Here is a 57,141-nt window from a genome sequence, read left to right as displayed (position 1 = left end):
GGCCCAATTTCTATTCCCGACTTCTTTTACTTTTGCCCGGTGAGGATTTCCAATTTGGTGACACCACTACTTTAGCCTGGCAGACACCGGGAAAGAGAGGAAAGCCTATCCCACAGTATGTTTCCGATTCCTTTCTTGTCCGGGTAGTGGGTTGCGACTCCTTTTATAATCCAACCGCCGCTCAGGATACGGTTTATCTTCTTTCCGATTTCTCCTTTTCTTACCATCCCCAGCCAATTGTGCTTAATGATAGTGGAAAAGCGAAGGTGGCGTTTTATTTTGCCGGTGAGAATCAAAATCTCTGGGCAGTTTCCAAGAGAGGTCTTGAGACTTACCGTTCCTTTTTGAATATCATCCCCAAGGCGGTTTACCTCTTTGTCAACCACGCGGATACAATCTTGGCCGGTTGGCCCACAGAGATTTCGGTATTGGTTCTTGATGGGGCGAGTGTGCCGATTCCTTACAAGCGGGTTGAGTTTAAGGTGATAAAAGGTAAAGGGGAGATGCTTGATTCGGTGATCGTCACTGATTCCTTAGGCTGGGGAAAGGCGCGTTTCATTGTGCCCATTCCCAACTTAAAAGATTCCGTTTCCGAAAGGGATTCCATTTTAATCCGGGCGGATACGGTTGACACAGTAATTGGCATCTGGGCAGAGGTCTTTGATAATGAGGTGATGCGGGGAGAGATTATTGCCATTCCCAATCCCTTTGGTAATTTGAATCAAAACTTCACTAAGATTATCTACCATTTAAGGGATAATGTTGATACCAAGATTTTAATCTACGACCCATTCGGCAATCCCATCTATAAAAGGCTCATTAAAAAAGGGGAGATGGGAGCGAGGAAAGGGGTGAATGTTGTGGTTTGGGATGGGAGGGATGATAAAGGGGATAAGGTCGCATCCGGGATTTACTACGTTCGGGTGGTGGGAATTGCTCATACCGGCAGGATATTTGATAAAGGCTATCGCATCGGCGTGGTATGGTAAAAGTTTTAAGATTTAATTTCCTAGGTTTTGCCATCTTATTTTTTGCTTATTCGTCTTATGCCTTTCCCGGAGGGGAACCTGGTGCCTTTTTGAATTATGGGGTAACTCCCAGAAGTTTAGCCTTGGGCAAGGCTTTCTGCGGTTTGGCGGATGACCAAGAGGCAACTTATTTTAATCCCGCCGGACTTTGGCAGCTTCTCAATCAAGAAGTGAGGCTTTCCCACTTCACCCTTTACGGGGCAAGGTTGGAATATATCGGTTACGCCCTGCCGACAAAATATTTCGGGAGTTTTGGTCTTTCGCTTTTGAACTTCGGGAGTGAAGGATTAGATTCCCGCACCCCGGATAATTATCAAGGTAATCCTACCTTCTTTTATGAGAATGCCTATATCTTCTCTTATGCCTATTCCCCACTTTCCAATTTTTCCTTTGGTCTCAACCTGAAAATTATCGCCAAGGCATTATACCTCTATTCCGGGGCGGGTTTCGGAGCGGATTTTGGTATTTTTTATAAGCCGACCTCTTTCCTCTCTTCTGGTCTATTTATCCAGAACCTTTGGGAGCCAAAGATGAGATTGCTTGATTTTGGTGAGGAAGAGATCTATCCCCGTTCCTTCCGGCTCGGTCTCTGCTGGCGGACTTATCAAGACCGCATAAAGGTGCTCTTTGATATCTTATCACCTTTTGCCCTCTTCTCCGAAGGATTCTCTTCTCGCTATTTAGACCCGCACTTCGGGGTGGAGTTTGAATTGGTGAAAGGGATGCTTGTCCAGAGGACCGGCTTGGATAAGAGGGAGATCAGTTTGGGTTTGGGGTTGGGCCGAACGGGAAATAAATCATCCCTTTTTATTGACTATGCCTTACTTTTACATCACCAATCCAATTTCATTTTGAAACCAACCCATAAATTGGGTCTTGCCTTGAAATTCGGTGGCTTTCGGATCTGGATTGAGAGTTATCCGAAAATCTTCTCTCCCCAGCCCGGGGTGGGGGAGAACATTTTGGCGATGAATTTGAAATATACTACCAAGCGAAAGGTGAAGAGGTGGCAACTTTTGATTAAAAACGAATTGGGAGAGGTGGTGAGGAACTATTCCGGTTGGGAGGAACCGCCCACCCGTTTAACTTGGGATGGTTTAGATGAGGCGACGCGCTTGGTAGCGGATGGTAAATACTATTATGAGATCACCCTGGTTGATATCCGTAATGAGTCCTTTCAGAACTCCGGTTTTTTGACCACCGTTAAGACCAAAGGACCAGCGGGTAGGATAAAAGTGAAGGAATGAGAAGATTGGGAGAAACCTTAAAACCCTTTATTTTTTTTACCTTCTGCCTTCTCTTCTCCATCTTAAATGAAACTTTCGCTTTCCTGCCGCCGAAGAAGTTGGAAGATTTGGCGCAACGGTATAACGAAGCGCTGCTTTTCGCAAAGAAGGGTGATTACAAAAAGGCAGAAAAATTACTCTTATCCCTTCTTGCGACCTATGGGGGTTCAGAATACGGGTCGGAAATTCGTTATGCCTTAGCAGAAGTCTACTTCAATGCCGGTGATTTTGCTAATGCGAAAAAGATTTTTGAGTATCTCGCCTTTGAAGGGAAATCTTTCTCCTATCTTTTAGCCGAAGCCTTATACGGTTATGCCCTTTCCTGCGTCGTCCTGGGAGAATTCGGAAAAGCGGAGGATGCCTTAAAGAAGATTTCCGCCAATCCCATTTATAAGGAAGACGAGCGGGTGCAATTTGCTTATGGGGTGCTCAATTACTTCCAGGGTGAGGAGAAGTTAGCCGCCGCCCGTTTAATGGATGTGAAGATCTTGGAAGGGAGGTATTTCTACGGGAAGGCTTTAGCGAAATTAGGTTCTCCCTTGGAGGCACTTTCGGTATTAAAGGAAGTGGCTTCTTCTTCTCCGAATACCCAATTGTCATTATACGCTAAGTTTCACCAGGGGCTTAGCCTTTATCTCAATGGCGACTATGAAGGGGCAGCGGTGAAATTTGAATCCTTCTTAAAGGAAGCACCACCTTCCCTTTTTGACTACGCCTCCTATTTTTACGCCACTTCCCTTTTGGGGATCCGGAAATACGAGAAGGCAATCTCTCTCCTCCGTCCCCTTACCCGTCATCCCAATAATCTCCTTGCCGCCCAGGCTAACTACTTCATCGGTGTCGCCTATATGGGTTTGGGGAAATACACCGAAGCGATTGCCGCCTTTGAGCGGACAAGAAGTTCTTATCCCAAGACGAAGGTGGCGCTCTTTGCTAACATCTTCATCCCTTATGCCCTTATGCTCCGGGGCGATACCTTAGAGACCGTGTTAACGGCTAACCAGTTGAGGAAGATATTTTCGGAAAAGGAATTGGCGGGTTTGGGCGATTATTTTGTCGGGATTTTATCCTTCCAACTGGGTAACTACGGAGAGGCGGCAAATTCTTTTGAAAGGGTGATTACGAGTGCGGCGGAGGCACCGATTAAAGATAAGGCGGGCTCTTTATTCCTCCTTTCCCTCCTCAATAAAATTTTAAAGGAGAAGGGTGGTTTTGCTGATTTAGAAAAAGGAGTGGCGATTGTCCAGAGGTATCTAAAAGAGAACCCATTAAGGGATGAGGCCTTAGGGAGAGAGATTTATTATCTCTTGGGGGAGACCTACTACTATTTGAATCGGTACTCTGAGGCAGAGTTTTATTACGACCAGGTTCGGAATCCTTATGGGCGTTTGGGTAAGGCATATTGCCTTTACGCCAGCGGCAGGTTGAAGGAGGCGATCCCCATCTTTGAAAACCTCTACAAATCTCTTCCCACCGATACCCTTTTCACCATCTCCGCCCTTTTGGGATTGGCTTACTCTTATTTCAACAGTCGGGAATACGAAAAGGCATTGGATATCTTTGAGGGGGTAATTGAAGAATTCCCCGAGAATCAAATCTCCTTAGAGATTGCCCACTTTTATGCTGGATTCTGTTATTATTTTCTAAAATATTATGGCCAGGCGGTGGAGCACTGGCAGAAGGTTTTGGATAAGTTTCCCTTTTCCGAAAGGAGTGCCGAGGCGGGTTTTCGGGCTGGGGATGTCTACTTTAAGGCGCGGGAATACGAACAGGCGCGAGGGATCTTCCGGTTTGTCGTGGAGCGTTTTCCCAAAAGCGAATTCGCCCCTCCCTCCCAGGCATTGATCGCCCAGAGTTATTATAACGAGAAAAATTATAAAGAGGCGGTGAGGGAATACTTAAAGTTTTTAGACCTCTTCCCGGAAGATGTGCAAGCGGGAGGGGTGAAAAAATCCTTAGAACTCTCTTATTATAAAGCGAGTGAAGAGGATACTCTAATCTTAAAGGAGTTTTTAGACAAGTTTCCGGAATCGGAATACGCCGGAGAATTGTTACTCACTCGGGCAAAGGAATATCTCGCCGCCAACGAACCGGAAAGGGCAATTAGCGAATTGACCAAAGTGGTGGTCGCTTTGCCGGGAAGCGAACTGGCGGGTGATGCTCAACTCTTAATCGCCGAGACCTACACCAATATGAAGAATTGGGAAGAGGCGAAGCGGAGTTATGAGAAGTTTTTAAGATACTTCCCCAACCATCCGGCCCGGGAGGTGGCTTACTTCAATCTCGCCACCACCCTTTTCAATCTTGGGGATTATGAAAAGGCATTGGAGAATTTTCAAGTTGTGATTGACTCCTTTCCGGCCGGAGAGTTGAGGGAGAGTGCCACAAAAAATATTGACCTCTGTAAGAAGAGGTTAGGAAAGGAGTGAGGAGGAGAGGAGATGATTTTAGGCCAGACTTTATACGAGATATTTAAGAATAGTCTCATAATGGTCCTTTTGCTTTTCGCTTCCATTGCTGCCTTAACCTTAATCATTGAGCGGTGGTGGTATTTTGCCAAGAATCGGGTAAATAGCCGATGGGTGAAAGAGTTCTTCTCCTATCTGAAAGAAGGCGATTGGGAAGGGGCAAAACGCTATGCCGCCGGTCTGAAAAGTCCCCTGGGGCGACTTTTCCTTTTGGGTTTAGAGAATAGAAATCTTGCTCCGGATGAACTTTCCAATCTCTTTTACGGTCAGATCTTAGAAGAGAGGGTTCGTTATGAGAGGTATCTCGGGGGTATGGGGACCTTGGCGAATGGGGCAACCCTTTTGGGACTTTTGGGAACCGTGGTCGGTTTAATCAAGGCGTTCCACAATATCGCCGTCACCGGTTCCGGTGGTCCAGCGGTTGTTTCCCGAGGGATTGCCGAAGCGCTTTTAACTACCGCCTTTGGTCTTTTTATCGGTATCCCTACCCTTTTCTTTTATAATTACTTTACGAAGAAGGCATCGGATATCTCCTTAGAATTGGAAGGGATTGGGGAAAGATTAATTGTGAGCCTTTATGCCCATCGGGGGGAGATGACCAGAAGAGATGAGATAAAGAGGGAAGAAGAGCGGAAGGAGTACTGGGAATTCTGATGCGTCGGAAAAGGATAAGACCAGGACCGAAAAGGGAGGGTTTAATCCTTACCTCCTTAGTGGATATTGCCCTCTCTTTGGTAATCGGTTTCATTGTTGCCCTACCCTTCTTTTTTGAAACCGGGATCTTCGTTTCCACCCCGAGTGTGAGCAAAGCGGTGGGGGCAGAGGCGAGTGATATTAAGGTGAATATTCACTTAAAAAGTGATGGGGGTATCCTCCTCAATGAAGAGGTTGTCACCTATGAGAAATTGGAAGAACTTTTACCGCAACTTTTGGCGCGGAGTTTAGAGAAGAGGGTAATCGTCAGCGCGGAGAAGGGGATTCGCTACGAGCGGGTAGTGACAATTTTGGATATGGCGAAGAGGTTGGGGGCGGGGCAATTGTGTCTTTTGCGGCTAAAATGAAAATTGACATTTTCTCATCTTTGGCTAAAATTTTTAAGGGAAAGATGAAGAGAAAGGGAGTGGCAAATATTGATATCCTGCCGATGGCTTGTATCGGTCTCCTTTTGGTGGTGATGATGATAATGGTGGCGCCGATGGTGATGAGTCATACCCGAATACCGGTGAATGTCCCTTCCGCTCATACCGCCGAGAGAAAGGTGGAGGATGATATCGCGATTGCCTTAACCCAGGATGGTAAGTTATTCTTTCAAGATGTGCCAATCACTAAGGAAGCGATGAAGGAGGAGATCCGAAAGATAATTGAGCGTGACCCTTATCGGTTGGTTGTCGTCCGGGCGGATAAGGAGGTTCTTTATGAGGATGTCTTAGAACTCCTTTCCCTGGCGAAAGGGGCAGGGGCGAAGAGAATTGCCTGCGCGACCAAAAAGAAATGAGAAGGTTAAAACCAACAGAGATTTCTTTAGCCCTCTCAATCCTCTTTCATCTTTTACTATTTTTATTTTTCAACTCCCGCCGGGAAAGGGTCTTCTCTTATGAGGAGATAAAAGAGGTTTCTCTGATTGACCAGACCTACCGACCGGAGGTGGCGAAGATCCTTCCCCCACCAAAGGAAGGTTTTGGACCAATAGAGGCGGAGGTCCCGGCTTCGGTCACAGGTACGGGTGGGGGTGGAGAAGAGGTGGCTTATGATTTGAACCGGAAGTTGGAAAGAAGTCAGGCGAAGATTGACCTTTCCCGTTTTGAGACCGGAGAGGAGATGGGGGCGATTAGGATTGCGGATAAGATTAAAGGGGTGACAAAGACTACCGAAGAGATTTTGAAGGAGGCGCCGGTTCCCTTAACCCACGGTGCCCGAAGGGGAACGGGTGGTTTGGGGATCGCCGGTTATCCGGGAGTTTTGGAAGAGCCAGCCATCAAACTTGAGACAAAACCGGTAGAAAAGCCAAAGGAAAAATTACTGGAGCGGAAGGGAAAAGAGGAGGTGACTTCGGTTCTCCCTTCCGTTTGCCAACAGTCGGCAATCGTAGTTTCGGGTCCCATCAGCGAAAGGAAGATTCTTCGGAAGGTTTTGCCCCGGTATCCGGACTGGGCGTTAAAGAAGGGAGTTTCCGGAACAATCATCATCCGGCTTTGGGTAACACCCGAAGGTGATGTGCGGGAGAATATGGAAGTAGTGGAAAGTTCTGGCTATCCGGATTTAGACCGAGCGGTTCTGATGGCGCTCGCCAGTTGGAAGTTTGCCCCTTTACCGGAGAATGTGAAGAAGGAAACGCAGTGGGGATTGGTGACGGTTCGGTTTGAGTTAATGTGATTTACCTCTTCATTCTTCTTTTCTTCACCCAAATTCCCGATACCTTGAAGCCGGATACGGGTAAGGTAAAGAGACCTTATGAGATTGGGGAAGAGGTGATAAAGGGGGAGAAGCCTTACCTAATCACCGAAAGGAAACTCTTCACCCCGCCTCCCATCAACCCTTTCCTTTTAATTGAAGAAAGGCTCAAACCTTCGGGTTACATCTACGATGAGCGGTTATATTACACAGTAGACTCCCTAACGATTCCCTCTCTTTTTATCACCTCCAACTATTTACGGGTGCCAGTGAAAAAGAGATTTATCTACGGTGATGTCTTAATCCTATTTCCCCATTTTGAGAAGACGGTTGCCTCCTGGCGTCTGATAATTTTTGATAGCCAAGGAGAGGAGGTGAGAAGGTTGGAAGGGAAGGGGATGCCACCGGCAACCATCGTTTGGAACGGAAGGAAGAATACCGGAGAGGTGATAATCCCGGGTGAGGTTTATTCCTTCTCTTTCTCGGCTTATGATGCGATTGGCAACGAGACGAAAATTTTGGGTGAGCCTTTGAAAATACCTGGGATTTTCTACGAAGAAAAAGGGCAGAAGATTATCGCCATCTCCGCCCGGGAGATATTTGGGGAAGGAGGTGAAGATTTGACTTCTCAGGCGAAGGAGATATGGGATGAGGCGGCAAATCTGGTAAAGGAGAATTTTAAGAGGGAGATCACTTGCTTTGTTTATTCCGAGAAGGAAGAGCTCCTACCGGGTTGGGTGGAGGTGGTGGAAAGGGAATTGAAGAAGAGGATTCTCCTTCCTAAGGGGACGATAGCCATTGCTCCCCGTTTTCTGCCCGGTCTTTCCCCTAAATATTCTAAAATAGAAATCATTATCAATTAAGGTAAGAAATCCCGGCTTGCTTTTCCCAGAGATTGACATCTTCCAAAATTGCTTTATAATATAATAAATTAACTAACTGATAAGAAAAACTATCCTTAGAAAGGAGGGATTTATTTTTGTAAAAAGGGTGTAGCATACAGGGGATGGTATCGGGGATTTAATGGAAGGCATAATATAGGGTCTAAAATAAGGGATAATTTTACACGTAATTGGAGATCTAATTGAGGATTTAATAAATACTCTAAAAGAGGGTATAATTGGAACTTTAATTCAGAGTTTAATAGAAGGGATAATAAAGAGTTTAATCCTATGTCTAACTATGGGTTTAATCCGAAGGGAAAATGGAAGCCTAATTGAGAATGATTAGTGGAGATGGATAATCTTTTCTTTTTGAGTAGAGCCTTCGCTTTCCATCCGCTCCCAATAAATGGGTTGGCAATTGTCAAGTTTTCTATCGGCTTTAGGTACTTTTAAAGATAGTGGTGGGAATATGGAAAGTTGACTTTTTGCCATTTCTAATTAAGATTAGCTATCGGGTCGTTAGCTCAGGTGGCAGAGCACCGGATTTTTAATCCGGTGGCCGCAGGTTCGAATCCTGCACGACCCATTTTCTATTCTTTTAATGAATGTTCTCTTAATCAATTGGCGCTGCCCAAAAAATCCCTTAGCCGGAGGGGCGGAGGTCTATGCTTATGAGATCTTCCGGAGATTGGCAAAAAAAGGGTTTAAGATAACCTACCTTTCGGAAAGAGCCAATCTGCCGGATGAGGAGGAAATAGGGGGGATAAGATTTTTAAGAAGGGGCGGAAAAAATACCTTCAATTTTACTGTGTATCGCTTCTTGCCCAGAATTGTTAAAGAAAATAACTTTGACTTAATCATTGATGACTTAAATAAAATACCCTTTTATTCTCCTTATTTTATAAAAGAGATTCCAGTCTTAGCCATCCTGATGCACCTCTTCCGGAAGGCGGTTTATAAAGAGACCTCTTTTTTATTTGCCACCTATGTCTACCTTGCGGAAAATCTCATCCCTTGGGTTTATAAGGATAATTACTTTGCGGTTCTTTCGGAAAGCACCAAAAGGGATTTGCTTAACTTATTTAAGAAGGATATTAGCGAAAGGATAAGGGTGATTCCACCCGGAATTGATACTCAGTTTTACCAACCGGATTTTAATAAGAAGAAAGAGAAGATTATTTTGCATTGCGGCCGGTTAAAGAGGTATAAATCAACCGACCATCTATTATTGGCAACTCATCTCCTATTTCAGAAGCGAAGGGATTTTCGGGTGGTGATTGTTGGGGATGGGGATGACTTAATGAGATTAAAAAAGATGACCAAAGAGTTAGGGATGGAGGCGGTTGTGGAGTTTACTGGTTATATAAAAGAGGAGGAGAAGTTAAATCTTTATCAATCCGCCTACTTTTTGGTTGAGAATTCCATTAAGGAGGGTTGGGGTCTAATTATTGTTGAGGCAAATGCCTGCGGCACACCGGTAATTGCTGCCCGCTCTCCTGGTTTGGTTGATGCGGTAAGAGAAGGAAAGACTGGACTTTTTTATCAATACGGTGATATTAAAGAGTTGAGCGAAAAGATGGCTTTTCTTCTTGACAATGAGGAGATGGTTGATAGAATGGGAAAGGAAGGGAGAATGTGGGCAGAAAAATTCTCCTGGGAGGAGTCGGCACAGAAGATGGAGGATTTGATAAGATTAGTTTTGGCGAAGAGATGAATGCCTTAGAGGTTAGGGATTTAACGAAGAAGTTCCGCCGGGGGAAGGGTTTGAAAAAAAGGGAAATCCTGGCGGTGGCTAATGCCAGTTTCTCCATTGCCGAAGGGGAAATCTTTGGCCTTTTGGGTCCGAACGGAGCCGGGAAGACAACCTTGGTTCGGTGTATCGCTACTCTATTGATTCCAGAGAGTGGGAAGATATTGCTTTTCGGTCGGGATGTCTTTGCCAATTCCCTTTGGGCGAAGGGGAATATTGGACTTTTAACCTCTGGCGAGAGGACACTCTATTGGAAACTTTCCGCGGTTGATAACCTGAAATTCTTCGCGGCTCTTTACGGACTTTCACCTAAGGAGCGGGATAAAAGGATTGACTATCTTTTAGAACTTTTAGGTTTGAAGGAGGTGGCTTACGAAAGGGTGGAGAGGTACTCTTCGGGGATGAAGCAGAAATTATCTTTGGCCCGGGCTTTACTCCACGACCCAAAGGTTTTACTCTTAGACGAGCCGACCTTAGGTTTGGATCCGGGTTTTGCCCGTTTCATCCGGAATTTTATCCGGGAGGAATTGAAAGGGAGGCATAAAAAGACGATACTTTTAACCACTCACTATATGGAAGAGGCGGATGAGTTATGCGACAGAATCGCCTTTATCAATAAGGGTAAGATTGTTGATGTGAAGACGCCGGCGGAGTATAAAAAGGAGATGCCCCATAAAGAGATTTTAGAGATAAGATTTTTTGGCTCTTGGGATAAGAGTAAGATTGAGAAGATACCAATGGTAGAGAGCATCTCTTCTTTTGCGAAGGATGGGATAACAACCTTGAAGATTATCGCCCCCCGGGTGGAGGAGATTCTGAGTGAGGCGATTAAGGCGATTGGGGAAGGAGGAAAGATATTGTCAATCAATAACCAGGAGCCAACCTTAGAGGATGTTTTCCTTTATATTACGGGAACTTCCTTAAAGGAAGATACCAAAGAAAATTTGGCAGAATGAAGAGAGAGGTAATTTTGAGAAATCTGCGGGTGATTAAGGCGGAGGTGATAAAGACGATAAAAATTTGGTTCACCTATCCGATAATGCTTGTCTTCTGGGGAATTTTCCCTTTAATCTGGGTATTACCTTTTATCTTTCAAGGCAAGGCATTCGTTGGTAGTTTAACCAGTGAATCCTTTAAGAACCTAACGGGAAGCGCTAACTACCTCTCCTTTGTCCTTTTGGGAGCAATCATCTCTACTTACATCTTTTCTGGTTTATGGGGGGTAGGGAATGCGCTCCGGGAGGAGACTTATTGGGGAACCTTGGAGTATATGTTTGTCTCTCCCACCCACCCGATGGTAATTCTTATCGGTAAGACGGTGGTGGAATTTCTCTATGCCACGGTGGTGGTTATTGCCCAGGTACTAATTTCGGTATTCCTTTTAGATTTAAGGGTGGGGGTAAAGCAAATTTTGCCTGTGGTCTTAATTGTTTTATTACTTCTCATTGGCTTTTACGGCTTGGCGATTGGTCTAGCCGGATTTACCCTATTAATTAAAGAGGTTCATGGATTTGTCCACACCTTAGAATGGGTCTTTTATCTCTTTTCCCCAATCCGCTATCCGGTGGAGATAAATCCCATCACGAAGACTATCTCCCTTCTTTTGCCTTTGACCTATGCCTTAGTGGCGGTGCGGGCGATTGTTCTCTTAAATAAGAGAATTTTGGATTTGGGTCAGACAATTCTCCTCTTAGGGATTATGGATGTTGTCTTCCTCCTGGTTGGTATCTTACTTTTTACTTATCTGGAAAAGAAGACGAGAAGGATGGGGACGATTGCTATGTATTAAAATGAAGAGGCTGATCGGATATCTGCGAGCAATCTGGGCGGAAAATATTAAAGAGTGGAAGATAGAATTGGCTTATAAGGCGGATTTTATCCGAGGAATGATTGACCCGTTAGTCTACCTTTTGCCCCATCTCCTTTACGGTATCGCTATTGTTGGGGGCCGTTCTTCTCCTTATTTAGAGAAACTCGCGGGAAGTAGTGATATTATCACCTTTGTCATATTAGGTTATATCTTCATCGGTTTTTTGAATATGGCGCTTTGGGCGATGGGTTTCTCTTTAAGAAAAGAGCAATTTCACGGCACCTTAGAGATCGTCTTTGCTACCCCGGTTCCCCGTTGGGTCTTCGCCTTAGGGATGGCTTGCCATTCTACCCTGCACCAGTCAATAATTGTCATCTTTCAATTGATTGTGATGTATATCATCTTCTCTTTTACGATAAAGGTTGGTGGTATTTTGCCTTCTCTTTTAATTATCGCCCTAATGCTTTTTGCCCTCTATGGTTTTGGAATGATGGTGGCGGCACTCACCCTCATCTTCAAACAGGGTTGGTTGGTCTCGGAAGCCCTTTCGGGAATAATGATGGTCATCACGCCGATCGCTTACCCCTTGGCGGTTTTGCCTCTTTTTCTCCAAAAGGCGGCACTTTTTGTTCCAGCCACTTATGGGGTTTTAGGGGTGAGGCACTTCCTAATCGGGGAAAGAATTCCCTTTTCTTTAACCACCCTCTTTCTCCGATTGATTCTCCTCTGCTTCCTTTGGATTGCCTTCGGGATTTTGGTATTCAACCTCATTGACCGCTATACCCGAAGGCAAGGGATACTGGCGACCTATTGATGGTAATAATGGTCAAAAGATAGTTCTCGTGGTGGTTGTCACCTTAGGTGAGATAACAGGGATTGGTCCGGAGGTTGTCTTAAAGGCGATTGCTAAATTCCCACCCCAGGAAGTGAAGATTATTGGTGCTCGGGTTCTTTTGACAAAATTGAGAGAAAAACTAAAGATAGCGATTGATTTTGAACCGTATCTTTTAGACTTTCTACCGGGGATTGATTTTACCTTTGGCAAACCGGATCGGAAGACCGCTCAATTTGCCTGGGAGGGCTTAAAGGTTGGCGTTTCTTTAATAAAGAAGGGAGAGGCGAAAGGGATAGTTACCGCTCCCATTTCTAAGAGCAACCTCTACCGAATTGGCTTCCCTTATCCCGGCCAGACCGAATTCTTCGCCCAGGAGTTTGGGGTGAGAAATTATTGTTTCTTAGCCTATCATAAGAAGATAAAGATTGCCTTTCTCACCTTACATTGTCCTTTGAAAGAAGTACCTTCTCGGATTAAAACTCGTTGGGTAGTGGAAAAGGGCCTTCTCCTTTATGATTTCCTCCATCGGCTTGAGGGGATTGAATCACCAAGGATCGGTCTCTTCTCTCTCAATCCCCACGGTGGAGAATTTTCCCGGGGAGAAGAGAAGGAGATGGCGAAAGGAATAAAGAGGCTAAAAGATTTAGGAATTGATATCGTAGGGACTTTACCAGCCGATTCCTTTCTCTTTTATTATAAGAGATACGATGGTTTTATTTCCCCCTATCATGACCAGGGGATGATAATGGTGAAAACAATCGGCAAGGGTAAAGGGATAAATACCACCTTAGGTCTTCCCTTCATTCGTACCTCTCCTTTGCACGGCACCGCCTTTGACATCGCGGGGAAGGGGGTGGCAGATTCCCGGGGGATGGAAGAAGCGATAAGACTTTGTCGGAAATGGGCGAAGGAGATGGTCTCAGGTTAAGATTTCGTTCGCCTTCGCTGGTAGATCCAACGGCGAAGAGCCGAACCGCTTAAATCTCTCATAACCACAAGCGGCAATCATTGCCGCATTGTCGGTGCAGAGGGAAAGGGGTGGGATGTAAAATCTTATTCCTTCCCTTCTTCCTAATTGTGCCAGACGCGCTCTCAATCGACTATTCGCCGCCACCCCACCGGAAACGGTCATCAGGCGCAAAGAAACTTCTTGCACCGCGAAAACAATCTTCTCTTCTAAGAAGTCAAATACAACTTCTTGAAAGGAATGGGCGATATCTTCCTTCGGATAGTGAGGATTATCTTTCAAAAAATAGAGCACCGCGGTCTTCAAGCCCGAGAAACTGAAATTGGCTCCATTAACTTTGGGGATAGGGAAGTTAATGCTTCTTTTCCCTTCCCTTGCTATCTCTTCAATCTTAAATCCTGCGGGATAAGGAAATCCTAATAACTTTCCTACCTTGTCAAATGCCTCTCCGCAGGCGTCGTCTAAGGTCATCCCTAATAAATGGTACTGGCCAATCTCTTTCACCAAGTAAATCTCGGTATGGCCACCGGAGATGATGAGGGAGAGGAAAGGAGGTTTAATTTCGGGATAAGCGAGGAGGGAAGCGAAGATATGTCCTTCAATGTGGTTCACCCCCACGAATGGTTTATTGAGGCTTAAAGATAAACCCTTGGCAAAGGAGAGCCCAACGAGAAGAGAGCCGATGAGCCCTGGTCCGTAAGTGGCGGTGATGAGATCAATTTCCGAAAAGCCGATTCCGGCTACTGCCAGGGCGGTCTCCGTAATCGGGACTAAATGCTTAATGTGCGCCCGGGAAGCCACCTCCGGTATCACCCCACCGTAGCGGGAATGGAGATACTGGGAGGAGACAACATTAGAAAGAATCTCTCTTCCATCCCGCAAAACCGCCGCACAGGTCTCATCACAAGAAGTCTCAATACCTAAGATATACACTATCGCACCTCCACTTGGAACTTATCCGGTGTGCATCGCTCAAAGGATAATCCCGGAGGTAAAAATATCTGAGCGGGTAGATAATAAATCCCTGGCTTTAAGGTATCAACCGTTAACAAGGCTTTAATCTCTTCTCCCTTTATCTCTTTGAGCCGGGAGGGGGGACCAGAAACGGTAATCTGCGCCTCTTTTGGGCTCACCTTCACCCCTCTTCTATTTGGTCTCACCAAAATTCCTTCCAGGGTGACAGTCGTTTCTGGTTCTACTACTAATTTCACCCGGACCCTTTCCGGTCGGACAGAAAAACCTCTCTTTTCGGGCAAAATTACCTTCAGTTCCTTCACCACCGATCTTTTAACCCCTTTTAAGGAGAAGGGTTCTGTGGGAAGGAAGTTAATAAAAGGTAGTTCTCCCTTCGGAGCGGAAAGAAAAACAGTGTCCAAGACTTCCCAATCGGTAAGGTAAAATCCCTTTTCCATCTCTCCCTCCCAGGAGACTTTAATCGCCACCGGTTTTTCCCCTAAATTATCAATCTCAAAATCAAGGTATTCCGGGCGAAAAGCGACAATTTTAATCCCCTCCTTTACTTTTAAGTCTTCTGGTTTGAACCTCATCCTCTGTCTTCCCAGTCGCGCCTCCGACAATGGAATCTCATAAACCAAGTTAGCCCGCCGCCAGAACAAAAAATCCTTTCCCTTCCCTTCCAAAACCAAATCAACGAATTCTTCGGACTGGTAGGAGATAATCTTCTGGGGAGGAATTCCCTTAAACCGAACAGGGAGGCGGTAGGTGACGATGTAGTTCCGTTCCAGGGTGGCGAAGAACCAAATTGCCAAAGAGAGGAAGAGGGCAAAGATCTTTAAGGGGATATCTCGGAAGAAGAAATTTCTCATTTCCCAATATAAGAAAAATCTCCTCTTCCGTCAAGAAATCTCTCTGCAAGCATTACCAGTGATCATAACCACTCTATGACCCTATCTTTAGTAATACTCCAAAAGCTTTAAGATTAATGGCAAATCCATCTTAAACCGAAAGGGAACAAATTATGGAGTGAGACTTATTTCCCGAGAATTAGCAAAAAGGGGAAAGATTTTACCCAAAGCGGTGAAGATTAAATAGGCACGCACTCTCTTCCCAGGGAAGAAAAGCGAAGCGGCTTTCCGGTAAATTGCCATCTGCTCCCTTTCGTAAAAGTCAAGGAGGAAGGGAATCTCTTCCCCCTTAACGCGATAGGTTTTGTAGTCATAGATTGCCACTTCTTCTTTCCGGACAATCACCCGGTCAATCCTTCCCTGATAGATAAAATCCCCATCCGCCAAAAGGAAGGGTAATTCCGCATAACTTCCCTCTTGCGGCAGAATAATCTCTTTCAAGTTTGACTTTTCTAAGACGGACAACTGTTGCCAAATTCCTCGCACCCAGATTTTTAATTCTTTTTGGGGGACACCGGCTAAAAGGAAAAGCCGCTCGCCCATCCGGGAGACGGCTTCTTTCTGCCAAGCGAGATCCCCTCGGGCAATCTTCTCTAATATCTTATGCATCACCTTGCCAAAAAGGATTGCCCCTTCGCCGTGGCGCCTTAAATCTTCATTCGTCTCTTTGGTGACCGGCTTAATGATCTTTTCCCTTTCTGTGATTTCCGAAAGGAATAGGGGAGAGGTCTTCACCTCTTCTTTTACCTTTTCTCCTTCCTCTTTTTTCTTCGCTAATGATAAGACCTCTTCTCCGGAAAGAAATTCTAACCCCGGCAATTTCACCGGCGAGGAAATTTTCCCTTCCCGCCATTCTAGGGAGAAGATATTTTGGAGCCATTGGAGGCGGGAGCGGGACACTTTATCGGGAATGATTCCGGTAAGGACAAGATAATCCCGAGCCCGGGTGCAGGCGACATAAAATATCCTCTTCTCCTCCTCCAATTGCTTCTCTTCCCTTTCTTGAAAGAGGGGCTCTTCTTTTTGGAGGTTCTTTTCCGGAAGGTAGAGGAGAGAAACCCCTTCCTCCCCTTCTTCTATGACAAAGTCTTCCTTGCCCTGATGGGAGAGTAAATTTTCATCCAAACCAGCGAAGAAGACAATGGGAAATTCTAACCCCTTCGCCGCATGCACGGTCATAATCCGCACCGCCTTGATCCCTTCCCAAGAGACATCCGCCTTTGGTTCATCGGTATTCTTCTTCGCCCTTGACAGATATTCTCTTATCTCCCAAGGAGATTTTCCTTCCCATTCTAATTCCTCACAGATGCGAATGAACTTCTTTATATTGGAATACTGTTGGTCCGAAGGGAAGAGTCGCCAGACGCCCCGCCGATTGAGAATCTCTTCTAAGAGAAGGGAAATGGGAAGTTTAAAAATCTTTTCCCGATAGGAGGCGAGTTCTTCTGCAATCTCTTTCTTCCCCTTTTCCAACTTTTGGTAGAGGCATTCTCCCGCCCGACTCTGGAGGAGGAGAATCTCCTTCTCGGATAGAGAGAAGAGAAACTTTAAGATGAGGTAGAGGCTAAAATTATCAGTTGGTTCTACTAAGAAGTTAACTAAGGCGCAAAGGAGTTGCACTTCTATTTCTTGATAGAAGCCAACCCCTTTCACCACCAGATAAGGTATAGCGGCATCCTTTAAGGCTTTCTCGTAAAGGGGAAGATGGGTTCGGCGCCTTAGGAGAATGGCAAAATGCTCATAACCGGCGGGGATTGGTTTCTCCTCCCGATCAAAGACAATTTTCTCTCCCAAAAGGGTTTTAATCCGCTGGGCGATAAGTTCTGCTTCCAGTTTCCTCCTTTCTGGCATCTTCCCTTCCTTTTTGTCTAAAATTATCTCCACCTTTCCCAGTGCGGCATTTTGCCGCCGCCCGATGAATTCGGAGTAAGGGGTCTGCCAGAATGGTTTCCCTTCCCCACCGATAAAAAGTCGGGAGAAGAAGTAGTTGGTAAATTCAATGATGGCATTAAGACTTCGGTAATTATCCTTAACCGTCTCCTCGCGGAACTTATTCCCTAAATAAACTGCCAATTTCTTTTTGGCTCGGGCAAAGATTTCGGATTGGGCATTGCGGAAGAAATAAATTGATTGCTTCTCATCCCCCACCAAAAATAGGGTCGGTTCAATTTCTCTCTCCCGCTTCGCTCCCCAACCGCTTCGCCACTCCTCAGTCAATTTGTCAATGATTGCCCACTGCAAGAAGGAGGTATCCTGAAACTCGTCCACCAAGATGTGGTCGGTGTGCTGGTCAAAGAGATAAAGGATATTCTGCCATTCCGGAAAATTGGTCAAAAGGTCAAAGACTAAAAACTCCAAATCGGGAAAATCTAAAATTCCTTTCTGGTGTTTCCTCTCTTTATATTCCGCCAAGAAGCGGTTTTGGAAGAGGGAGAGGATCTTCTCAAAATACCCTTGGTAGTATCTCTTTGCCAAGAGGATATAAAACTCTTTCAATCTCTCATAGTCAATTTCTTCCCCTTTCCTTGCCTTCCGCACTTCTCCTCTTTTGGTGAGAAAGAGATGCCGATTTTTTTCTAAGAATAAGAAGAGGGACTCCACCTTATCTTTCTCCGGTTCCAGTGGTAAATCAATGCCCATTTTCGTCAATTGGGAGAGATAGTGATCAATATCAAGTTCTTCTTCGGTTGTCCGCCTCAGAAGGGCGATCCGTTTTTTGAACAGTTCCTGAAAGAGTTTAAGAAGGTTGGGCCAACCGCGAAAACCACCATCCGAGATTAAGTCCGATAAGAGGGAATAATCCGGAGAATTTCTCTCTTGGGCGATGCCCATGAGGGTGTCATAAGAGGAGAGAAGCCACAAGATTTCGCTTTCCGGATTGACCTCCAAATCTGGTGGTAATTCTAAATAAGGGGAAAAGGTGCGAATTAAAGAGAAGCAGAAAGAGTCAATCGTGGAGATCCTTAACTTTAAGATACTCTCCTTCAACTTCCTCTCCAAATCCGGGTCTTCTTTTCTTAGGATGCGAAAGATGCGCTCTTTCATCTCCGCCGCTGCCTTTTCCGTAAAGGTGATGGTTAAAATTCTTTCGGGTGGGACACCCCTTTTTAATAAGGCAATGTACCTTCGGGCTAAACGTTCGGTCTTACCCGAACCCGCGGGCGAGCGGACTAAGGTGGTGAGAAGTTCTTCTGCCATTTCTACTCCTGAGCACAGAGAAAAGAATAAAGGCAGAACCGACAGACCCCTTCATCAACTGGGGCCGCAGGAAAAATTCCCTGGAGTGCCTCTTGGAGTACTTCTTGGGCAAATTTTTGCGCCAATTCTTCTTTTTCTTGGCAATCAACCTCATCCTTGGCTAGCCATTTCACCTTCTTCTCCTTAAAGGAATAGAGGGCAAATCCACTTACCGCTAAACCCTTTCGCCGCAGGAGGAGGGAATAGAGGGGGAGTTGGAGATGCTTCCCCTTTTCAATGTCTCCGGGATAAATATCCGTGCCCCCGGTTTTGTAATCCAGAATCAGATATTTATTATCTTGGTTTTTATCAATCCGGTCAATCTTGCCGTAGAGATTAATTCTGAGGAGATCTCCTTTCACCCGCTCCTCAATCCTTTCCGGATAATACCCTTTTTCCCTTAGTTCTTTTTCCATCTCTAAGAAGTTGGGTAAAATCTTTTCAAAAATCTTCTTTGCCACATCCTGCCAGAAAAGGGGAAAGCCACTCTGGGCGAGGAGGGAGGAGAGAATCTTTTCTACCCTTTTCGGTATCTCCTCTAAGGGGATAAATTCTTTTCTTTCCGCATAGAGCCTTTCCAAAACCTGATGCGCCAATTCTCCCCATTCCCGAGGTTCAATCTCAAATTTTGTCTCCTCTTCTGTTACCAATCCTAAGATATTTTCCAAATAGAAGTTGTAAGGACATCTTCTCAGTTTCTCAATCTCGGTCACTTGGACATAGGGATAAAACCTTCTTTTCAAAACCCTTTTCGCTTCTCGGTCGGTAGAGAAATCAACCCCTTCCGAAGAAAAATCCTTCTCCTCTCCTAATCCTAAAAGGCGCTCTTTCTCCTCCTCGGTAAAGATTATTCTCTCCCTTTTTGCCAAAATCGCTTCCCCTTCTAAGAAGGGAGAAGGGAGAAATAGTCTTTCACCTTCCTGACGGGGATAGGAGAGATAAATCTCTTGGGCGGACCTTAATATTCGGAAGAAATGAAGTCTCTGCCACTTTTGGTGTCTTTCTAAATGCAAAAGATTTAATTTTTCCCTAAGCCAATCGGGCAAAAATGGGTCGTGTCTTAAAGGGGAAGGGAGACTTCCCTCACAGAGACCGCCGAAGAAGATATGTTTTGCGGTTAAACCCCTTGTCTCCAATAATCCTAATATCCTAACCCCTTTCTCCTCCCGCTCCGGAATAATGGGATGATATTTGAGAATTGTCTCTAAGATCTCTAAAAATTCTGCCAGACTACATTCGGTTTCCCGGAAAGACTCTAAACCCTGAAAGATAGAAACCAACTCTTTCTTATCTTCCCAGAGTTCTAAGTCTTCTTCCTTTAATTCTCCGGGCCAACCCAACTCTTTAAGAACGGAGGAGAGAAGGGAGAGAAAGTCGGTAATTTTCCCTCTTTCCCTCTTTAGGGTGCCGCTCACTGAAAGGAAGAGATTGATATCCCTTTCTACTTGGAAGATACCGGGAAGAGAAGACTTCTTCCCTTTCTCCTCTCTATATTCTTTAATCAAATCCCGGACCAAATTCCGCCAACTAAATTCCCCTTTAATGATTTTTGCCCGCCGGGCATAATAGGAGACAAAATTTCTGGTCTTGATATGGAAACGAGAGAAGAAAGGAGAAGTGAGGCAAGTTATCGTTGGCAAAAATGGATAGTCATCAACCACCGCCCTTAATAGATTAATTACCGGTATCACCACCGGCGAGGCGAGAAGGGAACGTTGGGGATAAAGGGTGAAAGGGATTTTATACTTCTTAAAGACCCTTTCCACAATTGGGGCATAACTATTTAAATCGGGAAAGGTGACGATCGTCTGGGAAAGTGATAATTTCCCATCCAAGAATAACTTTTTTATCTTTTGGGCAATCCCTTCCACCTCTTCTTCCCGGGAAGGAAATTCTAAGAAAGCCATCTTCTCCCGCTCTAAGAAACTATCATCTCCTCTCTCTTCTATCACCTCAAACCCTCCTAAGGAAGAGATGAAATCGGCAAACTCCTTAGGGAGGGAATAAATCTCGGGAAACCGGGTATCAAAATAGGCTAAGGCGAGGATATGCTCAAAGTTATTGATTAAGGCGGATAAAAAATCTTCTTCCAACTTCGTCAAATCCATAAACCCGTCAATTACCAGAACCCCTTTCCTTTTCTTTCTTTTTTGCAAATAAATTGTCGCCTCCTTCAATATATCTTCGGAATCGGCAAGGGAATTTTCTTTAAGGCCTTCCTCGTATCTTTCTATTAGCGCAAATATCTCCTCCATTCTCAGCCTCTTTGGGGAAAAGGGGGCTAAACGATTTTTGATTAACCCTTTGGTCTTTTCCCATTCTCTCATCAGATTGGCGGATTTTAAGTCTTTAATCAACTCTCCGATGTGATAGTAATAGCTAAGAGAGAAGTTTCCTTTAATCAAACTTTTAAGAAAGACGGGTTTTAAGGAATCGGGCAGAAATACCTTCTCCGCAAAAGAAGAGTATATCTCTTGGGCTAAGGTCTTTATCGTTAAAAACCGGGGTGGGATAAAGGCAAAAGGAGAGTTAGGAAAAAGGGAGATAAAAATTTTTATCGCCTCCCTTGCCTTTCGGGGTGTAGGTGCCAGATACAGGATCTCAGAATAATCCCGATTTTTTCCCTTTTCCGAAAGGGATAGGGCATCCGATAGGAGCCTTTTCGTTGCCCCTTCCTTCCCAAAAGGAAAGAGATATAAGTTCCTCATTTGGAGGATTATAAAGCGATTTCGGATAAGATCAATACTGTTTGTGTAATGTTTACAGAGGTCGTGACCATCCCAAAATTGGGAAAGCGTTAAAAATATTCCTCTGGCAAGGGCAAACCATCAACCATAACTTTGTTAACCCTTGCCGAGAAGATTGACTCCCCTCCCTTCTTCTTTATAATAGTTTTATGGGGTTAAAGAAAGGCAAGAAATTTATCTTTGCCATCCTTCCCTTAACCTTTCTCTTCGGCGGTGAGATTCTCCCATCCCTTGGTACCATTCTCCAAAAGGCAAAACCTGACACAACGATTCCGATCGTCCTCCATCTGACAGAGGAAGCCGACCTTTCTTTATTAAAGGGAAAGAGTAGAGAGGAGAAGGTTAATTACTTGAAAGCCTTTGCCCAAAAAAGTCAAGAACCCATTATTAAGAAGTTAAGAGAAATTGGTATCACCAATGAGCGGTCCTTTTGGATTGCTAACTTTATCGCCTTTAAGGCAACCCCGGAGATGATAAAAAAGATAAAGGATTGGGAGGGAGTGGATTATCTGGTTGAAGATTTCGTCATCCAATTACCAAAATTGACAAAATCAACGGAGCGCGATCTCTTGGAGGATCCGGAATGGAACATTACAAAGATCAAAGCGGATTCTTGTTGGGCATTGGGCTATACCGGGGAAGGGGTTGTCGTAGGCAATTTAGACACCGGAGTTGATGTTTATCATCCGGCTTTTGGCAACCGCTGGCGGGAGCGCAACGGCTGGTTTGATGCCGTTGCCCATCATCAAACCCCTTATGATGATAATGGGCATGGCACTTACACGATGGGGATAATCTGTGGTGGTGATGGTTTTGGTCCTTTTCCCGAGGATATCGGTGTGGCACCCGGTGCCCAATTTATTGCCGCTAAGGGATTTGACCGGTTAGGAACGGGATGGTTTTCCATAATTGCGGAGTGTCTCCAATGGTTTGCCGGATTGGGTGAAGATGCCCCCCAGGTGATAAGCAACTCTTGGGGTGGGGAGAGAACGGCCACCCTCTTTTGGAATATCCTCCGGAATTTAAGAGAACTTGAGATTATTCCTGTTTTTGCCATCGGTAATAATGGTCCTAACCCAATGACCGACTTAGCACCGGGTAACTTCCCAATTGTGATTGGTGTTGGGGCAACCGATATTAACGATACAGTGGCAAGTTTCTCCAGTCGGGGTCCGGCTCCCAATCTTCCGCCCTGGAATCAATCGGAGTATTGGGGAAGACTGGATTGGAATTTTATAAAACCGGACCTTGTTGCCCCGGGGATTGGGATTCGTTCCGCCTCTCCCGGAGGCGGTTATATTGTGAGTAGAGGGACATCCGCCGCTGCTCCCCACATTGCCGGGGCGGTCGCCTTGCTTCTGGATAAGGGGTTTTCTGAGTATCGGGCGGTGTATTCCGCTCTCCTTGATTCTTCGGACCAGCCAATTCAAGGTGGACCCTATCCCAATAACAATTACGGTTGGGGGAGGGTCAATTGTCGGAGGGCGATCTCCACCTTCCAGCCCTTACTCAATGATCTGAAAACGATCGCCATTCATATGCCGGAGACGGTCTATTGCGAAAGTAGTTATCCCATCCAGGCGACAGTGAAAAATGTTGGGCTTTTGACCCAAAGGGATGTGCCGGTGAAACTCCAAATCACTGGACCGGATGGTTATTCATATCAAGGCGAAGAGAGACTTTCTATCGTATTGGGTAGGGATACTGCCCGAGTGGTCTTTAATCCCGATTGGCTTGCCCCTTACTATTTAGGGATTGTTACCTGTTCCGTTAAGGTCTGGACCGAACTGAGAGGAGACGAGCGGCCACGCAACGATACTTTCCGGCGGAGGGTGAAGGTGAGAAAAAAAGAGATTGTTTTCCCTCCCTTCTATGCGGAAGATTTTGATGGGGATTGGGGACCTTATGGTGACAATCCACCTTTTGGTTGGCGCATTGGAGCGGGAGGAAGTGAATCACCTCCGGTCTGGAATACCAACGATTGGCATAAGGGAAGAAAAAATGGGCGATGGGGAGCGATGATTTCCGATGAGATATTGGAGGTGAATAATGACACCTTAATCTCCCCGGTAATTAACTGTGCCACTGCCAATTCCGTTTGGTTGAGTTACTTTAATGATTATGATGATAATGAAAGATATCCGGACTCCGGAGTAGTTTTGCTCTCAACGGATAACGGTTTGAGTTGGCATAGTATTGCGAAATATAAAGGAACTGATGATTACGGATACGTCCTTCACGAAATTACCGATTTCGTAATTGGCAAGCCCACTGTTCGGATCGCCTTCCTCTATTGTGGTGATCACGGAAACTATTGGCTAATTGACGACTTCTTAATCCTCTCGGAATCAACCCCCGCTTTCCTCTGGTTTCCCAAAGCAGAGTTTCCCTTAGGACCCAGTAAGAAAAAGGTGAAGGGTGGGGGATGTTTGGTGGCGGTTAACGATACCACCATCTACGCCTTAAAAGGGAATAATACAAATGATTTCTACCGATATTCTATTCGGAATGACACCTGGGAATTCGTTGACAGTTTTCCAAATTCGGAGGCGAAAAAGCGGGTAGGGAAGGGGGCGGCAATTACTTATGATGGTCGGAGGTATCTCTATCTTCTTAGAGGTCATAACACAAAAGAATTCTGGCGCTACGACACAAAAAGGGAGGAACCGGTCTGGCTAAGGTTAGCGGATGTTCCGGGTGAGAAGAAGGTTTTGGCTGGGGCAGGACTCACCTATCTCCAATTGGGCGATACCGGATATGTCTATTTTTTGAAAGGGAGAAGAACCACGGAATGGTATGCTTATAATTGTGAGAGGGAGATTTGGTTTACAGACTTACCTTTTCCGCCCGAAGGTCCAGGAAAGAAGCGATTTGATAGGGGAAGTGCCCTCACTACTGATGGGCAGAATATCTATGTTTTGAAAGGGAAGACGAATAAGTTTTATGCCTATGCCCCCCGTCTTCGTTTATGGATGGAATTGTTTGATTTGCCACCCACGGAGAAGGCAAAAGTTGTTAGAGATGGCGCATTAACCTATGATAAAAAGTTAAAACTTATCTATGCCTTTAAGGGTGGAAATAGTCCAGAATTTTGGGCTTATGACATCAGAGGAGAGAGATGGTTTTCCCTTACTCCCTTACCCATTACCGGAAAAAGGAGAGGGGTAAAAGAAGGTGCTTCTCTGGCTTATGCCCAGGACAAGGTCTATGCCTTAAAAGGGAATAATACCCAAGAGTTTTACGAGATGAGAACCACAATGTCTTCCCTTACCATTCCGGATCTTTTATTTTCACCAGCGAAGCGAACCCTCTATTTAGAATTACCAACCATTATCCGGCAGGAGGCAAAGATTAGCTACCGGGTAGAAAGGCCGGGGAGATTGGAGATCATCCTTTATGATGCTACCGGCCGACGGGTTGATATTCTTTTAAGGAGAGAATTGCCCGGGAAATATTCTGACTCTTTTCTCTTCAATGCCCAAAGACTCTCCCCCCGTATCTATTTTCTTTTTTTCCGAAAAGGAAGAGAAGCGATATTAAAGAAACTTGTGATTACGAAATGAGGTGAATCGCTAATAACCTCTTTTTCCCTTCACTATCTACCCCAATCACTACCAATATCTCCAATTTCTCTCTCTTATTTGATATATGACCGCAACCAAAATTAACACGCCTCCGAGTATATCCGTTCCGAATAATCTCTCTGCCTTAAAGTTTCTCTTAGGATTAGGCTTCCATTTAGACTTCGGATTAAACCTTTAATTAGGCTCTGGATTATACCTTGGCTTAGGCTCCTGATTATCCTTCTCTTTATATCCTCTTTTAGACCTTCTATTAAATTCTTGATTAAACCCTTTATTAAATCTCCGATTAAGTCTAAAATTACGCCTTTTATTAAAACTTCTATTATCCCTTCCATTAAATCCCTGATACCATCCCCTGTATGCTACACCCCTTTTTATAAAGATAAACCCCTCCTGTTTGATAAAGGTCTTATGATTTAATGCCATTTTTATTAAGTGCTAATTATCTCATAACACCTCCTTAATCTCTCTTCTGAGATAAGGGTTGGGATTAGAACCCAATAACTTACCTTAATAATTTCTTTTAACTTCTTCATAGCCCTCTATAATAAATACGGAAATACCCCCCATTTTCTGACACTAAATTTTCAGTTCCATTTCGGTAAATCTTCCTCTCCGGCACAATTTCTGCTCATCCTTCCACCATTGAAAAATTGGAAATTATTGTTAGAATTATGACATGAGATATTTTAAGGTGGCAGTAGATGGTCTCTCGGGTTCCGGAAAGACAACGATGGCGAAGTCCGCTGCCCGGAGGTTAAATTGGTTCTATCTTGAGACTGGTTCCTTTTATCGGGCATTCACTTTGGCGGTTTTAAGGGAAAAGATAGATTACCAAAATTTTAATAATTTAAATAACCTCTTAGCCCGCACGGTTATTGATTTCCACTGGGATGGGAGGGAGGCGAAGGTCTATCTGAACGGTGCGGAGGTGACCGGAGACCTGCGCCGACCGGAGGTTGACCGGATAGTCTCTTATCTCTCTGAGATTAAAGCGGTGAGGGAGAGAATGGTGAGGTGGCAGAGAAAAATTGCCGAGGGGAAAAATGTGATTGGCGAAGGGAGGGATATCGGAAGTGTTCTCTTTCCGGATGCCGACTTAAAGGTCTTTGTCTTTTGTGATTTAAGGGAAAGGGCGAAGAGGCGAAGGAAGGAGTTGGCAAAGAAGGGGATTCTCCTCCCCTTAGAAGAGATTATGGAGAATTTGCAGGAGAGGGATCGGATCGATTCCTGGCGGGAGGCAAGCCCTCTGGTTCGTTTACCTTCCGCAATCTATATTGATACCACCCATCTGACAATTGCCGAAGAAGTGGAAATTTTTATTGATTTGATTAAGACCTTATGAAGTGGCGCTTCCTTTTCGGACTTCTCTTCGTTTATCCGATTGCCAAAATCCTCCTCCGGCTTAAAGTCTTAGGTCGGGAGCATCTCCCCAGGGGAGGGGTGATAATTGTGGCTAATCATACCTCCAATTTTGACCCTCCCCTCTTGGTCTTGGCGGCAAGGAGGGAGATGTATTTTTTGGCAAAGGAGGAGTTATTTAGGGTCTCAAAATTTTTCTCCTGGTTGATAAGAAGTTTTAATGCCCTACCCTTATCTCGGGGAAGGTTTTCTAAGGGGCTATTATTAAAAATTAAGGAGTTGACAGAAAAAGGAAAGGCAATTCTTATCTTTCCCGAAGGGACCCGCTCCCGGAATGGGAAGATGGGGGATTTTAAGCCCGGGGTCGGTTTTATCGCCAAGTTCATTAAGGTGCCGGTGGTACCCTGCCTGGTGAGAGGGGTGAAGGATTCAATTATTCCGATGATTGTTGACCGGGATTTGGTAAGGGAAGGTTTGAGAAATTCTTATGCCCTACCGAAGATTGAGGTGCGATTTGGAAAACCACTCTCTCCCGAAGAGGATATTAAAAATTTTGCCTTTAATCTGAGAAAGAGGCTGGAGGAGATGGCAGATGAAGGTTTTGGCGGTTAAGCCCTTCGGCTTCTGTTCCGGAGTGAAACGCGCCCTCCGGCTTTTAGCGGAGGCGAAGAGGAGATATAAAAAGATTTATACCTTAGGGGAGATTATTCATAACCGGCCGGTGGTGGAGAAGTTAAAAGGAGAGGGGATCTTCCCCTTAAAGAAGGTGAGGAAGAATCTTAAAGGAGTGTTGGCGATAAGAACCCATGGTATTTCTTCGCGCCACTTGAAAAAAATAGAAAAATATGGTATAAGATTGGTTGATACCACTTGCCCTTATGTGAGAAGGGTTAAGGAGATAGTAGAGATGCTATTGGCGGATGGCTATCGGGTTGTGGTGCTCGGCGACCAGGATCACCCGGAGGTGATCTCCCTGATGGAGGACCTGGGGGAGAGAGGCTTTCTCTTTTCTACCAACCCTTCTCAAAAAAGGGATTTGACTTTTCTCGGAAAATGGGATAAGGTTGGGATTGTTTGTCAGACGACCTTAGCTAAGGAGTTTATGGATTCTGCCCTCTCGGAGATTGTGAAGAATGATTTCTCGGAGATCCGCGTTTTTAATACCATCTGCCGAGAAGTTTTCTGGCGGCAGAAGATGTTTAAGGAGGTGATGGGAAAGGTTGATGCCGGTCTGGTGGCGGGAGGGAAGGAGAGTGCCAATACCCGAAGGTTGTATGAGATCGGCTCCCTCTCGGGCAAACCAATCTTCTTACTGGAAGGGGAAGACGAATTGTTACCCTTAATTGAGAGGTTAAAAGAGTTAAATGTGGAAAGTGTTGGTTTTGTCTCGGGCGCCTCCACGCCCGATGATTTTTGTTCTTGGGTAATCAAAAACTTAAAAGAGGAGGGAAAATAAAAAGATGCGGGATGATAATATAAAAGACCTTTACGAAAAGAGTTTTAGTGAGTATAAGGAAGGAGAGATTGTTAAGGGAAAAATTTTACGGGTATTAGGAAATGCGGTGATCATTGACTTAGGTTTTAAGTCGGAAGGGATACTGCCCTTAGAAGAGTTTCGGGACCCGAAAGAGGCGGAAGAGGGAAGAGAGGTTTTGGTCTTAATTGAAAGGTTAGAGAATCGGCAAGGGATTCCGGTCATCTCCAAAAGAAGGGCGGATTTTAAGTTGCTCTGGGATAAGTTGGAATCTCTCTACCAGAGTGGAGAAGCGGTGAGCGGGATTGTGAAAAAGAAGGTGGAGGGGGGGTTGGTGGTGGAACTGTTCGGGATGATTGAAGGATTCCTTCCCCATTCCCAGATTGATTTGAGACCGGTTTCCGACTTAGAGGAATGGCTGGGAAAGGAAATAAAGGCTAAAATTACGAGTTTGGATTTAACCCGATCACGGATCGTCCTTTCCCGGCGCGCCCTTCTGGAAAAGGAGAAGGAAGAGATAAAGGAGAGGCTCTTCTCCAAGATTAAGGTTGGGGATATTTACGAAGTGACGGTTTCAAATCTCACCGAGTTTGGTGCCTTTTGCGATTTGGAAGGGTTTGATGTCCTCTTACCGGTTTCTGAGATCTCCTGGGAGAGGGTTGGTCATCCCGGTGATGTTTTGAGTCCCGGGCAGAAGATTAAGGTGAAGATTATCGCCTTTGATAAGGAAGCGGAGAAGATAAGTGTCAGTCTCAAACAACTTACCCCCCATCCCTGGGCAAGGATTGAAGAGAAGTATCCCATCGGTTCGCGGGTGAAGGGGAAGGTGAAGACGATTCTCAATTTCGGTGCCTTTGTGGAATTGGAACCGGGAGTGGAGGGTTTAATTCACATCTCCGAGATGTCCTGGACCAAGGTGATCCACCATCCTTCCCAGATTTTGAAGGTGGGCGATATGGTGGAGGCGATTGTCTTAGATATTGACCGGGAAAACCGGCGCATCTCCTTAGGCTTAAAGCAGACCCTTCCCGATCCCTGGTCGGTAGTGGGCGAGAAATATAAGGTTGGTGACCGAGTGAGTTGTATCCCCAAGACCTTTCGCGATTACGGGGTTTACTGCGAAATTGAAGAAGGGATTGAGGGTCTCATCCGCAATCAAGACCTCTCTTGGACCAAAAGGGTCGTTTCGGCAAAGGAAGTTTTGAAAAAGGGACAGAAGGTGGAGGCGGTGATAATGGAGATTGATAAAGAGAAGAGGAAGATTCTCCTCTCTTTGAAACACACCAAAGAAGACCCCCTCTATCTCTTCTCTCGGGATTATAAAGAGGGTGATATCTTAAACGCCCGAATTATTGATATTCCCGCGGCGGGTTTGGTCGTCTCCTTGCCTTATGGATTAGAAGGTTTTGCCCCGATGAGTCAATTAAAAGAAAGAGAGAAGAAGTTGAAGGAAGCCTACAAGATTGGGGAAATACGGGAATTTTCCATTTTGAAGATTGATTTTGATAAGAGACGGATCCTTCTTTCTGAGAGATGGAAGAAAGAGAAACCAGAGGGAGGGGAAGAGTTACCAGTGCGGAAGGTGAAGAAGAGGTTTCGCTTGGAAGACCACCTGAAATAGGTGGCGAAGGTTCTCCCTTCCTTTCGGTAAGGAAAAGATGGGTATTTCCTTCCTCAATGTAGGGTGTCGGCTCAATTATGCGGAGTTGGATTATCTCGCTTCCTATTTTCAGGAGAAGGGAAATGGGGGGAGAGAAGATTTTATCTTGATTAACACCTGCGCCGTCACTCAGGAGGCAGAACGGAAGTCTCTTTCTCTGATCCGCCGCTACGGAAAAAACCGACCGGTAATCGTCACCGGCTGTTTGGTGGGAATTGCCCGGGAGAAGATTGAAAATCTTCCGGGGGTCTATCGGGTCCTTGATTTGGCGGAAAAGGAGAAGTTGATTGAGAATATCCTCCCCCTACCTTCCCGGAGGCGGGCATTGGTGAAGGTGGTTGATGGTTGTCCTGGTTTATGCACCTTCTGTGTTGTGCCCGAAATTCGGGGGAGAGAGATTCGTTCCAAGCCGGAAGAGGTAATCTTTTCGGAAATCTCCTTTTTGGTGGCGAGGGGTTTTTCGGAGATTGTCTTGACCGGTCTCAATCTGGGGCTTTACGGTAAGGAGAGGAATTCTTCTTTAACTTCCCTTCTCTGGCGAATTTTTGAGAATTGCCCCGGAGATTTTCGGGTAAGGCTCTCTTCCTTAGAGCCGGATACAATTGACCTTCCTTTAATTAAAGCCTGTGCTTCTCTGCCGGTCTGTCGCCATCTCCATCTGGCTATCCAATCCTTTCACCGCGAGACCCTGCGCCGAATGGGGCGGCGTTACCAACCCGAAGAGGTAAAAGATAAGATTGCGCTCATCATTTCGGAAATTCCGGAGGTTAACTTAGGATGTGACATCATCGTCGGTTTCAGCGGGGAGGGGGAAGAGGCATTTTTAGAAACGAAGAAGGCATTAGAGGAAATCCCCTTTGGTTATTTTCACATCTTCCCCTTTTCTCCCCGACCGAAAACCCCTGCCTTTTCTCTACCCGATGATGTCCCAAAGGGAGAAAAGAAGAAACGGGTGAGGGTTTTATGGGAATTGGGAAGAAGGAAGAGGAAATCTTATGAGGAGCGTTTCTTTGGTCGGGAACTTTGGGCGGTGGAGGAAAGGGAAGGGATGGCGGTAACGGACAATTATATTCGGGTAAAGGTGTTAAACCCACCGGTTCCGAAGGGGATTTTCCCCATAAGGATTGTGGGGAGGGATGGCCGATGGGTGAAGGGAATTAGGAGGAGTTATGTTTAATCTCTTTTTTCTCTTTTTTTTCCTTATCTCTTTTCTCCTCTCTCCCCTTTGGGCGAAGGAAACGAAAATTGGCTATTTAGATATGGAAAGGATACTTGCCGAATATGAAGGGGCAAAGGAGGCGAAGCGGGAATTGGAAAAGGAGATTGAGAAATACCGCCTCCAGATTGATTCTCTGCGCAAGGAGTTGACAGCAGCAAGGGAAGAGTTTGCCACAAAAAGGTTGATGCTCACTTCGGAAGGGAAAAAGGCGGAGGAGGAGAGGATTGAGGAATTGGAGAGAAGATATAAGAACTTCTTAGATGAGGTTTGGGGAGAAAGGGGAAAGATTTCCTTAAAGAATCAAGAACTTTTAGCCCCCATCATTAAGAAGGTGGCGGAGGCGATTGAGAAGGTGGCGAAGGAAGGGGAGTTCTCTATGGTTTTAGACGCCTCGCAAAATAAAATCCTTTATGCCCAACCGGGATTGGACATCACCGATAACGTCTTAGCGGAACTGCGGCGGGAAGCGGGAATCTTACCCTTGCTCCCACCGGTGGAAAAGAAGTTTGCCCTTCTCAGTATCTCCGAACTTTCGCCGGAGGCGCGAGAAGATAATTTGGGAGTGGCTTGCCTTACTTATCTCTATCAACTTTTTGAAGGGAGGAAAAAGGTGAAACTGATTGAGAAGGGCGAAGTGGAAAGGGTTCTCTCTTTGCGGACCTTAAAAGAGACGGATAGGATAGAAAAGGATATTGTCTATGAACTGGGGAGGGAATTGGGAGCGGATTATTGCCTTTTAGGGACAGTGAATAAGAGCGGGAAGCGAATTACCGTTGAGATCACCTATTTTGACATTGAAATCCGGAAGGAGTTTCCTCCGCTCAAGGTGGAGATGACAAAGAGGGAAGATTTGAAGAGTAAAATTGGGGAAATTGTGAAGAAGGTATTAAAAGCGACCGTTGGGGAATAGGGAAGAGAATCTCCGGCAACTGATTTATCTCCATCCCGAAGCCAAGTTGGGAAAGGGAGTGAAGATATATCCCTTCGTTTATGTGGGGGAGGAGGTGGAGATCGGGGAGGCATCGGTAATTTATCCCTACACCGTCCTCTTAAAGAGGACGAAGATTGGGAAGAGGGTGCTGATTGGTCCCGGGGCGCTGATTGGGTTTGAAGGTTTTGGTTACGAGAAGGTTGGTGGGGAATACAGAAGGATTCCCCATGAGGGTTGGGTGGTGATTGAGGATGACTGCGAGATCGGGGCAAATGTGACAATCGCTTTAGCAAAAAAGGGAGAGACCCGGATTGGAAAAGGAACGAAGATTGATGCTTTGGTTCATATTGGGCACAATGTGAAGATTGGGAAGAATTGCCTGATCGTTGCTCAGGTGGGAATTGGAGGGAGTGCGGAGATTGGGGATAATGTCATCTTAGCGGGCCAAGTGGGGATAAAGGACCACGTTAAGGTTGGCGATAATTCCATCGTTTATGCGAAATCCGCCCTTTTTAAGTCCTGCCCAAAAGGGGCGAGGTATTTTGGCATCCCTGCCCGGCCTTACGGAAAGGTTTTAAGGGCTTGGGCGAAGATTTACCAAACTACTGATTAAACTAACCTCTCTTGAGTTCTTACGCCTGCCTCTTTAAGCAATCTCGACAACTCTTTTGACTTTACTTTTTCCCTCTCACTAACTCCTTTTTTTAAAGAAGATTATTGGGTGAAGAGTCGAAATTTTCCTGAGTCCTCTGAGGCGGGAGATTAACGATTGACCGGAGAACCGGAAAGTTTTTTGGTTTCGGATAATGGGTGTGGTTGATAATTTAGGTGGGATGAATTGGTGGAGAGATATGATTGGGTTATCCGAAACCCTTTCCGGTTCTCCGAATTATTATCTCTTTCTAATCTCTTAGACATAATCTAAATAATTATAAGATATTTTCCCAATTTGTCAAGGGGAATTTTTCTCTTCAATGAGGCAAATGGCGCAGGCGTAATCGGCGATATGGGAGATTGAGAGATGAACAGTTCTCTCTCCCAGATATTCCTTTGCCTTTCCCTTAGCTACCATCTGCGGGCGGTGCCTTTCGTCATCAATAATTTCAATCTCTCGCCAAGAGATTTTCCCGCGCAAGCCAGTTCCGAGTGCCTTAGCGAATGCCTCCTTAGCGGCAAAGCGCGCGGCGTAGGATTGAAACTTTCCGTCCTTTTTCTGCTCGCAGAATTTTATTTCGCTTTCGGTGAAGATACGTCGGGCAAAACGTTCCCCGAAGCGGAAGAATGTCCTCTCAATTCTTTTTACCTCAATGAGGTCAATACCAATCCCAAAAATTGTCCTCATCTATTCAATTCTTCAATCACTTTGAGTAGTTCTAAGATATCATTCAGTTCGTAATCCGCTCCGGTCTTTTTTGTGCCGAAGGCGTCACCGTAACGGGCAAAGGCGGTCTTCATCCCGACCAACTTTGCGCCTACGATATCCCTTTCCTCCCAATCACCAACCATTAACGTCTCTTCCGCCTTCACCCCCAATTTTTTTAGGAGTAAAAGGAAAGGCTCAGGGTCAGGTTTTCTTTTACCGGTATCGTCAAAGCCGACCACCGCCGCGAAGTAGTTTTGAAAGCCTAAATAGCAAAGCCGCAACCAGACCTGAATCTTTGGGGCATCGGAGATGACCGCCAGTTTTAGTCCCCTCTTTAATAACTCCAAGAGGGTGACCTCGGTGTGGGGATAGGGAACAAGGGTAAATTCTCGGGCACGGCGGTAACCAACAATCCCAGAGCAGAGGATTTTGTAATCAATCTCACCCAATTCCCTTTCTAATAATAAATTAAATACCTCTTGGAATTCTATCCCTTTTTCTTCATAGATTTTATAAATCTTCTCCTTTAGAACTTTTTTATCCATTTTTAATCCGGCATCAATCATCGCATCGCAGGCGGCATCAATCGCCATCTCCTTCATCCGCATAAAATCAACCAAGGTATTATCCAAATCAAAGACTACCGCCTTAATCATCTTTTTTTACTTTTTAATCCGATCCACCAAGTCCAAAAAGTCAAAGAGCTAAGACCAAAAACTAAATAAAAGGTAAGAAATAGTAACTGGTGGGGATAAATCCAGATTTTTGTCGGTAGAGTGACATTCGTTTTCTTTTCCCCCTGGTCAACCAGTAATTCCCGCAACTTCATTAAGGTGTTACTTATCTCCAAGGGCGTGGTTTCTCCTTTTTCCTTTCGGATAATTACTTCCTCTAAAATTTCCTTCCCTTTCTTTAATCTCTGATACCACAATCCGAGGTCAGCGCTTGGGCTTTTAAGAAAGTAGGCAGAACTACCGGTAGTTAAGTTTTTCCTCTCTAAGTATTCTATCCCTTTTCCTAAGAACTCGTTTGCCTGATAAATATCCACCGCCTCCGCGGCTAATTTCAGCCAATCTTCACACCCCATCTTAAAACGATACCTATGAATAATCTCTAAGGTAATTACGGAAAAGAAGCCAATAGTAAAAATTAGGGCCAAGATGAGAGTTATCTTTTTCATTTTCTATTTTCAAAAAATGGTAAAAGTTTCTCGTAAGTCTCTTCCAAGTATTCGGCAATGGTCTTGGTTTCCCCCAGAATGGGAAGGAAATTGGTGTCACCGAGCCACCGGGGAACGATGTGGAGATGGAAGTGGCCAATGAGACCGGCCCCCGCCACTTTACCCAAATTTGCTCCGATATTTAGTCCTTGGCACTTTAAGACCTTTTTTAAGACCTTCACGGAAAGGAGAGTGAGTTCTAAAATCTCCTTGCCCTCCTGGGAAGTGATTTTTTCCATTTTCTTGTGGGCATTGGGGGCAACCAGCAAATGACCATTATTGTAGGGGAAACGGTTCAGGATGAGAAAAGATTTTTCCCCCCGGAAAAGGATAAAGTTCTCTCTATCCCTCTTCTCTTTTAACGCCCGACAGAGAAAACAACCTTTCGCTTTTGATTGGATATATTCCTTCCGCCAGGGGGTCCAGATTCTCTCCATAATTTAGAATAGGCTCATTTGGGATTCCCCTTGGGGCGTCTCCTCGGAAAAGAGGCTAATTTTACCAAAGACGCCGTCATAACCGGGGATGAGTTTTACCTCTCCCTTCCGCATCTTTTCAATTCCTTCTCCAATCTTTTCAAAGCCCGGTCTCTTTTTAAGGTCTTCGGTCGGCACTTTGAGCAAGATGTCAAATTCCGGACCGAAGGTCTTAACCATCTCCAGATATTTATTTTTCACCGCCAGGCTATCCTTGGCCAATTTTAAGGCATCAGCGATGATTTCGTCTAAGGGGATGAGATTTTTATAAGGGATGGCATTCTCCGGGATGAATCCCTCTTCCCGATCCGCCAGGAGTTCCACCCGGTGGAGAACACCAATGGTCAATCTCTTGCCGCAGACGGGACAGAGGTCATTATTTAAGATTGCTTCCTTCGGCGAGAGGTTCACACCACAGTTCCGATGGCCATCGTAATGATACTTCCCTTCCTCGGGGAAGAACTCTATGGTGTATAAGAAACGACTTTTATCCTTTTTCTTTAAGATCTCTTTTATCTCCGAAAATGAAATTTCACCAAAAAAGACATTCGCCTCCCTTCCTAATTTTTGAGGGGAGTGGGCATCCGAGCAGGAGATGAGGGAAAACCGATCCAGAGAAGAGAGCCGCCAATTCATTTTGGGATCTGAGGAGAGGCCGGTCTCTAAGGCAAAAACCTCATCGGTTAAATCCTCAAAACACTCCTCAATCGCGTCATATCCTGAGACCGAACCGAAAAGGGAGAACCAAGGGGTCCAGATGTGAGAAGGGACAATAAAGGAATCGGGCGAGATGTTTAAGATTCCTTCTAACATGTCCCGGCTGGATAGAGAAAGGGTTGGCCGACCATCGGAAGATAGATTCCCGTACTTAGAAAGAAATTGATTAATCCGCTCCGCATCACCAAAGGACGGGGTGAAGATGATGTTATGAATTCTTCGCAACTTGCCATCTTTCACCGCCAGGTTATTCACTTCGGTTGTGAGGATGAAGTGGACATCCTCTCCTTCCAATTTTAGAACCCCCCTTCCGGTCTCTTTCAGTTCTTCCTTGAGACGGGCGAGCCATTCGGGATGGGTGAAGTCAGAAGTTCCTACCAACTTTATCCCTTTATACCTTGCGTATTGCGCAATCTTTTTTATCGTCATTTCCTTACTCACCGCTCGGGAATAAGGGGAATGGATGTGAAAGTCAGCGATAAATTCCATCTCTTTGGAATCGGTAAAGACGTTCCAGTTTCTCTTTTCCCTTTGATTTGATTCTCCTCTCTTTTGGGGTAGTGCCAACGAAGAAATAGCGTTCCGGGGGTTGGTAGGCACAATGGAAGAAGCCATAGCCTTCGCCTTTGATATTGCCTAAAGAACCAGGGAGGATCGGTGGACCATCCAGCGCCCAGATATTAATCACCCCTTCCCCCTCCAATATCGTATCAATATCCGGAGGGAAGAAGCGATTTGCCTCATAGATACAGAATGTGTCAAAGAGGATGGTATCCATCCAGAATTCATAATCATCCCATTCTCCCAAAGTATCTTCGTAGTCGTATTCAATTGTTAAGTCGAGCCAATACCATTTCGCTCCATACGCCTTCCGCCAGGAGATTTTGAGGGAGGAGTCTCTTTTTAAGATATAGGTTGAATCTGGGCTGAGAATTTCGTATTCCCCGGGGAGATAGACTTCCCCGAATACCATTCCTTGAGGTGTTTTAACAACCATTTTGTATTCCCGGTCAATATCTAACTTACGAAATTCAATAAAACGATACCAATTCTCGTGGTAGTCATAAAGGGGAAGGTTGGTGTCGTTAATCTGGACGGTGGGAACTTCGGGAAAGCCATTTTTATTATAAATATAAACCTCTTTGTAGTATTCAGGATAGAGCCAGGGGGTACCGACACTTCTTAAAATAAAAGCGGAGATATAATTTTTCTCGTTTTTTTGGCAGGCAGTTAGAAGAAGGAGTATGATAACTATTCTCTTCATCTTAAGCCCAATTTTCTCTGCCATCTCTCTTTCACCATCGGCGAAAAAGCGGATGTCCGTTTTCCGACTTGTGCTACCCGAAAGTATCTTTCTCCGGAGTGGTTGAGGCCGGAATAAAATCCCCTTCCCCTTCCTTTGATATTTTCTTTCTCCCCGGGGAGGACGAGAGAGCCCGCTACCGCCCAGATGTTGATAATTCCTTCTCCCCAATTAATCCTCTCCACATTTCGGGGAAAGATAATCTCTTTCTGGTAGAGGAAGAAGGTATCGGAGATTAAGGTATCGGAAGCGAAGACAAAAGAGAGGTTATTACCGCTGGTGTCAAGATAAGAGTAGGCGAGATAAAGGGAGAGGAGGTATCTTTCCCCATTTTTCGCCCTCTGCCAAATGATAAAGAGGTTGGAATCTTTTTGGAGGAGGAAATTTTCTTCGGGCTTTTTAATTTCGAAATTGCCCGGAAAGATTATCTCACTGGTTGCCTTTCCCCCATCGTGGTCAATCACCAATAGATATCTCCTCTCCGGGGCGAAGGCTTTCTCTTCTTCGTATAGATACCAGTGGTAGGAGAAATCGGTGATGGGAAGGCTGGTATCGTTAATCTTCACTTGGGGAATGAAGGCGAAGCCATCTTCTTTATAAAGATAAACTCTTTTGTAATAAGAAATACCTTCTTCTTCAATACTTTTTAGTAAAAGGGCGTTGATGTAAGGTTTGATTTTCTCCCGACAAGAGAGGAGAAGAAGGGGAAGGAGAAGGAGGAGTTTATTTCTCATTTATCAAAATTTATTCCAGGCGCATCGGCATTAAGAGGAATAATTTTTCCTTCCTTTCCGTCTCTTCTTTGGGTCTTATCACTAAGGCTTGAGTGGCGGAGGCGAGTTCTAAATCCACCTCTTCACTTTTAATATGTTTAAGGATTTCGGTGAGGAAGATACCATTGACCCCCACTTCCATCTCCTCCCCTTTATATTCTCCTTTCACTTCTTCTTTACTGATACCAATCTCGGAGGAGGCTTCTAAAAAGACTTCTCTCTTTTTGAGATTAAAAATGACAAGTCTTGTCAAAGAGGGGGCGAAGATTAAAGTGCGATTTAAGGCGTTAATGAGTTCGGTCCGCGAACAGGAGAGACAATAGGGATACTTCGCCGGTAAGACCTTTTCGTAGTCGGGATAAGGTCCCTCAATGAGGCGGGATATTACGTGGCAATCTTCCCCCCGAAAACTGACGCTCCCTGAATTGAAGGCGACCTTCATCTTCTCAATGCCCATCTTTTGGAGGATTTCAAAGGGTTTGGGCGGAATGATGGCTTGGAGTTTCCTCCCTTTACCAAATTCCCCCTCTTTTTTCATCAACGCCAAACGGCGCCCATCAGTAGCTACCATCCTCGTCTCCTTCTCCCGAATTTCCCAGAGGAGACCGGAGATTGCCTGTTGGGCAGTTTCTTTGGCGACGGCGAAGGAGGTAGTGGTGTATAGTTCCCGGAGGAGGGAAAAGGAAAATTCCAATTCTCTCTCCTCCGGCACGGGGATGGTTTCCGGAAATTCCTTGGGGTCTAAGAGGGAGAAGGTATATTCCCCCTTTCCCGCTTTTAATTTTAGGACATTCTCTTCGGTCTCAAAAGATACGACCGGTTCGGTTACTCCTCTTAAAATTTCAGCCAGTTCTCGCGCCCGAACAATTAACTTAGTTGGTGAGATATCTTTCGGCTCAGGGAAGGGAAGTTCTAATTGGACAGAATTGTCCCAATCGGTAGCAAAAAAGGTAATCTTATCTGTCTCAACATCTAAGACGATATTTTGGAGAACGGGAAAATGGGAGCGGGTGGGAATTACTGGCAAGGCGATTTCTAATTTTTCTAAGAAAATTTCTCGCGGCACCTCAAAAATCATAGCACCTCCTTAAAAACAATTATGGAGGTGAGCGGATTCGAACCGCCGACCTTCTGCTTGCAAAGCAGATGCTCTCCCAATTGAGCTACACCCCCAACTTTTCTCTTCTCTTCATTCTGCATGAGTGAATTTAATCAATTATAGAGGGGAAATTGAAAAGGTCAAGAGGAATTTGCAAGCGTTAAAAGAGACGATGGCCACCTTAAGCCAGAAGCTTTTAGGAATACGCCAAAAGGTTTTTCAAGATAACGGAGAAAAGAGTCAGCCGATATTTCTTTTTAGACAAAATAAAGTTTTTTTAATTTTGGCGATAGGTTTTCCGGAAGGTGATTGGGAAGTTAAGGCGAAAGGTGGAAGAAAGGAATTTTCAGGGGGTTTTCCTTACCTTTTTCCCGCCTTTCTTTTCTCTTTCCTTTCTTCCCCTTTTTCGCAGTGAGTTGAGAACTTTTTTGGGGGATCGTCTCCCTCCGGGATTTTCCCTTTTCATTTCTTCCCTAAGGCTCTCGGGCAGGCGATCGGGGGGATAACCTCAGAAAACCAGTATCTTGGGCGATACATCCGAAAAGCAAAAAGGTGAGATGAAGGGGGTTCGCCAAAATCTTAATCACATCACCAACTCTTTTTTCTTGACGAAAGGGATTTATTTGCTAAATTTAATCTTAAAAACGGAGGAGATATGCTTTCTTTTTTGGTTTTTGGTAAAACAGGATGTCCCATCTGCAAAAAGGTCTATCAGAAGATAGAGTATTTTAAGAATAAATACCTTCCGGAAGGGAAGGTTATCTACTACGACTTGGAAACGGTGGATGGTCTGGCAGAAGGTTCTTATCGGGATATTTCGGAAGTACCAACTGTTCTTTTAGAAAAGGATGGAGAAGAGATTGGGCGGTGGGAGAAAATTCCTCCCACTTATAAAAATTTAAGAGAACTGCTTAACCTTTGAAGTATGGAGATTTATTCCTTTATCCCCAATTCCCTTTCGGATTGGGACGGAAAGGTGAGCGGTGTAATCTTTGTGGGAGGATGTAATTTCCTCTGTCCTTTCTGCCAAAACTATCCCCTAGCGGTTAAGAATCCAAAAAGGTTTAATTTAGAACCCCTGCCTTACGAAGAGATTGAAAAGACCTTGCAGAGAAATAAGAGATGGCTTGACGGGGTGGTGATTACCGGAGGCGAACCTCTAATTCATCCGGAGATATTTTCTCTGACCCAAAGGATTAAGAGGCTCGGTTTTCCCATAAAGATTGATACCAACGGGAGTTTCCCTTATGTGTTGATGCGTTTAAAGAAGGAAGGGCTTATTGACTATTGCGCCTTGGACATCAAAACGGTCTTAAATCCTGTGAAATATCAATTAGCCACTGGCCGGAAAGTAGAAATCGGTTTGATTGAGAGGACAATTCGCTTTCTCTTAGAAGGCAATCTGGATTATGAATTTCGGACAACTCTCGTGAGAAAGTTTGTGGGGGAAGAAGAGATAGAGGAGATTGGGAAAAAGATTGCCGGGGGAAAGAGATATTATCTTCAACAATACATCCCGGAAAGAGCCCGGCAAAAGGAGTTCCGAAGGGTCTTACCTTACAGTAGGGAAGAAGCGGCAGCCCTTCTAAGAAAAGCGAAGAGATACGTTAAGGAGGTGAAACTGAGAGGTTTTTAATCTTAAAATCGGTCCGAGCCTAACTTTTTAGGGCAAGGTCTTGCTAAAAGAAAAAATTTTTGTATAATTTTTTATGCCGCTAAGAGATTTTAAATGTCAGAAGTGCGGAGCAATTTTTGAGGAACTCTGTTTGCGCAAAGGAGAGAAGGTGAAATGCCCCAAGTGCGGCGGGAAGAAATTGGAAATTCTTTTTTCCCCCTTTGCCTTTTCCCGGGGGGGAAGCGGTGTTTCTTCCTGTTCTTCTTGCCAGACGAAAAAATGTAGCCAGTGCCGATAGGAGGGGAGATGACGATTACGAGAAATGATTTCGTTGAGACCGTAGAGAAGGAGATAAAGGATATTTATCCCCATATCTCGCGGAAAGAGATTGAGAGGATACTGGAAATTTTTCTTGAAGAATTTAGAAAAAATTTAGTGAGAGGCCATCGGATTGAGTTGCGGGGTTTCGGTGTCTTTTCCACGAAGATGCGGAAATCAAAAGTGGCGCGCAATCCAAAAACGAATACGGAGATGCGTTTACCCCCGCGCCGCGTAGCGGTCTTTAAGCCCTCAAAGGTGTTGAAGAATCTATTGAGTAAGGGAGGGTAGTATGCCCTGTGGGAGAAAGAGGAAGTTGAGGAAGGTAAAGAGACATAAATTTAAGAAGAGAAGGAAGGCGATGCGTCATCGCCGGAAGTAATTAGGATTATCTTTAATAAGATTTAATTTTCTTATGCGAGCTAAAAGGCTGAGGAGTTTTTATCTTTTAAGGTTAGTCAAAGGAGAGGAGATTATAACTGCCTTAAAGGATTTCTCAAAAGAAAAGAAGATAAAAGGAGGAATGATCTTGGGGATTGGCGCGGGTAAGGAATTTACAATTGGTTATTATGACCTTTTGCGGAAACATTACCTCAAGCGGTTCGTTTCTGAGGAATGCGAAATCGTTTCCCTTTTTGGGAATATCGCACTTCTGGAGGGTGAAGTTTTTATCCATTGTCATGTCGTCCTCTCTCTGCCCAATTTCTCAACGGTTGGGGGGCATCTCTTCTCCGGTACCGTCACCGCCACCGCGGAAATTTTTATCTTGCCCTCGCCGATGAAGATTTTACGTCAGAAATCCGAAGAGATTGGCCTAAACCTTTTGGATCTATAGTGATATTTTCTGGAGGATAAGTTTTAACTTTTTAGGAGGTTGGGGAGTGATCTCAATTATTTCTTCCAATTTTTCCTTTACCCATTCCCCCTTTACTTTATCGGGGCAATAGATTTCCGCCCAAATTTCCCCTTTTTTGATGCACTCCCCTCTCTTTTTTAAGAAGTGGAAACCAACACTGTAATCAATCGGGTCTTCTTTCTTTTTCCGGCCACCGCCTAAAGCGACAAAAAGTTCTCCAATCATCCCGGCGGGAATTGATTTTATGTAACCATCTTTCGGGGAGGGAACCGCAATTTGGTATTTTGCTTGGGGTAGTTTTTTATAATCATCAATTACGGTTACTTCCCCACCCTGGGCTTCAATCAGTTCTTTAAATTTTTTTAACCCCGCACCGCTTTTCCATTTTCTCCCTAAAAGTTCTCTCGCTGCTTCTCTCTTCTTGACAATCTTTCCTAAAATTAACATCTCTTCGCCGAGGGCGAAGATCAATTCTTCTATATCCGGTGCCGTATTTCCCTTTAAGGCTTCAATTGCTTCTTTAATCTCTAAGGAGTTGCCCACATACCATCCAAGCGGTTCGTCCATATTTGTTAATAAGGCGGTAGTTCTTAGGCGGAATTCTCTTCCCAATTGGAGCATGAGTTTAGCTAAACGCCGAGCGGTCTTTATCTCTTTTAAGAAAGCCCCCTTCCCCAATTTGATATCTAAGACTAAGCCGTCAATCCCTTCGGCTATCTTTTTGCTCATAATACTAGCGGCGATTAGGGGTAAAGATTCTACCGTTTCGGTGGCATCGCGCAGGGCATAGAACTTTTTATCTGCGGGGCAGATCTCCGCCGTGGGTGAAGTGATTACAAGGTGAACTCTCTTTAATTGGTCTAATATCTCCCTTTTGGATAAATCACTTCGGAAGCCCGGGATTGCTTCTAACTTATCAATTGTTCCACCCGTATGGCCTAAACCTCTTCCGGCGAAACTGGGGACGGATAAACCACAGGCCGCAACCAATGGTAGTAAAATTAAAGAAATTTTATCGCCTACTCCCCCGGTGGAATGCTTATCAATTTTGGGGGACTCAATCAGAGAGAGGTCCAATCTCTCACCCGAGTCAATCATCGCTTTGGTTAAAGCCTTTGTTTCCATAAAGGATAAGCCGTTGAGAAAAATCGCCATCAGAAAGGCGGCGGCTTGATAATCGGGGATAATTCCTTTTGTATAATTAAAGACGAAATAGTTTATCTCTTCTGAAGAGAGGTTTTCTCCCTCTCTCTTCTTCCGAATGATTTCTTTGGGGTTCAAACTAAAATCGGCGGCCTTTTATCTTCACCCCTTTCATCAGACCTTCGTACTGGCGCATCAAGAGGTGTGATTCAATCTGCTGAATAGTATCCAAGGCAACACCGACAATGATTAAAAGGGTTGTACCACCAAAATAGAAGGGGATCCGGAAGGTAGACATTAGAAACCAAGGGATTAAAGCCATTAGACCTAAAAAGATTGATCCGGGCAAGGTAATTAGAGAAAGGCTCCGGTCAATATATTCGGCAGTCTTCTCCCCGGGGCGGATTCCCGGGATGAAACCACCAAACTTCTGCATATTTTCTGCCAAATCCCTTGGGTTAAAGACAATTGAGGTATAAAAATAAGTAAAGAAGATGATCAGTCCGAAAAAGATAAGGTTATAGAGCCAACCACCGGGGGAGAGGATTTGTTGGATTTGGGTAAGGAAGGGAGCTTTGAAGAAAGCGGCAAAGGTTGAGGGAAAGACGATGAGACTCTGGGCAAAGATTATGGGGATGACACCCGCAGTATTGATTCGTAAAGGGATGTAGGTCGTTTGACCACCATAAATTCTCCTTCCGATAATCCTTTTGGGATATTGAACCGGAATTTTGCGCATCGCCTGGGTCATCAGCACAACACCAGCGTAGATGCCGAAGATAATTGCTCCAATAATTAAAAGGGAAAACCAGGATAACTCTCCCGCCTGCACCATACCCCAGGTACGGGCAAGGTCTTGCGGTGTGGAATCAATACACCCGATGAAGATGATAAAAGAGATGCCATTACCAATCCCTTTTTCGGTGATCTGTTCCCCCAGCCACATCACAAAAATCGTTCCGGCGGTGAGGGTGAAAACGGTGAGGATGCGAAAGAAAAAGCCCGGGAAGAGGACAATCGGTCCCGCAGCGGTCGGGGGTTGGGCTTCCAAATAGGTGGCGATCCCGAAGGACTGGATCATTGCTAATAATACCGTGGCGTATCGGGTATATTGATTTATCTTCTTCCGTCCCTCTTCATCCTTTTGAAGTTTCTCCAAAGTGGGAAAGACAGATCCTAAAAGTTGGAACATAATTGAGGCAGAAATGTAAGGCATAATACCCAAGGCGAAGACCGAAGCTCGGGATAAGGCACCTCCCACAAAGATATCGTAAAGGCCAAAGACAGTTCCTCGGAGTTGGGCTAAGAGGAGACCTAAAGCGGCGGCATTAATCCCGGGGGTTGGGATGTGAGCCCCGAGGCGGTAGACGATTACCAAGGCGAGGGTAATAAGAATTCTTTTTCTCAAATCAGGAATCTTGAAGATATTCGGGATATTCTGAATCATTTTATAATGATCACCTTCCCACCCGCCTTTTCAATCTTTTCCTTTGCCGATTGAGAAAAGGCGTGGGCGGAAACAATTAGAGGAAAATCAATTTCCCCCTCCCCCAGAATCTTCACCAATTTTCCTTCCTTTACCAGATTTCGTGCTTTTAATAACTGGGGGGTTATCTCTTTCTCTCCAAGTTTTTTTAGGGCGGAGAGGTTGACAATTTCATATTCTTTTCGGAAGGGATTTTTAAATCCCCTCTTTGGGATACGTCGGTAGAAAGGTGTCTGTCCCCCTTCAAAACGGGAGTCAAATTCTTTCCCCGAGCGGGCTTTTGCCCCTTTATGCCCCCGCCCGGAGGTTTTTCCGTGGCCGGAGCCCGGTCCGCAACCGACCCTTTTCCTCTTTTTCGTTGCTCCTTTTGGTGGTTTTAAGGAAGATAATTTAAGCATCGATCTCCTCCACAATCACAAGGTGTTTAACCTTTTCAATCATCCCCCTGATGGCTGGGGTATCATTATGGATCTTAGTTTGGCGAACTTTTTTCAGACCCAAAGCCCGAATCGTCCTTTTATGTTTTTCCCACTCGTCAATTAGGCTCTTTTTAAGGGTTATCTTCAGTTTCTTCATAATCTTTCTCTTTTCCAATAATTTCCGCGATTGGTTTATTTCGCATCCGGGCGATCTCTTCTAAGGTTTTGAGTTTCATTAAGGCTTTGATGGTGGCGGTAGCTAAGTTGTAGGGGTTACGAGATCCGAAGGACTTGGTTAGAATATCCTGGATGCCGAGCGCCTCCACCGGAGCGCGCACCTGCTGGCAAGCGATAATGCCGGTTCCCGGAGAAGCCGGTTTAAGGATGACTTTGGAAGCCCCAAATTTGGCTTGCACCGGATGAGGGATAGTTCTCCCTTTTATGGAGATTTTCACCATATTTTTCTTTGCCTTCTCGGTTGCCTTCTTTACCGCCTGGACCACTTCCGCCGCCTTAGCATGACCAATTCCGACCATTGATTTACCATCACCCACCACAACCGATGCCGAGATATTGAAACGTTTCCCTCCCTTTACCGTCTTAGAGACCCTTTTTATCTCAATTACCCTTTCGATAAATTTCGCTTCTAACTCCTCTAAAATTTTAACCCTCCTTCCCGAGCACCTTCGGCTAATGCTTTTACCCGACCGTGGTATTTATAACCACCCCGGTCAAAGACCACCGCTTGGATATTTAAATTTTTTGCCTTTGCAGCCAAAAGTTTACCCACCTCTTTGGCAATCGCCACCTTCCCTTTGAGATTTCCACTCATTTCCCTAATCTCTTTGGCTAAGGAAGAGACCGCGGAGATCACCTTTCGATTTTCATCATCAATCAAAATCGCATAGATGTGCTTATTACTTCTTTTCACTAAGAGGCGCGGGCGTAGCGCTGTTCCTTTCACCTTCTTCCTAATCCGAAGGTGTCGGCGCAATAATTTATCTTTAATCATAGAATTTGATTATATTGGGGAATTTTAAAATGTCAACTATAATTTTGAAAAGGGTAAAAATGAAAATGAAAAAGGGTGGGATAGGCAAGAGTTAAAAAATGTCTATAAAAAATGTCTACATAAAAGTCTCTCCTTGATTCTCACCCTATCCCGGTCTTTTCCTCTCCCAAAGTAATAGAAATCCCATAACTTAACCCAAGCCTTCCTTAATTCGGCGTGTCTCTATCCTCGTCTCTCCCCGTCTCCTTTTTAAATCTCACCTTTTTATTAAACGGATAATCCGATTGAAATCTTCGTCCGAAAGAAATTCAATTACGATTTGACCTCTTTCCCCTCTTTTTATAATTGAGACATTGGTACCCAGATATTCTCGGAGGAGGTCTTCCATCGCCTGGAGGTAGGCATCTTTTTCTTTTATCATCTCTTTTTCTCCGCCTTTTCTCTTTTCTTGAGAAGTTAACTTCTCCACCTGCCGTACCGAAAGGGATTCCCGAATAATTCGTTCGCATAAATCTTCTTGTTCTTTCCGATTGTTTAGCATCAAAAGGGCGCGGGCGTGACCCGCAGTAATTTTCCCTTCCTTTAAGTAGTCTCTCACCTTTGGCGGTAAGGTTAAGAGGCGAAGGGCATTGGCAACCGCAGAGCGACTTTTATTTACCCTTTCGGCAATCTCTTCCTGAGTTAAATGGAATTCTTCTACTAACCGTTTATAAGCCAATGCCTCTTCCAAAGGGTTCAAATCTTTGCGCAAAAGGTTTTCAATCAGTGCTAACTCTAATGCCTCCGACTCGGAGGTTTCCTTAATGACCGCCGGAATAACCGATAAACCGGCTTCCTTCGCTGCCCGAAGTCTTCTCTCCCCGGCGATCAGTTCGTAACCCCCTTCTTTCCTCCGGACTAATATCGGTTGGAGAATTCCTCTTTGTTTTACGGAATTTACCATCTCCGTAATATCCTCTTCGGGATTTTCTCGAGGTTGATAGGGATTAAATTGGATCTCTTCCACTTTCAAGTATCTGATTTCCCCTTCTACCGCTGCTTTCCCCTCTTCGGATAGAAGGGCAGCCAATCCTTTTCCCAAAACCTTCTTTGTCATTTTACCTCCCTTTTGTTCATCGCCCACTATTTATTATCTCCTCCGCTAATGCTAAATAGGCTTTGGCACCAACGGAATTTTTGGCGTACTGAAATATTGACTTATTAAAACTTGGTGCCTCCGCCAACCGGACACTCCGAGGGATTGTGACATTAAAGACTAACTTTCCAAAATATCTCCTCACCTCCTGGGCAACTTGTTTTGTAAGGTTGAGCCTTTCGCTATACATCGTTAAGAGGATACCGGCAATTTCAAATTTTGGATTAACCTTGTGGCGGATGAGATTTATCGTGTCCAGAAGTCTGGCGACACCTTCTAAGGCGTAGTATTCGCATTGGATAGGGATTAAAACGCTATCCGCCGCGGCTAAACCGATGATCGTTAAAATTCCTAAGGAGGGGGGGCAATCAATAAGAATCCAGGAGTAATGAGAAGCGATCGGTTCTAATGCTTCTTTTAAGAGGAGTTCCCGATTTTCTAAGTGTAAAAATTCTACCTCCCCGCCCGCTAAATCAATATTAGCGGGAAGAAGATCTAAATTTTTTTGAACATCTCTAATTATCGCCGTCGCCACCTTCTCTTTTTCCAAAAGGCAATGGTAAATGGAAAGGTTAATTTTTCTCTTATCCACACCCAAACCTAAGGTGGCATGCGCCTGAGGGTCCAAATCGCAGAGTAAAGTCTTTTCTCCTTTTAGGGCAAAGGCGCAACTGAGATTGATCGCTGAGGTGGTTTTTCCGACACCGCCCTTTTGGTTCGCGATAGAGATTATCCTGGGCATTGGTTAAAATTACTTTATTTTTTCAACTTGTCAAGCAGAATCTTCGTCCGTTTGGGAAGAAAATCGGGCAAGGTCTTTTTGGGATCGGATGGATTTTATTAAAATGATTTTTCGGGCAATGGTATTTACTCTTTCCTCTAAAAAGCGTTGCTGAATTTATTTGACATTTTATAATTTTGGCTTAAAATAAGACCTATGAATTATTTAATTTGCCGCCCCTTCGTAAGTTCCTTATTCAACCCACCTCACTATTCACCTCCTACTTGCGAGGGGCGGCGGAAAACGGATGGGCGGCGTAGCTCAGTTGGTAGAGCAGGAGAATCATAATCTCTTGGTCAGGGGTTCGAGTCCCTTCGCCGCCATTAAAAATAAATATGCCCATAGAGAAGGCGAAATTCATTTGGATGGATGGGAAATTGGTCCCCTGGGACGAAGCGAAGATTCATATCCTATCTCATGTGGTCCATTACGGAACTGGAGTTTTTGAAGGCCTGCGCTGTTATAAGACGAAGAAAGGTTCCGCCATCTTCCGGCTAAAAGAGCATACCGAAAGGTTATTCAATTCCGCAAAGATTTATCGGATGGAGATACCATTTTCTCAGGAAGAGGTCAATCGGGCTTGCATAGAAACGATAAAGGCTAACGGGCAAGAGGAATGTTATATCCGACCGATTGTTTATCGCGGTTATAACGAACTGGGTGTTAATCCTTTTCCCTGTCCGGTTTGTGTCGCCATTGCCACTTTCTATTGGGGAAAATATTTAGGAAAGGGGGCAACGGAAGAAGGAGTGGATGTGATGGTCTCTTCCTGGAACCGAATGGCACCCAACACCTTTCCGGCGATGGCTAAGGTCTGCGCCAATTATATGAATTCCCAATTAATCAAGATGGAGGCTCTCAGTTATGGCTATGCGGAAGGGATTGCTTTGGATATCTTCGGCTTTGTGAGTGAGGGTTCTGGCGAGAATATATTTTTGGTGAAAAATGGAAAGTTATATACCCCACCCCTTCATGCCACCATCCTACCGGGAATTACTCGGGATACGGTAATAAGAATTGCCAAGGATTTAGGGATAGAAGTGATAGAAGAGATGATTTTAAGGGAGTTTCTCTATTTAGCGGATGAAGCCTTTTTCACAGGAAGTGCCGCGGAGATTACGCCAATCCGTTCCATCGATAAAATTAAAATCGGCGATGGTAAGGTGGGAAAGATAACTAAGAAGTTGCAAGAGGAATTTTTTGCGATTGTGATGGGGGAAAAGGAAGATAAATACCATTGGCTCACCTATCTCTAAATGAGAATTGGCATCGCCAGTGACCATCGGGGCTTCCCCCTAAAAGAAAAATTAAAGGCGAGTTTTCCTAAAATAAGATTTCTTGACTTTGGGACATTTAGCGAAGAACCAACTGATTATCCCGATTATGCCTTTCGGGTAACGGAGGCGATTCAAAAGAAAAGATTAAACCGGGGGGTTTTAATTTGTGGTTCGGGATTGGGGATGACAATCGCCGCCAATAAAGCAAAAGGGATAAGAGCCGCGCTCTGTCTTAATAAGGAGATGGCAAAGATGGCGCGGAATCATAATAATGCCAATATCTTGGTTTTGGCGGCAAACTTTACCCAAGAAGAAGAGGCAAAAGAGATCCTTACCACTTTCTTAAAGGAGAAATTTGAGGGAGGCAGGCATAAAAGGAGGATTGATAAGATCGCCAAATACGAATCCCAGAGAGAAACTTGTTAGTTCTTAAAAGGTGAAGATTGTTCCGGTCGCCAGTGAAAGTTTAGGAGTGAGGAGTATGGCGACCGTCGTGATCACAAAAGATTTATCAATCTTTATTGACCCCGGTGTTGCCCTTTCCCCTTCTCGTTTTAATTTACCGCCCCATCCCTTAGAAGTGAAGCGAAAAGAAGAGAAATGGCAAGAGATTATTAACTGGGTAAAGATTTGCGAGGTGATAATCGTTACCCATTATCACTATGACCACCACAACCCAGAATCTCCTGAGATTTATCAAAATAAGGTCTGTTTTTTGAAAGATCCCCAGGGGAATATCAATGAGAGCCAAAGGAGGCGGGCGGCGCATTTCTTAGGAAGGATTGAGAATTTTGTTGCCCGCTGGGAGATAGCGGATGGCAGGGAATTTTTTCGGAAAGGGGTGCGGATTAAATTTTCGCCGCCCGTCTTTCACGGAAAGGCGGAATATTTAGGTTTTGTAGTAGAGGTGTTAATCGACGATGGCGAGAAGTTTCTCTTCACTTCCGATGTCCAGGGTCCACTGCGAGAAGAGGCGGTGAGTTTTATTTTAGAGAATAAGCCGGATATTATCCTGGCGGATGGGCCAATGACCTATCTCTTAAATTATCGCTATTCCTTAGAAGATTTGAACCAGGCTTTAGAAAATATCAGAAGAATTTTGAGGGAGAATTCAAAGGCCATCTTCATTTTAGACCACCATTTAACCCGGGATGAGAATTATAAATCTTATCTCCCTCAGGAGTTCTTGGGAAAGAGGATTTTCAGTGCCGCCGAATATTTGGGTCAAAACGATGATTTATTAGAAGCCAAGAGAAGGGATTTGTATCAACGGGCAAGTAAAAGGTAGGCGATAGAACCCGCAAACGGTGTGAAGGCGGCTAAGATTGTCACATAGTCCTGCCACCACTTAAAGGAAAGACGGGGGACAAAGATCTTATCTCCTGGTTCAACGATTGGGTCATCTTTTAAGGAGATTTTCTTATTCTCCCTTTGGATATATGCCCTTTTTCGGTTAGCAAAGATGGTATATCCTCCAGCCTTACCAATATAATCGGATGCCCGATTATTAGGGAAAAAGAGGTAACTACCCGGAGAGTTTACCTCCCCTTGGACATAGACTTCAGATTTGATGGCAGGGATGATGATGGCATCCCCATCCCTTAGTTCAATATTTTCAGGATGATTTTTATCTTGTAGGATTTTAGAAATTTTAAGTGGGATTTTTACTTTTTCTCCCGTCGTTCGGTTAATTCGTTCTAAATAACTGGCATCTAAGTCCGCCCAAGGGGCAACCCCACCGGCCCTTTCAATTATATCAGAGACTCTTTCCCCGGGGCTCAGTTCGTAGAGACCTTCGCTAATCCTCTCTCTTTCGGCGGTCAAAACCGCATACCGGATCCGGTATTCGCCCCGCCCGAACACCGCCCCTTTCACAATTACCGAACCGACCCGGGGTGGAACATAAATCCGGTCGCCCGATTCTAAAAATGGATTAGCGGAGATATCACCTTTCGTTTCAAATTTTTCCAAATCAACCGGGATAATTAAAGTATCCTGTCGGATAAGTTTTATATTTCGTTTTGAACCAAGAGGTGTGAGATTACCTGCCCGAAGAATGACATGGGAAACTCTTTCTACGGGTGAGGCGTTGTAAGCACCAGGATTTTGTACTTCCCCGGTGACGAAGACAACAATGGAGCGGAGATTGGTTAAGGTCAGTTTTATCTTAACTTCCTTAAAATATCGGGAGAAGACAGAAGTTAGAGAATCTTGGGCTTCTTTTAGGGTTAAACCGTGGATATTAATAACATCAACAATCTCCCTTTGGGGTAAGGAACGTTCCCAAGGACCAAATAAGGATTTTGGTATTTGGATGGTAATTTTACCTTCATAAGTAATTACCGCATCATAAGAATAAGTTATTCCCCCAGTAACAGTGATTAAAAGACCATCACCCGGCATCAGAACATATCTTTCTGAAATTATAGGCGTCTCAACACCCAAAATCTCTTGGGGCGCAGAAGGAGAGGAAGAGATTGGTAGAGAAATCTCCGCCTGAAAGAATAAAAATAAGATTATGCCCATATTTAGAAACATTAGTAATTTTAGGTAGAAATTGACTTTTGTCAACATTGATTTGACAGGATTTATAATGGTCATATAATAGAAGATGCCAGAGTTGCCAGAGGTGGAGACAATAAAAAGGGAACTGAGCCCCTTTCTGAAAGGGGAAAAGATTAGGGATGTAATTATTAAAAGAGAAGAGATTATCGGCTTCCCATCGGTTAGGGTTTTTAAGAGGGAACTGATTGGGAAAGCGATAAAGGATTTAGAGAGACGGGGGAAGTACCTCATTTTTCTCCTCTCTGATGGAAGTAGATTGCTTTTTCATTTGAAACTTTCGGGAAGGTTGATTCTCCATCAGGGAAAAAGAGAATTGAGACACGAGAGGTTAAAATTGGTCTTGAATAAGAGAAACCTCTCTTTCGTTGAGCCGAGGATGTTCGGCCGGGTATTTTTTGTCCGGAATAGGTTTCCCAATGTTCTAAAAGGTTTCTTAGAGTTAGGTCCGGAGCCATTGGCTAAGGATTTTAATGAGAGTTTCCTGGCGAAGAGACTGAAAAGGAGAAAGGGGAAGATAAAGTCAATTCTTTTGGACCAAAGGGTTGGCTGTGGATTGGGGAATATCTATACGGATGAGTCGCTCTTTTTGGCGGGAATTCATCCGGAAAGGAGCGGTGTTTCCCTTATGCCTTTTGAGATAAGAAAACTTGTCCGCTCCATTAAAAAAGTGTTAAAGGAGGCGATAAGAGATAAAGGGACAACTTTATCAGATTATTTTCGGCCAAACGGCAGGGGTGGAAATTACCAGCTGCGATTAAGGGTTAAAGACCGAGAAGGAAAGCCTTGTCGGCGCTGCGGGACACCAATTGAGAGGATAAAAATTGGCAATCGGAGCACCCATTTCTGTCCGCAGTGTCAAAAGTGATTAATCACCGCTAATTATTTCCGAAGCGGTCTTAAAGATTCTTTCTATATTTTGTAAGATTAATTTTGCCTTTGCCAAGAAATCTTTTGTCTCTTTATCTTTCGCCTGGGGGGAGTTGGCAAGAAGTTCCTCTAAAGTGGCTTTTAAGTACTCAAGATTAATATCTTTACCTAAAAATAGGTCGCTTAGTAGGTTTCTTGCTTCCCGGTAGGCCTCCTCAAAAGTTCTTTTCTCAATCTCAATTATTACCTCTCCCTTTGATTCTTTAATGGGACAGAGGTGGGAAACTTTTATCTTTCCCCTCCCTTCTCTTTTCAGTTTCACAGTGATAATCTTTCGGAATCTTCCCGGAGAGAGGGATTCCCATTCGCTTGTGGAGATGGGGAGGAGGTTTTCATAAGAAATTTCTACGGTTTTAATTCCCACCAAACAGGGGATGTGTTGGTATTGCGCCTCCAATTGGAAGGTCTTTATCTCCCCAACCTTTCCTTTTGCCTTAGGAGGGGAAAAGGAAAAATTGGTTGCCCAAAAAAGAGAAAAGACAAAGAGGAGAGAAAGGATTATCTTTTTCATCGCATCACCTCTTTTTTACCAAAGTCACGATTTAAGCGAAACTCATCTAAGGGGATAGAACTTTTCCCCTTAGTAATCATCTCGGCAAATAATTTACCAATACCGGGGGCAAGCATAAAACCGTGGCCAGACATTCCAGCAACCACATAGAAACCTTCAATCTCAGTCTCCGAGACGATTGGGTTACCATCAGGGGTCATTTCGTAACTTCCTGCCCATTGCCGTAAGATTCTTATTTCCCCCAATTTGGGAATTAACCGCTGCATCCTTCTCGGCATCTCGGTTAAAAATTGGAATGTGGAACTGTTATCCGGTCCCAAAACTGGGGGGATAGGGGTGTAACAGCCGATAATATGTCGGGTGGAGTGAAATTGAAAGAAATAGCAACCATCAGGTCGGTAATCAACAATCATCGGGTCAAAGAGAGAAGGTGCCTCTTCGGTAACGAGTCCTTCGTGTCTTTCCGGATAGATGGGGATTTCAAGGTTAACTAACTTCCCTACCTCCCCTGCCCAGGGACCAGCACAATTAATAACTATTGGAGCGGAAAATTTCTCCCCTTTTTCGGTCCAGACAGAAAAATCTCTCCCTTCTTTTTTAATCTTCACCACTTCGGTATAAGAGAAGAGTTTCCCCTTTTCTCTCTTTATCCCTTCTAAATAACCATAAGTCACCTTGAAGGGATTGGCGTGGCCATCGGTTGGACAGAAGGCTCCACCTAAGAGGTTTTCTAAGTTGAGGGAAGGAACAATCTTTTGGCATTCCTCAGGAGAAATAAAACTTACCGGGAGGTTGAAACTTTTTTGGATGGCAATCGCCTTCAAGTAATTATTCTTCATCTCTTCGCTATGGGCTAAAAAGAGATAGCCACCGGGATACCATTCAATATCCATTTCCAACTCTTCGGATAGTTGGGAGAAGATTTTGACACTTTCGATCATTATTCTGATAGTCAAATTATGGGAAAATTGCTGTCTCACTCCGCCAATCGCCTTACCAGTAGAACCGGCGGTGGGATATTCTTTTTCTAAGATATAAACTTTCCTTTTCTCCTTGGCTAAGTAGTAGCCGACACTGGCACCAACCACTCCGCCACCGATGATTATGACATCAGGGCTTTTCATCTCGGAAATGGGCTAAAATTCTTATCGGCACCGGTTTTAAGGGGGAGCGCCTCTTGGGTAATTTTATCTCTCGGGGAGGAATTTTTGTCTCCCGGCTGATGAGGCGCACAAGGAGAGAGAAACAGGTTCTCCCCTGGCAGTGTCCCATCCCAATGCGCAAAATCCTCTTTAACTCCTCGGGTGTCCGGTAGCCTCTTTTAATCCACTCCATCACCTCTTTCTCTTCAATCCCTTCGCACCGGCAGACAATTTTTGGTCTCTTCTTCACCATAAGCCGAAAGGTTTTAGTGGTGGGTAGTGAACAATTTTCAAATCGGTTAAATGGTATTTTTCTTTTAAGTAAGAGATGAGATCCATTAACCCTCCGGTCTTGTCCACCAAACCCAATTCCCTTGCTTTCTTCCCACTCCAAATCCTTCCCTGAGCCAGAGAGTCAACCTTCTCCTTTTTTAAATTTCGGCCCGTTGCCACCCTTGTCAGGAACTGGTCATAGAAATTTTCTATCACCTTCTTAAATAACTCTTCCTCTTCGGGGGTGAAATGGCGGTCCGGTGAGAACATATCCGCCTTCTCCCCTTTTTTGATAATCTCCCGTTTGATACCTACTTTTTCCGAGAAACTCTGGGTAACGAACTTCATTCCGAAGACGCCGATGGAGCCGGTGAGGGTGGAGTTGAGGGCAAAAATCTCTTCGCCATTACTGGCGCAGTAATAACCACCGGAGGCGGCTAAGGAAGCCATTGAGACATAGACCGGTTTTTTCTTTTTAAGAAGTTCCACCTCCCGCCAGATGACATCGGAGGCGAAGCCATCGCCACCAGGGGAGTCAATTCGGAGAACGACCGCTTTTACCTTCGGGTCATTCTTTATCTTTCTTAAATACCGAACAATTGTCTGACAACCGGTGAAATATTCTCCGGTGAGAAAGTCGGTGTAGGATTCGCCGTAGACGATGGCGCCGTTGATATAGACAATGGCAATTTTATCTTTCTCCCCCCAGTAGTAATCGTAAGGTCTTTTTTTCTGGAAGGACTTTTCACTTGTCTTCCCCTTCACCTTTCCTTCTGCCTTTACGATGCTATCTAAATTATCTTCGTAGGCGATGAGGTCAAATAGCCCTTTCTCTTTTCCCTCTTTTGCCAAAAAGATTCCCTGATTGATGATTTTCTCCGCCGATTCTGTAGGAAAACCTTTTTCGGCAAAAGCGGAGAGGAGCACTTCGTAGAGATCGTCAAGCAAAGTTGTCAATTGCTCTCGGTTTTCTTCACTCATCTTTTCCTCGGTGAAGGTTTCGGGAGCGGACTTGTATTTCCCAAACCTCGCCACATCAACCTCAATCCCCAATCTCTTTAAGAGATTAGCGAGAAAGGTGGTTTGGGTATAAATCCCTTGGATGGCGACATCTCCTAAGGGGTGAAGGATTACCTTATCGGCAACCGTCGCCAGGTAGAAATTTATCGTATTCAAGTTTGGGGTATAGATAAAAACCCTCTTCCCTTTTTCCTTAAACCATTTGAGACAATTTTTCAGTTCTTCTGCCTGCGCCAGGGTTAAGGAGAAATCAGGGGAGATTTTTAAGAGTAAGACCTCAATCCCTTCACTCTCCCTTGCCTTTTCAATCGTAGCGAGGAGTTGGGGGAAGACTTTTTTTCTTCTCTTACCAAAAAGGGAGAAGCCAGAAGGTAAATCTTCTAAACCACCCGCTAGTTCCAGTTCTAAATATCTCTTTTGCGGCGGAAGGAAACTTCGCTTCTCTTCCTTATGATAGGAGAGATAAAAAATTTCGCTTTTCAATTTTTCTTTCCGCTTTGGGGTGCTACTGAAAATAAATCCCAATTCGGGTTGGCCCAAGGAGAAGGAAAATCCTAAACTGAAATTCCTTTCCTGGTCAATCTTAAACTTTAATTCCATCCCGTTTCCCGGAATAATCTCTAAGCCAAAGTTGTGGAAGAAGTTTAATGGTTGCCGGTAAATCATTCCTTCATAATAAAGGGAGATTTCTTTAATCGGTTTTAAGGCAATCCCGGGAATTAAAGGATTTTCCTTTCTGATGCCGGTGAGAACTAAACCCAAAGAGGCAAAGTTTGTATACCGATAGGCAAGACCAAAATCCCAAGAAGAGAGATTTGTCCTTTCGTAACGGAAACCAAAATAAAAATCGGAAAGTTTAATGCCGCTTCCCAAATAATAGGTTCTCGGTTTATCTTGGTAGAAAAAACCAAAATTTCCCAATTGACCAGCAAAAGAGAAATAACTTTGGGATAAAGTTTCTGGTCTTATCGTGATTAAAGAGAAGTGATTATAAAAGAGATAAAAATTTAATTCTCTTCCCGTACCAAGAAGGGCAGGGTTTTTCAAAATTGCCAGGGCATCATCGGTTGTCGCTACGGATTGGGTAGAGGCAAAGAGCAAAGGGCAAAGAGTAAAGAGAAAGTGGAGAATAGAAAATCTTCTCATTTATGCCCCCTTGAAGATTTCTTCTTAAACCATCTAACAACATTAAAATATCTTTTCGGCACTTTTATTTGCACAATAGCGCAGTGGTCAAAGGAAGGTTGGGAAATGATCCGAACGATTTCTCCTTCGCAGACCTTTTTCCCTTCTCGGTTTAAGGCGCAAACCTTTTCCCCTTCTTGAAAATCAATTAGAAACTCGTAGGGGATGGAGATTAGCGCCGAGTCTTTTGTGTAATTCTTATGGACGACAAAGATGCATAAACCCGGACATTTTGGGATACAGAGAAGACAACCGGTGCAACGAGAGAAATCAACCTTTGGGATTTCAATGATACTCCCTTCAATTTTGATTGCCTTCCGGGGACAGGCAAAGGCACAGGGGTTACAAGGGATTTTTTCCACACATTCCACAATGACGCAGGGACCTTTTTCCAAACGTTCTTTTGGTGGGAGGAGGGAAAGTTTTTTGAGGTCCTTCTCCGTCAGGACACCTGTCTTTCGGAAGTTGACGCCTTCTACCATCTTCAAAAATAAAGAAAAAGAGAGACTTTGTCAATATTATCAATGTGCAAGCGTTAACAGTGATCATGACCACTCTAGGGCCCTGGCTCTAAGAATACTCCAAAAGGCTTTTCAAGGCAGTGGACTACCAAAAAACTTTGGCAAAATCTTTAAGTTAAGTAAAATTAAAATAAGATTATGGCTAAATCCATCTTAAACCGAAAAGGAGGGATTTATGCTTGTGGTTGAGTATAAGGTGTTGGTTAAAATAGACCCAATCCTCGCCCGAGAAAAGATATTAGAAGTTTATTTCCAAACCAGAAGAAATATCTCAAAAACTGCCCGGACTTGTGGTGTCTTTTGTAATACGGTCAAAAAGACACTTAAACGCTTTTTAGAGGAAGGGAAAGAGGGTCTTAGGGATAAATCCCATCGCCTGCAAAATCATTTTAATAAAACCCCTCCGGTGATAGAAAAGATGGTGGTAGAGATTTTTGACCAAACGAATTATGGAGTAAGACTTATCTCGGGAAGAATTAGCAAAAAGAGGCATCTCTCTTTCTTATG

General features: G+C 44.6%; 57 protein-coding genes and 3 tRNA genes (1 of these 60 only partly in view). 33 read left to right on the top strand and 27 right to left on the bottom strand.

Annotated features, from left to right (window positions below; all coding sequences use genetic code 11):
• The 14 genes from ABIL00_00300 to ABIL00_00235 form a co-directional block, all read left to right on the top strand.
• Positions 1–989: the 3' portion of a hypothetical protein gene (locus tag ABIL00_00300; GenBank protein MEO0109204.1), read on the top strand. It extends 685 nt beyond the left edge of the window; 989 of the gene's 1,674 nt are visible here — the last part of the coding sequence; its start codon lies off the left edge, out of view; the stop codon is at positions 987–989.
• Positions 983–2,275: a hypothetical protein gene (locus tag ABIL00_00295; GenBank protein ID MEO0109203.1), complete on the top strand. Its 1,293-nt coding sequence runs from the start codon at positions 983–985 to the stop codon at positions 2,273–2,275. Before ABIL00_00300 ends, ABIL00_00295 begins: the two co-directional genes overlap by 7 nt.
• Positions 2,272–4,743 carry a tetratricopeptide repeat protein gene (locus tag ABIL00_00290; protein MEO0109202.1) on the top strand — a complete coding sequence of 824 codons (2,472 nt, stop codon included), beginning with the start codon at positions 2,272–2,274 and terminating at the stop codon, positions 4,741–4,743. Before ABIL00_00295 ends, ABIL00_00290 begins: the two co-directional genes overlap by 4 nt.
• Before the next feature lie 12 nt (positions 4,744–4,755).
• Positions 4,756–5,436 carry a MotA/TolQ/ExbB proton channel family protein gene (locus tag ABIL00_00285; protein MEO0109201.1) on the top strand — a complete coding sequence of 227 codons (681 nt, stop codon included), beginning with the start codon at positions 4,756–4,758 and terminating at the stop codon, positions 5,434–5,436.
• Positions 5,436–5,843, top strand: coding sequence for a biopolymer transporter ExbD (locus tag ABIL00_00280; protein MEO0109200.1), 408 nt, complete (start codon positions 5,436–5,438; stop codon positions 5,841–5,843). Before ABIL00_00285 ends, ABIL00_00280 begins: the two co-directional genes overlap by 1 nt.
• Positions 5,840–6,277 (top strand): biopolymer transporter ExbD, encoded by a 438-nt coding sequence (locus ABIL00_00275; GenBank protein ID MEO0109199.1) that lies wholly within the window; start codon positions 5,840–5,842, stop codon positions 6,275–6,277. The genes ABIL00_00280 and ABIL00_00275 overlap by 4 nt, the downstream gene beginning before the upstream one ends.
• Complete coding sequence (locus tag ABIL00_00270; protein MEO0109198.1) at positions 6,274–7,155, top strand: energy transducer TonB; 882 nt, start codon at positions 6,274–6,276, stop codon at positions 7,153–7,155. The genes ABIL00_00275 and ABIL00_00270 overlap by 4 nt, the downstream gene beginning before the upstream one ends.
• Positions 7,152–8,036, top strand: a complete 885-nt coding sequence (locus tag ABIL00_00265; GenBank protein MEO0109197.1) for a hypothetical protein — start codon at positions 7,152–7,154, stop codon at positions 8,034–8,036. Before ABIL00_00270 ends, ABIL00_00265 begins: the two co-directional genes overlap by 4 nt.
• A 534-nt stretch (positions 8,037–8,570) precedes the next feature.
• Positions 8,571–8,643 (top strand) — tRNA-Lys (locus ABIL00_00260).
• Between the two features lie 15 nt (positions 8,644–8,658).
• Positions 8,659–9,771 (top strand): glycosyltransferase family 4 protein, encoded by a 1,113-nt coding sequence (locus ABIL00_00255; protein ID MEO0109196.1) that lies wholly within the window; start codon positions 8,659–8,661, stop codon positions 9,769–9,771.
• Positions 9,768–10,763 (top strand): ABC transporter ATP-binding protein, encoded by a 996-nt coding sequence (locus ABIL00_00250; GenBank protein ID MEO0109195.1) that lies wholly within the window; start codon positions 9,768–9,770, stop codon positions 10,761–10,763. The genes ABIL00_00255 and ABIL00_00250 overlap by 4 nt, the downstream gene beginning before the upstream one ends.
• Complete coding sequence (locus ABIL00_00245) at positions 10,760–11,596, top strand: ABC transporter permease (GenBank protein MEO0109194.1); 837 nt, start codon at positions 10,760–10,762, stop codon at positions 11,594–11,596. Before ABIL00_00250 ends, ABIL00_00245 begins: the two co-directional genes overlap by 4 nt.
• Before the next feature lies 1 nt (position 11,597).
• Positions 11,598–12,431: an ABC transporter permease gene (locus ABIL00_00240; GenBank protein ID MEO0109193.1), complete on the top strand. Its 834-nt coding sequence runs from the start codon at positions 11,598–11,600 to the stop codon at positions 12,429–12,431.
• Positions 12,388–13,380 (top strand): 4-hydroxythreonine-4-phosphate dehydrogenase PdxA, encoded by a 993-nt coding sequence (locus ABIL00_00235; GenBank protein ID MEO0109192.1) that lies wholly within the window; start codon positions 12,388–12,390, stop codon positions 13,378–13,380. Before ABIL00_00240 ends, ABIL00_00235 begins: the two co-directional genes overlap by 44 nt.
• Here the strand turns inward: ABIL00_00235 and tsaD are convergent.
• The 4 genes from tsaD to ABIL00_00215 all read right to left on the bottom strand — a co-directional run bounded on the left by tsaD (position 13,372) and on the right by ABIL00_00215 (position 21,229).
• Positions 13,372–14,352, bottom strand: coding sequence for a tRNA (adenosine(37)-N6)-threonylcarbamoyltransferase complex transferase subunit TsaD (gene tsaD / locus ABIL00_00230; protein ID MEO0109191.1), 981 nt, complete (start codon positions 14,350–14,352; stop codon positions 13,372–13,374). The two genes, ABIL00_00235 and tsaD, sit on opposite strands and share 9 nt — an antisense overlap.
• Positions 14,352–15,245 (bottom strand): hypothetical protein, encoded by an 894-nt coding sequence (locus ABIL00_00225; protein MEO0109190.1) that lies wholly within the window; start codon positions 15,243–15,245, stop codon positions 14,352–14,354. The genes tsaD and ABIL00_00225 overlap by 1 nt, the downstream gene beginning before the upstream one ends.
• Positions 15,246–15,395: 150 nt before the next feature.
• Positions 15,396–18,482, bottom strand: coding sequence for a UvrD-helicase domain-containing protein (locus ABIL00_00220; GenBank protein MEO0109189.1), 3,087 nt, complete (start codon positions 18,480–18,482; stop codon positions 15,396–15,398).
• 2 nt (positions 18,483–18,484) lie between these two features.
• Positions 18,485–21,229: a PD-(D/E)XK nuclease family protein gene (locus ABIL00_00215; protein ID MEO0109188.1), complete on the bottom strand. Its 2,745-nt coding sequence runs from the start codon at positions 21,227–21,229 to the stop codon at positions 18,485–18,487.
• A 188-nt stretch (positions 21,230–21,417) separates the two neighbouring features.
• Between ABIL00_00215 and ABIL00_00210 the strand changes: the two genes are divergently transcribed.
• The 8 genes from ABIL00_00210 (at position 21,418) to lpxD (ending at position 32,111) form a co-directional block, all read left to right on the top strand.
• The gene (locus ABIL00_00210) at positions 21,418–24,831 is read left to right on the top strand and encodes a S8 family serine peptidase (GenBank protein MEO0109187.1); all 3,414 of its coding nucleotides are present in this window, start codon (positions 21,418–21,420) and stop codon (positions 24,829–24,831) included.
• Positions 24,832–25,531: 700 nt separating this feature from the next.
• Positions 25,532–26,197 carry a (d)CMP kinase gene (gene cmk / locus ABIL00_00205; protein ID MEO0109186.1) on the top strand — a complete coding sequence of 222 codons (666 nt, stop codon included), beginning with the start codon at positions 25,532–25,534 and terminating at the stop codon, positions 26,195–26,197.
• Positions 26,194–26,826 carry a lysophospholipid acyltransferase family protein gene (locus tag ABIL00_00200; GenBank protein MEO0109185.1) on the top strand — a complete coding sequence of 211 codons (633 nt, stop codon included), beginning with the start codon at positions 26,194–26,196 and terminating at the stop codon, positions 26,824–26,826. The genes cmk and ABIL00_00200 overlap by 4 nt, the downstream gene beginning before the upstream one ends.
• The gene (gene ispH / locus ABIL00_00195; GenBank protein ID MEO0109184.1) at positions 26,807–27,670 is read left to right on the top strand and encodes a 4-hydroxy-3-methylbut-2-enyl diphosphate reductase; all 864 of its coding nucleotides are present in this window, start codon (positions 26,807–26,809) and stop codon (positions 27,668–27,670) included. Before ABIL00_00200 ends, ispH begins: the two co-directional genes overlap by 20 nt.
• A gap of 4 nt (positions 27,671–27,674) precedes the next feature.
• On the top strand, positions 27,675–29,309 hold the full coding sequence (locus ABIL00_00190) for a 30S ribosomal protein S1 (GenBank protein ID MEO0109183.1): 1,635 nt from the start codon (positions 27,675–27,677) through the stop codon (positions 29,307–29,309).
• A 37-nt stretch (positions 29,310–29,346) separates the two neighbouring features.
• A complete protein-coding gene (locus tag ABIL00_00185) occupies positions 29,347–30,525 on the top strand; it encodes a radical SAM protein (protein MEO0109182.1) in 1,179 nt (392 codons plus the stop codon).
• Positions 30,518–31,477, top strand: a complete 960-nt coding sequence (locus ABIL00_00180; protein MEO0109181.1) for an OmpH family outer membrane protein — start codon at positions 30,518–30,520, stop codon at positions 31,475–31,477. Before ABIL00_00185 ends, ABIL00_00180 begins: the two co-directional genes overlap by 8 nt.
• Positions 31,467–32,111, top strand: coding sequence for a UDP-3-O-(3-hydroxymyristoyl)glucosamine N-acyltransferase (gene lpxD / locus ABIL00_00175; protein MEO0109180.1), 645 nt, complete (start codon positions 31,467–31,469; stop codon positions 32,109–32,111). Before ABIL00_00180 ends, lpxD begins: the two co-directional genes overlap by 11 nt.
• A gap of 339 nt (positions 32,112–32,450) precedes the next feature.
• Here the strand turns inward: lpxD and acpS are convergent, their stop codons facing one another.
• The 9 genes from acpS to ABIL00_00130 all read right to left on the bottom strand — a co-directional run bounded on the left by acpS (position 32,451) and on the right by ABIL00_00130 (position 38,522).
• Entirely contained in the window at positions 32,451–32,840 is a 390-nt protein-coding gene (gene acpS / locus ABIL00_00170) for a holo-ACP synthase (protein ID MEO0109179.1), read from the bottom strand.
• A complete protein-coding gene (locus ABIL00_00165; protein ID MEO0109178.1) occupies positions 32,837–33,517 on the bottom strand; it encodes an HAD-IA family hydrolase in 681 nt (226 codons plus the stop codon). Before ABIL00_00165 ends, acpS begins: the two co-directional genes overlap by 4 nt.
• Positions 33,514–34,041, bottom strand: a complete 528-nt coding sequence (locus ABIL00_00160; protein ID MEO0109177.1) for a hypothetical protein — start codon at positions 34,039–34,041, stop codon at positions 33,514–33,516. Before ABIL00_00160 ends, ABIL00_00165 begins: the two co-directional genes overlap by 4 nt.
• Complete coding sequence (locus ABIL00_00155) at positions 34,038–34,517, bottom strand: HIT domain-containing protein (GenBank protein MEO0109176.1); 480 nt, start codon at positions 34,515–34,517, stop codon at positions 34,038–34,040. Before ABIL00_00155 ends, ABIL00_00160 begins: the two co-directional genes overlap by 4 nt.
• A 3-nt stretch (positions 34,518–34,520) precedes the next feature.
• Positions 34,521–35,840, bottom strand: coding sequence for an endonuclease Q family protein (locus tag ABIL00_00150; protein ID MEO0109175.1), 1,320 nt, complete (start codon positions 35,838–35,840; stop codon positions 34,521–34,523).
• Entirely contained in the window at positions 35,746–36,537 is a 792-nt protein-coding gene (locus tag ABIL00_00145) for a hypothetical protein (protein MEO0109174.1), read from the bottom strand. The genes ABIL00_00150 and ABIL00_00145 overlap by 95 nt, the downstream gene beginning before the upstream one ends.
• On the bottom strand, positions 36,534–37,310 hold the full coding sequence (locus ABIL00_00140; protein MEO0109173.1) for a hypothetical protein: 777 nt from the start codon (positions 37,308–37,310) through the stop codon (positions 36,534–36,536). Before ABIL00_00140 ends, ABIL00_00145 begins: the two co-directional genes overlap by 4 nt.
• A 10-nt stretch (positions 37,311–37,320) precedes the next feature.
• Positions 37,321–38,427 carry a DNA polymerase III subunit beta gene (gene dnaN, locus ABIL00_00135; GenBank protein ID MEO0109172.1) on the bottom strand — a complete coding sequence of 369 codons (1,107 nt, stop codon included), beginning with the start codon at positions 38,425–38,427 and terminating at the stop codon, positions 37,321–37,323.
• Positions 38,428–38,449: 22 nt separating this feature from the next.
• Positions 38,450–38,522, bottom strand: a tRNA-Ala gene (locus tag ABIL00_00130).
• 581 nt (positions 38,523–39,103) lie between these two features.
• Here ABIL00_00130 and ABIL00_00125 point away from each other — a divergent pair.
• From ABIL00_00125 to ABIL00_00105, 5 genes are all read left to right on the top strand, one after another.
• Complete coding sequence (locus ABIL00_00125; protein MEO0109171.1) at positions 39,104–39,370, top strand: thioredoxin family protein; 267 nt, start codon at positions 39,104–39,106, stop codon at positions 39,368–39,370.
• Positions 39,371–39,373: 3 nt separating this feature from the next.
• Positions 39,374–40,084 carry an anaerobic ribonucleoside-triphosphate reductase activating protein gene (locus tag ABIL00_00120; protein ID MEO0109170.1) on the top strand — a complete coding sequence of 237 codons (711 nt, stop codon included), beginning with the start codon at positions 39,374–39,376 and terminating at the stop codon, positions 40,082–40,084.
• Between the two features lie 73 nt (positions 40,085–40,157).
• The gene (locus ABIL00_00115) at positions 40,158–40,361 is read left to right on the top strand and encodes an FmdB family zinc ribbon protein (GenBank protein MEO0109169.1); all 204 of its coding nucleotides are present in this window, start codon (positions 40,158–40,160) and stop codon (positions 40,359–40,361) included.
• A gap of 8 nt (positions 40,362–40,369) precedes the next feature.
• Positions 40,370–40,672 (top strand): HU family DNA-binding protein, encoded by a 303-nt coding sequence (locus tag ABIL00_00110; GenBank protein MEO0109168.1) that lies wholly within the window; start codon positions 40,370–40,372, stop codon positions 40,670–40,672.
• Between the two features lie 124 nt (positions 40,673–40,796).
• On the top strand, positions 40,797–41,216 hold the full coding sequence (locus ABIL00_00105; GenBank protein ID MEO0109167.1) for a DUF296 domain-containing protein: 420 nt from the start codon (positions 40,797–40,799) through the stop codon (positions 41,214–41,216).
• Here ABIL00_00105 and ABIL00_00100 read toward each other — a convergent pair.
• The 8 genes from ABIL00_00100 to ABIL00_00065 all read right to left on the bottom strand — a co-directional run bounded on the left by ABIL00_00100 (position 41,211) and on the right by ABIL00_00065 (position 47,174).
• Entirely contained in the window at positions 41,211–42,518 is a 1,308-nt protein-coding gene (locus ABIL00_00100; GenBank protein MEO0109166.1) for a thymidine phosphorylase, read from the bottom strand. The two genes, ABIL00_00105 and ABIL00_00100, sit on opposite strands and share 6 nt — an antisense overlap.
• 1 nt (position 42,519) lies before the next feature.
• The gene (gene secY / locus ABIL00_00095; protein MEO0109165.1) at positions 42,520–43,827 is read right to left on the bottom strand and encodes a preprotein translocase subunit SecY; all 1,308 of its coding nucleotides are present in this window, start codon (positions 43,825–43,827) and stop codon (positions 42,520–42,522) included.
• Positions 43,824–44,264: a 50S ribosomal protein L15 gene (gene rplO, locus ABIL00_00090; protein ID MEO0109164.1), complete on the bottom strand. Its 441-nt coding sequence runs from the start codon at positions 44,262–44,264 to the stop codon at positions 43,824–43,826. Before rplO ends, secY begins: the two co-directional genes overlap by 4 nt.
• Positions 44,257–44,442 carry a 50S ribosomal protein L30 gene (gene rpmD / locus ABIL00_00085; GenBank protein MEO0109163.1) on the bottom strand — a complete coding sequence of 62 codons (186 nt, stop codon included), beginning with the start codon at positions 44,440–44,442 and terminating at the stop codon, positions 44,257–44,259. Before rpmD ends, rplO begins: the two co-directional genes overlap by 8 nt.
• Entirely contained in the window at positions 44,417–44,920 is a 504-nt protein-coding gene (rpsE, locus tag ABIL00_00080; GenBank protein MEO0109162.1) for a 30S ribosomal protein S5, read from the bottom strand. The genes rpmD and rpsE overlap by 26 nt, the downstream gene beginning before the upstream one ends.
• 20 nt (positions 44,921–44,940) lie before the next feature.
• Entirely contained in the window at positions 44,941–45,297 is a 357-nt protein-coding gene (gene rplR, locus ABIL00_00075; GenBank protein MEO0109161.1) for a 50S ribosomal protein L18, read from the bottom strand.
• A 256-nt stretch (positions 45,298–45,553) separates the two neighbouring features.
• A complete protein-coding gene (locus tag ABIL00_00070) occupies positions 45,554–46,393 on the bottom strand; it encodes a ParB/RepB/Spo0J family partition protein (protein ID MEO0109160.1) in 840 nt (279 codons plus the stop codon).
• A 16-nt stretch (positions 46,394–46,409) separates the two neighbouring features.
• Positions 46,410–47,174, bottom strand: coding sequence for an AAA family ATPase (locus tag ABIL00_00065; GenBank protein ID MEO0109159.1), 765 nt, complete (start codon positions 47,172–47,174; stop codon positions 46,410–46,412).
• A 289-nt stretch (positions 47,175–47,463) separates the two neighbouring features.
• Here ABIL00_00065 and ABIL00_00060 point away from each other — a divergent pair.
• The 4 genes from ABIL00_00060 to ABIL00_00045 all read left to right on the top strand — a co-directional run bounded on the left by ABIL00_00060 (position 47,464) and on the right by ABIL00_00045 (position 49,778).
• Positions 47,464–47,536: transfer RNA gene (locus tag ABIL00_00060), tRNA-Met, on the top strand.
• Between the two features lie 12 nt (positions 47,537–47,548).
• Entirely contained in the window at positions 47,549–48,469 is a 921-nt protein-coding gene (locus ABIL00_00055) for a branched-chain amino acid transaminase (protein MEO0109158.1), read from the top strand.
• The gene (rpiB, locus tag ABIL00_00050; protein ID MEO0109157.1) at positions 48,470–48,916 is read left to right on the top strand and encodes a ribose 5-phosphate isomerase B; all 447 of its coding nucleotides are present in this window, start codon (positions 48,470–48,472) and stop codon (positions 48,914–48,916) included.
• A 10-nt stretch (positions 48,917–48,926) separates the two neighbouring features.
• Positions 48,927–49,778, top strand: coding sequence for a hypothetical protein (locus ABIL00_00045; GenBank protein ID MEO0109156.1), 852 nt, complete (start codon positions 48,927–48,929; stop codon positions 49,776–49,778).
• On the opposite strand, the gene ABIL00_00040 is transcribed toward ABIL00_00045, so the two are convergent.
• Positions 49,757–51,028, bottom strand: coding sequence for an SLBB domain-containing protein (locus ABIL00_00040; protein ID MEO0109155.1), 1,272 nt, complete (start codon positions 51,026–51,028; stop codon positions 49,757–49,759). The two genes, ABIL00_00045 and ABIL00_00040, sit on opposite strands and share 22 nt — an antisense overlap.
• 73 nt (positions 51,029–51,101) lie before the next feature.
• On the opposite strand from ABIL00_00040, the gene mutM reads away from it, so the two are divergent.
• Positions 51,102–51,920 carry a bifunctional DNA-formamidopyrimidine glycosylase/DNA-(apurinic or apyrimidinic site) lyase gene (gene mutM, locus ABIL00_00035; GenBank protein ID MEO0109154.1) on the top strand — a complete coding sequence of 273 codons (819 nt, stop codon included), beginning with the start codon at positions 51,102–51,104 and terminating at the stop codon, positions 51,918–51,920.
• Here mutM and ABIL00_00030 read toward each other — a convergent pair whose 3' ends face one another.
• From ABIL00_00030 to ABIL00_00010, 5 genes are read right to left on the bottom strand one after another with little or no spacing between them, the layout of a single operon-like run.
• The gene (locus ABIL00_00030; GenBank protein MEO0109153.1) at positions 51,921–52,493 is read right to left on the bottom strand and encodes a hypothetical protein; all 573 of its coding nucleotides are present in this window, start codon (positions 52,491–52,493) and stop codon (positions 51,921–51,923) included.
• Positions 52,490–53,617 carry an FAD-binding oxidoreductase gene (locus tag ABIL00_00025; protein ID MEO0109152.1) on the bottom strand — a complete coding sequence of 376 codons (1,128 nt, stop codon included), beginning with the start codon at positions 53,615–53,617 and terminating at the stop codon, positions 52,490–52,492. The genes ABIL00_00030 and ABIL00_00025 overlap by 4 nt, the downstream gene beginning before the upstream one ends.
• Positions 53,604–53,885, bottom strand: a complete 282-nt coding sequence (locus tag ABIL00_00020) for a (2Fe-2S)-binding protein (protein ID MEO0109151.1) — start codon at positions 53,883–53,885, stop codon at positions 53,604–53,606. Before ABIL00_00020 ends, ABIL00_00025 begins: the two co-directional genes overlap by 14 nt.
• Positions 53,882–56,074, bottom strand: a complete 2,193-nt coding sequence (gene sppA, locus ABIL00_00015) for a signal peptide peptidase SppA (GenBank protein ID MEO0109150.1) — start codon at positions 56,072–56,074, stop codon at positions 53,882–53,884. The genes ABIL00_00020 and sppA overlap by 4 nt, the downstream gene beginning before the upstream one ends.
• A complete protein-coding gene (locus ABIL00_00010) occupies positions 56,071–56,595 on the bottom strand; it encodes a 4Fe-4S binding protein (protein ID MEO0109149.1) in 525 nt (174 codons plus the stop codon). Before ABIL00_00010 ends, sppA begins: the two co-directional genes overlap by 4 nt.
• 214 nt (positions 56,596–56,809) lie before the next feature.
• On the opposite strand from ABIL00_00010, the gene ABIL00_00005 reads away from it, so the two are divergent.
• Positions 56,810–57,141 (top strand): leucine zipper domain-containing protein (locus ABIL00_00005; GenBank protein ID MEO0109148.1); only part of this gene is annotated, 332 nt, incomplete at its 3' end.

The sequence above is a fragment of the candidate division WOR-3 bacterium genome (assembly GCA_039801905.1).
GTDB lineage: Bacteria > Hydrothermota > Tepidihabitantia > Tepidihabitantales > JBDRVQ01 > JBDRVQ01.
Note: the sequence above shows the minus strand (reverse complement) of the source record. Positions and strands in the feature narration are given on the sequence as shown.

Bases quoted from the DNA above. Each gene is read 5' to 3' on its own strand.
- ABIL00_00275 (MEO0109199.1), top strand. From the start codon at position 5,840: ATGAAAATTGACATTTTCTCATCTTTGGCTAAAATTTTTAAGGGAAAG.
- ABIL00_00280 (MEO0109200.1), top strand. From the start codon at position 5,436: ATGCGTCGGAAAAGGATAAGACCAGGACCGAAAAGGGAGGGTTTAATC.
- ispH (MEO0109184.1), top strand. From the start codon at position 26,807: ATGAAGGTTTTGGCGGTTAAGCCCTTCGGCTTCTGTTCCGGAGTGAAA.
- ABIL00_00245 (MEO0109194.1), top strand. From the start codon at position 10,760: ATGAAGAGAGAGGTAATTTTGAGAAATCTGCGGGTGATTAAGGCGGAG.
- cmk (MEO0109186.1), top strand. From the start codon at position 25,532: ATGAGATATTTTAAGGTGGCAGTAGATGGTCTCTCGGGTTCCGGAAAG.
- ABIL00_00285 (MEO0109201.1), top strand. From the start codon at position 4,756: ATGATTTTAGGCCAGACTTTATACGAGATATTTAAGAATAGTCTCATA.
- ABIL00_00250 (MEO0109195.1), top strand. From the start codon at position 9,768: ATGAATGCCTTAGAGGTTAGGGATTTAACGAAGAAGTTCCGCCGGGGG.
- ABIL00_00255 (MEO0109196.1), top strand. From the start codon at position 8,659: ATGAATGTTCTCTTAATCAATTGGCGCTGCCCAAAAAATCCCTTAGCC.
- ABIL00_00140 (MEO0109173.1), bottom strand. From the start codon at position 37,310: ATGAGAAATAAACTCCTCCTTCTCCTTCCCCTTCTTCTCCTCTCTTGT.
- ABIL00_00065 (MEO0109159.1), bottom strand. From the start codon at position 47,174: ATGCCCAGGATAATCTCTATCGCGAACCAAAAGGGCGGTGTCGGAAAA.
- ABIL00_00270 (MEO0109198.1), top strand. From the start codon at position 6,274: ATGAGAAGGTTAAAACCAACAGAGATTTCTTTAGCCCTCTCAATCCTC.
- ABIL00_00120 (MEO0109170.1), top strand. From the start codon at position 39,374: ATGGAGATTTATTCCTTTATCCCCAATTCCCTTTCGGATTGGGACGGA.
- ABIL00_00200 (MEO0109185.1), top strand. From the start codon at position 26,194: ATGAAGTGGCGCTTCCTTTTCGGACTTCTCTTCGTTTATCCGATTGCC.
- rplR (MEO0109161.1), bottom strand. From the start codon at position 45,297: ATGATTAAAGATAAATTATTGCGCCGACACCTTCGGATTAGGAAGAAG.
- ABIL00_00070 (MEO0109160.1), bottom strand. From the start codon at position 46,393: ATGACAAAGAAGGTTTTGGGAAAAGGATTGGCTGCCCTTCTATCCGAA.
- ABIL00_00010 (MEO0109149.1), bottom strand. From the start codon at position 56,595: ATGGTAGAAGGCGTCAACTTCCGAAAGACAGGTGTCCTGACGGAGAAG.
- ABIL00_00295 (MEO0109203.1), top strand. From the start codon at position 983: ATGGTAAAAGTTTTAAGATTTAATTTCCTAGGTTTTGCCATCTTATTT.
- ABIL00_00025 (MEO0109152.1), bottom strand. From the start codon at position 53,617: ATGAAAAGCCCTGATGTCATAATCATCGGTGGCGGAGTGGTTGGTGCC.
- secY (MEO0109165.1), bottom strand. From the start codon at position 43,827: ATGATTCAGAATATCCCGAATATCTTCAAGATTCCTGATTTGAGAAAA.
- rplO (MEO0109164.1), bottom strand. From the start codon at position 44,264: ATGCTTAAATTATCTTCCTTAAAACCACCAAAAGGAGCAACGAAAAAG.
- dnaN (MEO0109172.1), bottom strand. From the start codon at position 38,427: ATGATTTTTGAGGTGCCGCGAGAAATTTTCTTAGAAAAATTAGAAATC.
- ABIL00_00030 (MEO0109153.1), bottom strand. From the start codon at position 52,493: ATGAAAAAGATAATCCTTTCTCTCCTCTTTGTCTTTTCTCTTTTTTGG.
- ABIL00_00165 (MEO0109178.1), bottom strand. From the start codon at position 33,517: ATGATTAAGGCGGTAGTCTTTGATTTGGATAATACCTTGGTTGATTTT.
- ABIL00_00210 (MEO0109187.1), top strand. From the start codon at position 21,418: ATGGGGTTAAAGAAAGGCAAGAAATTTATCTTTGCCATCCTTCCCTTA.
- ABIL00_00055 (MEO0109158.1), top strand. From the start codon at position 47,549: ATGCCCATAGAGAAGGCGAAATTCATTTGGATGGATGGGAAATTGGTC.
- ABIL00_00110 (MEO0109168.1), top strand. From the start codon at position 40,370: ATGACGATTACGAGAAATGATTTCGTTGAGACCGTAGAGAAGGAGATA.
- ABIL00_00180 (MEO0109181.1), top strand. From the start codon at position 30,518: ATGTTTAATCTCTTTTTTCTCTTTTTTTTCCTTATCTCTTTTCTCCTC.
- ABIL00_00155 (MEO0109176.1), bottom strand. From the start codon at position 34,517: ATGGAGAGAATCTGGACCCCCTGGCGGAAGGAATATATCCAATCAAAA.
- ABIL00_00290 (MEO0109202.1), top strand. From the start codon at position 2,272: ATGAGAAGATTGGGAGAAACCTTAAAACCCTTTATTTTTTTTACCTTC.
- ABIL00_00240 (MEO0109193.1), top strand. From the start codon at position 11,598: ATGAAGAGGCTGATCGGATATCTGCGAGCAATCTGGGCGGAAAATATT.
- ABIL00_00215 (MEO0109188.1), bottom strand. From the start codon at position 21,229: ATGAGGAACTTATATCTCTTTCCTTTTGGGAAGGAAGGGGCAACGAAA.
- ABIL00_00115 (MEO0109169.1), top strand. From the start codon at position 40,158: ATGCCGCTAAGAGATTTTAAATGTCAGAAGTGCGGAGCAATTTTTGAG.
- ABIL00_00145 (MEO0109174.1), bottom strand. From the start codon at position 36,537: ATGAAGAGAATAGTTATCATACTCCTTCTTCTAACTGCCTGCCAAAAA.
- ABIL00_00105 (MEO0109167.1), top strand. From the start codon at position 40,797: ATGCGAGCTAAAAGGCTGAGGAGTTTTTATCTTTTAAGGTTAGTCAAA.
- mutM (MEO0109154.1), top strand. From the start codon at position 51,102: ATGCCAGAGTTGCCAGAGGTGGAGACAATAAAAAGGGAACTGAGCCCC.
- ABIL00_00190 (MEO0109183.1), top strand. From the start codon at position 27,675: ATGCGGGATGATAATATAAAAGACCTTTACGAAAAGAGTTTTAGTGAG.
- sppA (MEO0109150.1), bottom strand. From the start codon at position 56,074: ATGAGAAGATTTTCTATTCTCCACTTTCTCTTTACTCTTTGCCCTTTG.
- rpiB (MEO0109157.1), top strand. From the start codon at position 48,470: ATGAGAATTGGCATCGCCAGTGACCATCGGGGCTTCCCCCTAAAAGAA.
- rpmD (MEO0109163.1), bottom strand. From the start codon at position 44,442: ATGAAGAAACTGAAGATAACCCTTAAAAAGAGCCTAATTGACGAGTGG.
- ABIL00_00040 (MEO0109155.1), bottom strand. From the start codon at position 51,028: ATGTTTCTAAATATGGGCATAATCTTATTTTTATTCTTTCAGGCGGAG.
- acpS (MEO0109179.1), bottom strand. From the start codon at position 32,840: ATGAGGACAATTTTTGGGATTGGTATTGACCTCATTGAGGTAAAAAGA.
- ABIL00_00125 (MEO0109171.1), top strand. From the start codon at position 39,104: ATGCTTTCTTTTTTGGTTTTTGGTAAAACAGGATGTCCCATCTGCAAA.
- ABIL00_00160 (MEO0109177.1), bottom strand. From the start codon at position 34,041: ATGAAAAAGATAACTCTCATCTTGGCCCTAATTTTTACTATTGGCTTC.
- ABIL00_00220 (MEO0109189.1), bottom strand. From the start codon at position 18,482: ATGGCAGAAGAACTTCTCACCACCTTAGTCCGCTCGCCCGCGGGTTCG.
- ABIL00_00185 (MEO0109182.1), top strand. From the start codon at position 29,347: ATGGGTATTTCCTTCCTCAATGTAGGGTGTCGGCTCAATTATGCGGAG.
- ABIL00_00225 (MEO0109190.1), bottom strand. From the start codon at position 15,245: ATGAGAAATTTCTTCTTCCGAGATATCCCCTTAAAGATCTTTGCCCTC.